Origin of the sequence: Pseudonocardia aurantiaca, from assembly GCF_039526725.1 — a bacterium.
GTDB lineage: Bacteria > Actinomycetota > Actinomycetes > Mycobacteriales > Pseudonocardiaceae > Pseudonocardia > Pseudonocardia aurantiaca.
On sequence record NZ_BAAAJG010000013.1, the window covers coordinates 1 to 57,671 of the forward strand.

A 57,671-nucleotide genomic window follows, 5' to 3' on the forward strand; every position below is an offset into this window, starting at 1 on the left:
CCCGGCCCTGCCCGGCGCTCCCGGCCCCGCCGCCGGGTTCGGCTGCTGGGGTGGCGGGGGCACCGGCCCGGCCGCGTGCGGGTGCGGGCCTTGGGGCGCAGCTGGCCACGGCGGCACCGGGCCGGCGGCTCCCCCAGGTCCGTGCCCCGGAGCCTGCGAGTACCCGGGCTGCCACGGCGGCGCGGGGGCTCCGCCCGGCCCCGGGCCGTAGCCGCCCGGTGCGGGCGGGCCCTGCGCGGGACCCTGGCCAGGAGGTCGTGGCGGCCCCCCGCGCCCGGGCGGCCCGTACGTGGGTCCGGCACCGCCCGGACCGGGCAGCGGCCACGAACCTGGCCCGGGAGGTCCCGGCACGGGAGGACGCGGCCGCACCGGCCCGTGGCCGTACCCCGGGCCGGGAGGGGAGGCGACCGGACGCTGCGGCGGGTTCGGCGGCGGTCCGGGACGCGGACCTGCCATGGGAGGGACCACCGGGAGGCGCACGGTGGACTCCTGGTCGCCCGAGTCCGCGGCTACGGGGTCCACGGCAGGCGCGGCCGGGGGTGTGGTCGGCCCGTCCGGCAGTGCGGGCTCCGCTGCCGGGATCGCGGGACCAGCGGGCGGTTCGGCCACTGCCACCGGTCCGACGACCGGGATCTCCGTGGTCTCGGGTGTGTCCGGCGTCTCTGGTGTCGCCGGGGCCTCGGGGGTCTTCGGTGCCTCCGGAGTCTTCGAGGACTCCGGCGTCATCGGGGTCTCGACCGCTGCAGCCGCCGGCGCGTCTTCCTCGCTGCTCTCGTCGTCGCCGGCCCCGTCGGGCGCGTCCCGGCCGGAGACCGCCGCTTGCGGGCCCGCTGCCTTCCACCGCTCGGCCGACCAGGCGCCCACCAGCCAGTCGTCGCCCGCCTCCACAGCGGGGGCCGCGTCCTCCGGCCGGTCGTCCGGATCGCCGGGGACCGGTTCCCGTCCCCCGCCGGTGTTGTCCCCGCTCACCCGCCACCCCGTTCCCGGACCTCGGGGGCCCATCCCGATGATCTCCGGCTGTGGAGGCTACCGGCCTCGCCGGGAGCGCTCCCCCGTCGGAGCCGCTCGTTCACTCCTGGAGCACCTGGAACTCGGCGCTGCCACCGGCCACCCGCGCGACGTCGATGGTGTAGCCACCCACCCGGCCGGTCGTGCCTGGCGCGACCGTCATCGTGGTCCCGTCGGGCGCTGCGAAGGTGACGCCGGCGTCCGCGACCGTCTCGATCCCGAGCATCGGGCCGCTGCCGCAGGAGAAGGACGTTCGCCCGTTGATCGTGGAGGTGCTGCCGCCCGAGCCGGAGGCGCTGATCGAGCCGGTGGACGTGGCGGTCACCTGGCACCTGGCCGCCCCTGCCTGCGGCGGTTCTGCAGTAGGGCGCGCAGGGCCGGACGGGGCCGGCACCGCGGTCACCGGCGGCGGTGACTGCGGTGTGGGCTCGGCCGGGACGCTGCCGGAGCAGCCGGCGGTCAGCATTGCAGCGAACGCCGCGAACGCGGCGGCGGCGAGCAGGCGGGGCAGGGCGCGGATCTCCACGCCGGGCATGGTGCCGTCGATCATGCGGATCGGCCAGCCCATCCCCGTTAGGGACGCGGGAGGGGCAGCCCGCCGAACTCGTCGGCGACGAGCGCCGCGAGCTCCAGGAAGGCGTCCGCGGTCGCCCGCGACGTCGAGGAGAGCTCGATCCGCGCGCCCGTGGCGAGGTGCGGATCGTGCGGGACCTCCACGACGGCGCGGACCCGGCCCTCGAAGTGCGCGCGCAGCCGCCCCGCGTCGATCTCCCGGCTGGTCCGGTCGCTCGACAGCACCACAACCGACCGCGCCACCATCTCCTCGAAGCCGTGCGCCACCAGCCAGTCGAGCGTCTTGCTGGCCCGGCTCGCCCCGTCGACGGTCAGCGACCCGACCACCACGAGGCTGTTCGCGAGCGCGAGTGTGCCGTCCATCGCCGAGTGCACCATCCCCGTGCCCGAGTCGGTGACGACGATGTTGTAGAAGCGCGCGAGCACGGCGCAGACCTGCTCGTACTCGGCCCGGTTGAACGCCTCGCCGCGGGCCGGGTCCTGCTCCGACGCGAGCACCTGGAGCCGCCCGGCGAGGGTGGTGTACCGCGCGACGTCGCTCAGCGAGCGCAGCGAGCCGATGTTGTCGAGCAGGTCGCGGACGGTGGAGTCGGACTTGCCGGTGAGGCGGCCGGCGAGCGTGCCGGCGTCGGGGTTGGCGTCGAGCGCGATGACCCGGTCGCCGCGGTGCTCGGCGAGCGTCAACCCCAGCATGGCCGTCACCGTGGTCTTCCCGACCCCGCCCTTCATCGAGACGACGGCGATCTGGCGGGGGCCGGGCAGCTGGCGGCGGATGCGCCGGGCCCAGTCCTGCCTGCGCAGCTCAGCCGACCCGATGCCGGGGTTGACGGTGCCGCCGGTGACGACGTAGAGGGCGCGCCGCCAGCCGTAGCCGGGCCTGTCGGACCGGCGCCGGACGATCGTGTAGTCGGTCAGCTCCGACGCGCTCGCCGCACGCGGGTCGCCGGGCGGCCCCGGCGGCGGGAGCTCCTCCGGTCCGGGCGGCACGACGCCCGCGTTGAGCGGCACGGCCGGGTGATCATCGGGGGCGGCGTCGCCGACCACCGGCCGCTCCTCGACGGGACCGGTCGGGGCCGGCCCGTCACCGCTCCCCGCCGCGGTCCGGCCGGATGATGCATAGGCTCGCTTCGGCATGTCCCCCCACCCCGGATGGCCCATCGCGCCGGACGTCCGGCCCGAGCGGATCGAGCCGTTCGCGCGTGACCACGCGCGCACGGAATCTTACGCAGCGCCGCCGGTCCCGCTAGGAGGGTGCTGAAAAGCTCCGGCCGTAGCGAGCGGCGTCCAGGTGGCCGCATCGCAAGGCGAAGGAGAGGCCCGATTCCGCTGTTGTATCGGGCCCGACGACAACGCCGCGAGGTGGTCGCCTGGGCGCCGCGCAGTAGGCCCGAGCTTTTCAGCGCGCTCCTAGCTTGAGTTTTAACCCCTCTGGCTGTCGACGGTGGGGACGCGCCGACCCCGGTTGATCATGCCCTTGGTTGATCATGCTTCTGTCGAAGGAAGAAGATCAACACAAGGGCTGCGGTGGGTAGTGTGCACGATGAGTCCCGCACGGTCGCGTGGGGGGACCTCGCCCGGTTCCGACACGAGTTCTACGCCGCGCTCACCGCGCGCGCCGATGCGCTGTTCGAGCTCACCGATGCGGTGCTGTGCGCCGAGGGCCGGGTCACGTCGCTGGTCGATCTGACACTGCAGGCGCAGCACCGCCGCGGGCATGGTGCGATGTACGACGCGGTCAACCATGGCTGGCTCGAACCCGGGCGTTTCCGCGGGGCGCTGGCCTCGCTGCCGTTGCCCAGGGCCGCGGGCGGGCGGATCGTGCTGGCGGTCGACGTCTCACCCTGGCTACGTCCCGAAGCCTCGACCAGCGCACATCGGTTGTTCTGCCACGTCTACGGTCGGGCGAAGAACAACGCACAGCTGATCCCGGGCTGGCCCTACTCCTTCGTCGTAGCCCTGCAGAGCGGCGCCACCTCGTGGACCGCGGTCCTGGACGCGGTCCGTCTAGGCCCCGCCGATGACGCCACCGCGGCCACCGCCACCCAGCTGCGCGAGGTGGTCACCCGGCTCATCAACGCCGGGCACTGGCAGATCGACGATCCGAACATCCTCATCGTCACCGACTCCGGATACGACATCACCCGGCTCACGTTCCTCCTGCAGGATCTCCCCGTCGACCTGCTCGGACGCGTCCGTTCCGACCGCGTCTACTACCCACCCGCGCTACCCCGACCAGCCGGCACCATGGGCCGCCCATCACGACACGGCCCGGAGTTCGCCCTGGCCAGACCCGAGACCTGGCCACCACCGGCACACCAGACCAGCACCGACACCACCCGCTACGGCAGCGCGCACGCCAGCTCCTGGAACCAGTACCACCCACGCCTGGCCCGACGCGGACCCTGGCAGGGCCACCCCGGTGAGCTACCCCTGATGGCCGGCACCCTGATCCGGCTGCAGGTGCACCACCTACCCGCAGACCGCGACCCGAAACCGCTCTGGCTGTGGACCTCGGCCACCACCACCACCGCCGACCACATCAACCGGCTCTGGCAGGCCTACCTACGCCGTTTCGACCTCGAACACACCTTCCGGCTGTTCAAACAAACCCTGGGCTGGACCGCGCCGAAAATCCGCACCCCCGAAGCCGCTGACCGCTGGACCTGGCTGATCATCGCCGCGCACACCCAACTCCGCCTCGCACGACCACTGGTCAACGACCTGCGCCGGCCCTGGGAGAAACCCCTCCAGCCCGCCCGCCTGACCCCCGCACGAGTCCGACGAGGGTTTCGCAACCTCCACCCGAAGACCGTCCGTCCAGCCAGCGCACCGAAACCCTCACACCCCGGCCCCGGACGCCCACCCGGCTCAAAGAACCACCACCCAGCACCCCGCTACGACGTCGGGAAAACCGTCAAACAGGACCGCACCCGGAAACACACCGGTTAAAACTCAAGCCTAGCCCGCGCCGGAACCCGCGGCCGCGGCTCCTGATCCCACCGGGGCGAGCTGCTGCTGCGCGAACGCCTCCACGAGCTGCTCCTCTGCGTCGCGCAGGTATTTCTCGAGGTCCGCCGCGGCACCTGGGCCGTCGCCGCGCCGGATGCGGTCGAGGATCTCGCCGTTGCGCTCGCGGTAGGGCTCGTGGAACTCCCTGGGGTTGACCATCACGTGGAACACCAGGCGCAGCTCGGCGAGCACCCCGCTCATCAGCTCGTTCGTGCGGGGGCTCCCGGCGAGCGCGACCAGCTCCTGGTGGAACTTGAGGTTGGCCGTGCCGAGTGCCCGCCAGTCCTCCCGCCGCAGGGCGTCGGCGCCGTCGGTGACAGTGGCCGCGACCCGCGAGAGGTCGGCAGGCGGGGAGGTGATCGAGCGGACGACGCCGCACTCCACGATCCGGCGCATCTGGTAGAGGTCGATGACGTCGTCGACGGTCGAGGTGCGGACGAACATGCCCCGGTTCAGCTCGTGGACGAGCAGGCGCTCGTGCGACAGCAACCGGAAGGCTTCCCGCAGGGTGTTGCGCGAGACGCCGAGGGCGGTGCCGATCGAGTCCTCCGCGAGCCGGGTGCCCGGTGGGAAGTAGCCCTCGATGATGCGGGTGCGCAGGATCGCCGCCACGCGGTCGGCGGTGCTCGTGCGCGTGAGCAGCGCCCTGTCGGCCGCCAGCTCGTCTGTGGTCACTCGAGCCCTCCATCGGGTCGGAACGGAGGTGGGCCTGCCACCACCGGCGAACCGCGGCGCTCTGCCAACGTTCGCTTTGAAGGATCGTACAACGATCCTCCCCCGTGGACCCGGCAATCACTCGCTCACAAGTATTGATGGATTGTAGAACGATCCTCTAGGCTGCGCATGAGACAACACGGCGCAGACGGGCGGAGTCGCGTGATGACGGACGTGGTCTTCCGAGTGCTCGGGTCGCTGGAGGTCGAGCAGAGCGGGCAGGTCGTCCCCATCGCGCCCGGCAAGCAGCGGACCGTGCTCGCCGCCCTCCTGCTGCAGGCGAACCGCCCCGTCTCGATCGCCGAGCTCACCGAGACGCTCTGGGACGGCCTCCCGCCCGCCGACGGCCGCGGCACCGTACAGAAGTACGTGATGCGCCTGCGGCGCGCGCTCGCCGCCACCGGCACCGTGATCCACACCGAGTCCGACGGCTACCGGATCGAGGTGCTGCCCGGCCAGCTCGACCTCCAGCGCTCCGACGCGCTGGTGGAGCAGGGCACGCAGGCCGCCAGCGGCGGCGAACCGGAGGCCGCGGCCACGCACCTGGCCGACGCGCTGCACCTGTGGCGGGCCGTACCGCCGCTGATGAACGTGGCGTCGCCCGCGCTGCACCGCAACGAGGTCCCCCGGCTCGTCGAGCAGTACCTGCAGGCACTGGAGCTGCGGATCGACGTCGACCTGCAGCTCGGCCGGCAGGCCGCGCTGTGCGGCGAGCTCATCGGGCTGGTCCGCACCTACCCGTTGCGCGAGAGGTTCTGGGCGCAGCGGATGCGCGCCCTCTACGCGACCGGGCGGCAGGGTGAGGCCCTCGAGGCCTACCGCGAGGTCACCCGGCTGCTGGCCGACGAGCTCGGCGTCGACCCCGGCCCCGAACTGCGCGCCGCGCACGCGGAGATCCTCCGGGGCGCCGGCCCCGCCACCACGGCGCCGTCGGAGGTGCACGCGATGCCCCGGCAGCTGCCGATGGCGCCTGCGGGCCTGGTGGGGCGCGGGGCCGAGGTCGAGCGGATCACCCGGACGCTCACCTCGGACCGGGCTCCTCTCGTCGTGGTGTCGGGCGCGCCCGGGGTGGGCAAGACCTCTGTGGCCCTGCACGCCGCCCACCTGCTCGCCGAGCACTACCCCGACGGCCAGCTCTACGCCGACCTGCGCACCCACGGCGACGGGCTCGCCACCGATGTGGACGAGACGCTCACCCGGTTCCTCCGGGCGCTGGGTGTGCCATCGACGGCGCTGCCGCGGCGGCAGGACGAGGCGGCCGCGACGTTCCGAACGCTCACCGCGGACCGCAGGTTCCTGATCGTCGTCGACGACGCGGCCGACCCGAGGCAGGTGCGCACGCTCCTGCCGGGCGGCACCACGTGCGGGGTGCTCGTGACGAGCCGCCACGAGCTGGCCGGGCTCCTCGTCGCACCCGGCGCCGTCCCGGTGCCGCTCGCGGTGCTGGGCCCGGCCGAGGCCGCGGACGTGCTCGGCAGGATCGTCGGCGCCGAGCGGATCGCGGCCCAGCGGGACGCGGCCTCCGAGCTGCTCGCAGTCTGCGGCGGGCTGCCGCTCGCCCTGCGCGTGGCGGCGGCCCGGCTCGCCATGCGCCCGCACCTGCCGATCTCCGCCTACCTCGACGAGCTGCGTCCCGACCCGCTCACGGCACTGCGCACGGACCCGGACGGCGCCGGCGTCGCGGGTGCGCTCGCCGCGTCCTATCGCCTGCTCGGACTGGACGAGCGCAGGCTGCTGCGGTTGCTCGGCATCGCCCCGGTGGGTGAGATCACCGTCGCCGTCGCTGCGATCCTGACCGGCGGAACGCGGCAGGCCACGACCGCCGGCCTGGAGCAGCTGGCCGAGGCGGGCCTGCTGGAACGCCGGAAACGCGGGTATCACCTGCACCCGCTCGTCGGCGCATTCGCCAGGGAGCGGCTGGTGCGCGACGAGCCGGCCGACGACCGCGGGCGGACGCGCAGGGTCGCCGACCTCCCGGCCCGCCCGCCACCCCGCCGTCTGGACCCGGTGCTGTGAATTCCGCGGCCCGCGGCACCGCAACACCGCGGAATGGTGAGCGCGCAATTACTAATAGCCGAATTATTACTGTAGGTAATGAGTTGGATACGTCTCGCAACGGAGTGTCACGAATGCGTTCTGGCATCGTGCTGGCATCGGCGCGGCAGTATGATCGGACAGACTCTGATTCAATGACGCACATCTGTACCCAGGCGAACAGGGGTGGGGCTACGCGGGGGGCAACTGCGCAGCAGCACCACGGTGGTGGGGCTCCCGGGCCCGGCCGGCGGCCTGTCGCGTGGGCACTGTACGTGCCCGGCGGGTCCGTTCGTGACGAGGACACGGCGGCTGCGAAATGTCCTGGGGGGACGACATGACAGACGCGCCACGCGCCACACAAGGCTGCGCACTACCAGGTTGTAGCGTGCTCGTCGAGCAGCCGGACGACGGTGGCCCACCGCGTCTCTACTGCTCGCCGGCGCACCGGGCAACAGCTCGGAAGCTGCGCCACAGCGCTCGACTCGAAACGACCTCTGACGGTCCCGCTTCCGAGAGCCCGACCGCCGAGAACCCGAGCACCGCCCCGCGGCCGCCCGCACCGCTGGCCGCGCCGCAGCCGCCGGCCGTCACCCCGCAGGTGCCCGCCGCGGCGGCCGTCGACGACTGGAGCCCGGCCGCGTCCTGGATGGTGTCGCCGGTCTCGCTCCCCGCGAACGAGCCGACCCAGCCCGTCGCCGCCGCGAACCCGGACGGGCCGAAGGCGGCAGCGACAGCGAAGGCGGCAGCCCGTAAGCCCAAGGCGCTGAAGCCCGGCCGCACCAAGGGCGAGCGCAGGACCGCGGCCTCGATACTGCGCAGGCGCGCGGTGGCGAGCATCGCCGTCGCCAGCCTGGTGGCGGGCGGCACCGGCTACGTCCTCACCGAGGTCACCGCTCCGGTCAACCCCCGGCAGGCCCCGCCGCCGCAGGTGGATCCCACCGGTGGCGTGATGGAGGCCGACCTGTGGGCCGGCCGCGCCGAGGTCGTCCTCGCCTCCATCAACCAGCAGCTCGACGCCTTGGCCCAGACCGAGGCCAACTGGCTGCGGCTGCCCGAGGAGATCCGCAACCAGGCACCGCCCCCGGTGCGCGCCCTCCTGGACCGCAAGGCGCTGCTCGAGCAGCAGCGCGCCACCCTCATGTCGCAGCTCGCGGCCCTGCGCGCGCTGCCGGGCCTCACCACCGACCTCGCCACCGCGCAGGCCGAGCTCGACGCCGTGGAGCGGGCGTTGAACGCCGCTCCCACCACCGTCGCCGGGCCGGACCAGAGCGAGGCCGTTCGGCTGCTCGCCGAGCAACGCGACATGCGCCTCCAGCAGCGCAACCACAACGTGCAGGAGCTGTCGAACCTCCAGACCGGCGTGCAAGAGGCGCTGAGCAGGCCGCTGCCCGACGAGGACGACCGGACCGCGCCCCTGGTTCAGCAGGTCATGGCCCTGATCGAGAAGGGCGGGAAGGACGGCTCCGACGGCCACGGCGGTGGCGACAACCGGGATCCGGCACCGCTGGCGAGCGGCCGCCAGGAGAGCCCGGCCATCACCCAGCGCCGGTCCAGCTCCGACGGGGAGCGGCAGGACACCAGTGTCACGGCGCCGCCCGACCCGGAGCGACCGGTGCTCGCCGCCGTCTTCCGCCAGGACGACAGCAACAACAACCGCAGCCGCAACTCCGGCGGCGGCAACTCCGACAGCAAGTCCGGCGACAACTCCGGCCGCGAGTCCGGTGGGCCCGTCCAGCAGGTGGCGGCGGCCGCCACGAACACTGTCGGCAAGGTCCTCGGCGGCGGCTCGGACCGCTCGAAGTCCGACGACAACAACGACGACAAGAAGAAGGACGACGGCGGGCGGCAGCGCGCGTCCGACCAGTCCAACGACAACAGCGACAATAACCGCGACAACAACCGCAAGAACCGGAACGACAACCGAGACGACGAGGACAACGACCGGCCGCTGACCCGCACGGTAAGCAAGGTCACCGACACCCTCACCGGAGCCCTCGGCGGTTCGGACCGCAACGGTTCCGACGACAACGGTTCGGACCGCAACGGTTCGGACCGCAACGGCCGGTCGGACAACAACGACGACGATCGCGGCAAGAACGACAGCTCCGCCGACGATGGCGACGACGAGCGGCGTCCGGTCGGCAAGTCCGAGCGCGATCGGAACCGGACCGGCGACGAGCAGGATCAGGCGGACGGGTCCTCGGACCAGCGCGGCGACAACCAGCGCGGCAACCGTCCGAGCGGCAAGGCCGAGCGGCAGCGGCAGGGCGCCGAGAGCCAGATCCGCGAGGCCGCTCGCCGCATCTCCGACGCCGTGCGCGACCACGGGAACTCCGACAGCCAGGGTTCGAGCAGCGGGCGCGACAACGCAAGCAGCAACGACAACCGCGGGAGCCGCAGCGGTAGCAACGACAGCGACAACAACAGCAGCGGCAACAACCGCAGGGGCAACAACCGCGGCGGCGACAACAACGCGGACCGCGGCAAGAACGAGCGGAGCGGCAGCGACAGCAGCCGCGGCCGCGACAACAACAACGGCAACACAAGCAGCGGCATCAACAGCAACAACAAGGGCAAGAAGGGCGGGGACAGCGGGGGCTCCAACAGCTCCGGGGGCAGCTCAAGCCGCTCCGGGGGCGGCTCCGGCGGCTCCGGCAGCAGCTCCAGCAACAACGCCTGACCGGACACCGATACCGACCGACGCCGGGGCCCGGACCGCGACAAGCGGTCCGGGCCCCGGCGTTCGACGATCGGCGCCGACCCTCAGTTCAAGCTCGGCACCTGCCGGGGCGTGAGCGGGGCCGCGGGCGGGCGGGAGCCGAACCCATCGGCGAGAAGCGCGGCCAGCGCCAGGAAGGCGTCGTGCGTGGCCGGCCGCAGCCGCGACAGCTCGATGCGGCCGCCAGTGGCGAGATGCGGATCGTGCGGCACCTCCACCACCGCCCGGCAGCGCGCCTCGAAGTGCCCCCGCACCCGCCCGGCGTCGATGTCGCTGCTGGTGCGGTCGCAGCTGAGCACCACGACGCAGTTGGCGGCCTGCGTCGCGTGGCCGTGGGCGATCAGCCAGTCGAGCGTCTTGCTGGCCCGGCTCGCGCCGTCGACGGTGGGGGCGCCCACGATCACCAGGCTGTCGGCCAGCGCGAGCGTGCCCTCCATCGCGGAGTGCACCAGCCCCGTGCCGGAGTCGGTGATCACGATGTTGTAGAAGCGGGTGAGCACGGCGCACACCCGCTCGTACTCCTCGCGGTTGAACGCCTCGCTCATCGCGGGGTCCTGCTCGGAGGCAAGCACCTGCAGCCGCCCGGCGAGGCTCGTGTACCGGGCCACGTCGGTGAGCGAGTCGGCGCGCCCGAGGTTGTTGAGCAGGTCGCGCACGTTCACCGAGGTGTCGCCGCTGAGGCGGTCGGCGAGCGTGCCCGCGTCGGGGTTGGCGTCGAGGGCGATCACGCGGTCGCCGCGGTGCTCGGCCAGCATGAGCCCGAGGCAGGCCGACACGGTGGTCTTGCCGACCCCGCCCTTGATCGAGCTGACCGCGATCTGGTGCGCGCCGGGCAACGTGCGCCGGATGCGGCGCACACGGTCGCGCCGGGCCCGCTCGGCCGCGCCGAGACCGGGGTTGATCAGGCCGCCGGTCGACTTGTAGAGCGCGCCGCGCCAGCCCCGTTCGGGGCGCTCGGCGCGGAACTTGACGATGGCGTCCTCGCTGAGCTCCGAGGACCGCGCCACCGGTGCTGTGAAGACGTCCGGGTCACCGGAAAGGTCGGGTTCGGTCATCGCCGCCCGCTCCGTCGCCACGCACCTTCCCCGTTGCCGCACACCGGCAACCACTCCCCCCTGGTCACGGGCTCCGCCCGATGATCATCGGCAGCCGGAGGCTACCGCGTCCGCCCGTCGGCTCAGGTGACGAACCGGTCGGCCATCAGCGCGGCCAGCCGGTACAGCGCGTCGACGGTCTCCGGCCGGAGCCTGCCCAGCTCCACCCGGCCGCCCGTGGCGAGGTGCGGGTCGTGCGGGATCTCGATCACGGCGCGGCTGCGGCTCTCGAAGTGCTGCCGGATGCGACCCCGGTCGACGTCATGGCTGGTGCGGTCGCACGAGAGAACCACGACGGCCTCCGAGGCGAGGGCCGAGTGCCCGTGGGCGAGCAGCCAGTCGAGCGTCTTGCTCGCGCGGCCCGCGCCGTCGACGGTGGGCGCCCCGACGACGATGAGGCTGTCGGCGAGCTTGAGCGTGCCCTCCATCGCCGAGTGCACAAGCCCGGTGCCCGAGTCGGTGATGATGATGTTGAAGAACCGGTCGAGGAGCGCGCAGATGTGCTGGTACTCCTCGCGGCTGAACGCGTCGCTGGACGCCGGGTCCTGCTCGGAGGCGAGCACCTGCAGCCGCCCGGCGAGGCTCGTGTACCGGGAGACCTCGGTCCAGGAGTGGATCCGGTCCAGGTCGCGCAGCAGCTCGCGGACCGTGACCGACGACTCCCCCGTCAGCCGGTCGGCGAGCGTGCCTGCGTCCGGGTTGGCGTCGAGGACGATCACGCGGTCGCCGCGGTGCTCGGCCATGACGAGCCCGAGCAGCGTGGCCACTGTGGTCTTGCCGACCCCGCCCTTGATCGAGCTGACGGCGATGCGGTGCGAGCGGATCAGCGGCTTGCGGATGCGGTGCAGGATCTCGCGCCGCTCGATCTCCGCGGGGCTGGGGCCAGGGTTGACGAGGCCGCCGGTGGCGCGCAGCACCGCCCGCCGCCACCCGGCCGCCGGCTCCGGCGCCCGCTCCCGCAGAATCGCATCGGCATTCAGCTCACCCCCCGCGGTCCGGTCGTCCTCTCGGGACGGACGGGACGGCGGTGGCGAGGATCCCGTCGGACTCACTGCTCCCCCAAGCTGCTGCGGTTCCAGACGATGGCCGTAGCGCTCCCACCAGATCGCTGGATCCGGCTCGACTCGACGGCTTCCCACCTGCAGAGCGTAACGCGATGTCCCGCGTCTTTGACCTTGTGGTGATCCGGTCTTTGCCCTCGTGGTGATCGACCCGTGATCGTTAGGGTCTAGTGCGCACTAGTCGATCAGGTCCATCCCCGTTCCCGACCGGCCGCCCGCTCCGGCCCCCGCAGGCGACACGTTCTGCGGGCCGCCGCGCCACAGCTGGCTGCGGCCGCGGGTCACGGTGCGCAGCGCCTTGGTGAGCGCGTCCTCGAACTCGGCGAGCTTCGTGTCGACGTAGTCGTCGCACTCGCGGCGGAGCCGGTCGGCCTCGCTGTCGGCCTCGTCGACGATCCGGGCCGCCTCCTTGTGGGCGGCCCGCACGACCTCCGTCTGAGACACCAGACGCACCTGCTCGGCCTGCCCGTCGGCGATGAACCGGTCGTGCGCGGCCCGCCCGGCGTGCGCCAGGCGGTCGGCGTCGGCCTGGGCCCGGTCGGTCAGCTCCGTGTACTGGCGACGGCCCTCGGCGACGGCCCGCTCGGCCTCGTGCCGCGCTTGCGCGACCGCCCGCTCGGCCTCGGCGCGCGCCTCGGCGAGCATCTGCTCCGCCTCGGCCCGCGCGCCTGCGACGAGCTCCTCCGCCTCCGACCGCGCCCCGGTGCGGGTCTGCTCGGCCTCCTGGGTGGCCTCGTCGATCAGTTCGTCACGGCGGTCGAGCACGTCCTGCGCGTCGTCGAGCTCGCCCGGCAGCGCTTCGCGCACGTCGTCGAGCAGTTCGAGCACGTCACCGCGGGGAACCACGCAGTTCGAGGTCATCGGGACACCCCGAGCCTCCTCGACGACCGTGACCAGCGCGTCGAGCGATTCGAAGACCCGGTACACGGGTGCATCCTCTCACCGCGGCCGGGCCGGACCGCGTATTCCGTGCCGTTCGCGCGTGTCAAGTTCCGAGCTCAGGGCCGTTCCGCGATCCGCTCGAGCAGCTGCCGGTGCACAGTCTTCGGGAGCAGGTGGGCGACGTCCCCGCCGTAGGTCGCCACCTCCTTGACCAGCGAGCTGGAGACGAAGCTGTACTCGGGGCTGGTTGGGATGAACAGCGTGTCGACCCCGGAGAGGCGCTGGTTCATCTGCGCCATCTGCAGCTCGTAGTCGAAGTCGGTGACCGCGCGCAGGCCCTTGACGATCGCGCGGATGCCGTTCTCCCTGCAGTAGTCGACCAGCAGCCCGTGGAAGGACCCGACCCTGACGTTCGGGTAGTCGGCGGTGACCTCCTTGAGCATCGCCATGCGCTCGTCGACCGTGAACATGCTCTTCTTGTTCTTGTTCACGAGCACCGCGACTACTACCTCGTCGAAAAGCGCCGCCGCCCGGCCGACCACGTCCAGGTGGCCATTGGTCGGCGGGTCGAACGAGCCGGGACAGGCCGCACGCTTCATCGCGGGAGCGCTCACAGGCGGGGACCGTACCGGAGCGCGGTGTGCAGCGTGGTGTCTCCGTAACGGCGCTCACGCACCGCGCGCAGCGGCGGGGGCCACGGGAACGCGCCGCCCCGGCCCGCCCGCTCGACCACCACGGTCGCGTCCTCGGCAAGCCAGCCGTGCGCCTCCGCCGCCGCCAGCCACCCGGCGACCTCGGCGTCCGGCACGTCGTACGGCGGGTCGACGAGCACGACGTCGTGCGGCCGCTCGGCAGGAGCGGCGAGCACGGTCGCGGCCGCCGCCGCCACAACCGTCGCGCCAGGCAGGCCGAGCTGCTCGACGTTGCGGCGCAGCACTCCGGCGGCCCGGCGGTCGGACTCGACGAACAGCGCGTGCGCGGCGCCGCGGGAGAGCGCCTCCAGGCCGAGCGCCCCCGACCCGGCGCAGAGGTCGAGCACCGCGGCCCCGTCGAGGCCGGGGTCGTTGTCCAGCGCGGAGAAGAGCGCCTCCCGCACCCGGTCGGACGTCGGGCGGGTTCCCTTCGGCGGGACCGCAAGCCGCCGCCCACCCGCGACCCCGGCGATGATCCGCGTCACGAACCGAGTGTGGCACGACCGCTCTGGGGTTCAGGAAAGCTCATCCAGTTCCATGAGCAGGTCGCCGCCCTCCACCTGCTGGACCTTGCCGATCGCGAGGCGCGTGACCCTGCCCGCCTTGTGCGCGGTGATCGAGGCCTCCATTTTCATGGCCTCGATCGTCGCCACGGTCTGGCCGTCGGACACGGTGTCGCCCTCGCCCACCGCGAGCGTGACGACCCCCGCGAACGGCGCGGCGACGTGCGCCGAGTTGCTGCGGTCGGCCTTCTCCGCGGCCTTGACATGGCTCTCCACTGAGTGGTCGCGCACCGACACCGGCCGCAGCTGCCCGTTCAGCGTGGCGAGCACGTTGCGGTAGCCGCGCTCGTCCGGCTCGGAGATCGCCTCGAGCTCGATGAGCAATGTGACACCGGGCTCCAGGTCCGCGGTGTGCTCGAGGTCGGGCTCCAGCCCGTAGAAGAAGTCCTTGGTGGAGAGCACCGACGTGTCGCCGTAGGCGGCGCGGTGGTTCTCGAAGTCCTTCGTCGGGCCGGCGAACAGCAGCCGGTTGAGGGTGACGCGGCGGTCCTCGCGCAGGCCGCGGCGGTCCTCGATGGTCAACTCGGTGGCCGGTCGGGCCTCGCTGCGGCCTTCCAGGGCCCGGGTACGGAACGGCTCCGGCCAGCCGCCCGGCGGGTCGCCCAACTCGCCGCGCAGGAACCCGATCACCGAATCCGGCACGTCGAACTCGCCGGGTTCGGCCTCGAAGTCCTTCGCCTCGACCCCCGATCCGACGAGGTGCAGCGCGAGGTCGCCCACCACCTTCGACGACGGGGTGACCTTCACCAGCCGCCCGAGCATCCGGTCGGCGGCGGCGTAGCAGTCCTCGATGAGTTCGAACCGGTCACCCAACCCCAGCGCGATGGCCTGCTGGCGCAGGTTGGACAGCTGCCCGCCGGGGATCTCGTGGTGGTACACCCGCCCGGTCGGTGACGGCAGCGCGGCCTCGAACGGCGCGTACGCCTTGCGCACCGCCTCCCAGTACGGCTCCAGGTCCCCGACCGCCGCAAGCGAGAGGCCGGTGGCGCGGTCGGTGTGGTCGGTGGCCGCCACCAGCGCCGACAGCGACGGCTGCGATGTCGTGCCGGCCATCGACGCCACCGCGGCGTCCACCGCGTCGACCCCGGCGTCGACCGCCGCGACCAGCGTGGCCAGCTGCCCGCCCGCGGTGTCATGGGTGTGCAGGTGCACCGGCAGGTCGAACCGCTCCCGCAACGCCGTGACCAGCCGCCGCGCCGCGGGCGGGCGCAGCAGCCCGGCCATGTCCTTGATCGCCAGGATGTGCGCGCCGGCGTCGACGATCTGCTCGGCCAGGCGCAGGTAGTAGTCCAGCGTGTAGAGCTTCTCGCCCGGGTCGGACAGGTCGGCGGTGTAGCAGAGGCAGACCTCCGCGACCGCGGTGCCGCTGTTCCGGACCGCCTCGATCGCGGGCCGCATCTGCTCGATGTCGTTGAGCGCGTCGAAGATCCGGAAGATGTCCATCCCGGACCGCGCCGCCTCCTCGACGAAAGCGTCGGTCACCTCCACCGGGTACGGCGTGTAGCCGACGGTGTTGCGCCCGCGCAGCAGCATCTGCGTGCAGATGTTCGGCACGGCCTCGCTGATCGCAGAGAGCCGTTCCCAAGGGTCCTCGGCGAGGAACCGCAGCGCGACGTCGTAGGTGGCGCCGCCCCAGCACTCGAGGCTGAACAGCTCCGGCACCGTCCGCGCCACGTGCGGGGCCACGGCCAGCAGATCGCGGCTGCGCACCCGCGTGGCCAGCAGCGACTGGTGGGCGTCGCGGAACGTGGTGTCGGTCACGGCAACGGGCGTCTGCTCCCGCAGCCGGGCGGCGAACCGCTCCGGCCCGAGCTCGCGCAGCAGCTGTCGCGAGCCCGCAGGCGGGCGGGAGCCGAGATCGCAGACCGGCAGCTTCTCCTCCGGCTCGACGACCTTCGGCCGCGGGCCGTTCGGCCGGTTCACCGTGGTCTCGGCGAGGTAGGTGAGCAGTCGCGTGCCCCGGTCGGCGGGCTGGCGCGCGGTGAGCAGCCCGGGACGCTCCTCGATGAAGCTCGTGGTGACGCGCCCCTCCTGGAAGTCGGGGTCGTCCAGCACCGCGGCGAGGAACGGGATGTTCGTCGACACCCCGCGGATCCGGAACTCGGCCACCGCCCGCTGGGCGCGGCGCACGGCTGTGCGGAACGTGCGCCCGCGGCAGGTCAGCTTGACCAGCATCGAGTCGAAGTGGGCGCTGACCTCGGCGCCGGTGTGGGTCGTGCCACCGTCCAGCCGGACGCCCGCGCCGCCGGGCGAGCGGTACGCGCCGATCGTGCCGGTGTCGGGGCGGAAGCCGTTGGCCGGGTCCTCCGTGGTGATCCGGCATTGCAGCGCCGCCCCACGCAGGACGATGTCGTCCTGGTTCATCTGCAGGTCGGCGAGGGTCTCTCCGGACGCGATGCGCAGCTGGGCGATCACGAGGTCCCGGTCGGTGACCTCCTCGGTGACCGTGTGCTCCACCTGGATGCGCGGGTTCATCTCGATGAAGACATGGTTGCCGCGCTCGTCGAGCAGGAACTCGACCGTGCCCGCGTTGACGTACCCGATGTGGCGGGCGAACGCCACGGCATCGGCGCAGATCCGCTCGCGCAGGTCCGGGTCGAGGTTGGGGGCGGGCGCGATCTCGATGACCTTCTGGTGGCGGCGCTGCACCGAGCAGTCCCGCTCGTAGAGGTGCACGACCTCGCCTGCGGCGTCGGCGAGGATCTGCACCTCGATGTGGCGGGGGTTCACCACGGCCTGCTCCAGGAAGACCGTGGCGTCCCCGAACGCCGACTCGGCCTCCCGCATCGCGGCCTCGATGGACTCGCGCAGGTCGCCGGGCTCGGTGACGCGCCGCATGCCGCGACCGCCGCCGCCCGCGACCGCCTTGACGAAGATCGGGAAGCCGATGTCGTCGGCCGCGGCCACGAGCGTCTCGACGTCGTCGGAGGGCTCCGACGAGTTCAGCACGGCGACGCCGGCCTCGCGGGCGGCCGCGACTGCCCGGGCCTTGTTGCCCGTCAGGTGCAGGACACTCGGCGGCGGCCCGACGAACGTGATGCCGGCCTCTTCGCAGGCCTCGGCGAGGTCCGGGTTCTCGGACAGGAAGCCGTAGCCGGGGTAGATCGCGTCCGCCCCGGCGCGCCGGGCCGCCTTGATCACCTCGTCCACGGAGAGGTACGCGCGTACCGGGTGACCAGGATCACCGATCTGGTAGGACTCGTCGGCCTTGGCGCGGTGCAGCGAGTTCCGGTCCTCGTAGGGGAAGACGGCGACCGTGGACACGCCCAGCTCATAGGCGGCACGGAACGCCCTGATGGCGATCTCCCCGCGGTTCGCGACCAGCACCTTCCGGAACACAGCGCCTCCCTCAGAGGACCAGCGACCCACCCGCACGGCACGACGCAGATCGATCGAACGCGAACGTTACCGGCGGGCACTCGATCGGACCCGTGCGAAGTGGGCCGTGCTTCTGTACCAAGGAGGGGTGCCACACGATCCGCAAGACGCTTCGGAGGCGGGCCGCGCCGGCGAACCCGCGGTCCGGCCGTCCCGGATCGCTTCCTGACGACGAGGGGTGGGCCTGCGATGCCACCGTTCAAGCCGGTGCACGCCGCCGCGTTCGCGGAAGGACGACGCCTGCGCGAGGCGTCCCGCACGCGCCGGCGGATGCGGCGTGGTCGCAAGCGGACGGCCCACCGACCACCGCCTCCCCTGATGGTGCTCGGCATCCTGTTCCTCGCGGCCGCGGCGAGCGCCGCGATGGTGGCGCTCTTCACGCTCGCGGTAGCCGGCGCGTTCATCGTGGTGAACGCGGCACCGGTGCTGATCGTGGCTGCTCTGATCGCGACGCACGGACGCCGCCACACCGCCCTACGCAGAGGGGGAGCGCCAGGCACCGCGCCGATCCCCGCACGCCCGGCAGCGCGGCCCGACCCCAAGGCCGTCTGGCGACGCGCCCGCGACCGGTTCCACGCGCTACGCGGCGAGTACGCGGCCTTCGAGTGCGACGCGATGCAGGTGCTGCGCCTACCAGCGCTCGCCGACGTCTCCGTCCCGAGCACCGCGCGGTTCGTCGACGCGTTCGCCGAGGCCCAAGCCCTGGAGACCGACGCGTATCCGCCCCGTGAGCACGCCACCTCGTTCGTCTCGGCCGTGGACCGCGCCGAACGCTCGTGGAAGGCGGCCCGCGAGGCCGCGGATCGCATCCGCCTCTCGGGCCTCTCCCCCGCGGAGCGCTCCACGGTGGAACGGGTGATCAAGCTGCTCACCACGGCCCGCGACTCCGACAGCGACCCGGAACGCCTTGCCGCCTACTCCCGGGCCCGCCTCGAGCTCGGCAAGCTCGACCGCGCCGGTGTGATCCACATGCCGCGCCCGGCCGAGGTCGCCCTCGACGCCGCCGCCCGAGGAGCCCTTCCCGCCTGATCAACCGCCGGCGGCCGGCGGTCACGCACCGGTTCCGTCGCCCGCGCACCGGTTCCCGCCGATGCGTCGGCACCACAACCGATGCGTGGGCGCGCCGCTGATGACGCCGCGTCAGACCTTGTCGAGGTAGGCCGCGCGCTCCTCGTCGCCCACCGTCTCCCCGACGAGGGCGGCGAGGCCGGGGTGGCTGTGCAGGCCGGGGTCCTCGGCCACGATGTGCCCCGCGTACGCCTGCGCCTTCGCGATGACCTCCTCGTGCTTCAGCAGCGACAGCAGCCGCAGCCCAGAGCGGCGGCCCGACTGGGTGGCGCCCAGTACGTCGCCCTCGCGGCGCAGCTCCAGGTCGAGGCGGGCGAGCTCGAAGCCGTCGGTGGTGCCTGCCACGGCATCGAGGCGCTCGCGGGCATTGGTGGCGGCGGGCATGTCGGTGACCAGGAGGCAGACGCCGGGCGCCGACCCCCGGCCGACGCGCCCGCGGAGCTGGTGGAGCTGGGAGAGGCCGAAGCGGTCGGCGTCGAGGATGACCATGGCGGTGGCGTTGGGGACGTCGACACCGACCTCGATCACGGTGGTGGCCACCAGTACGTCCAGCTCGGCCCGCTCGAACGCCCGCATCACGGCGTCCTTCTCGTCGGGCGGGAGCTTGCCGTGCAGCACCCCGATACGCAGCCCTTCGAGCGCCCCTTCGGCGAGCTTCGGCGCGACGTCGAGCACCGCCATCGGGGGACGCCGGGGCGATCCGTCATCGGAGTCGGCCCCGATGTCCGGGGTCTCGGTGTCGATCAGGTCGGCGTCCGGGTCGGCGCCGTCGGTGCCCTCGACCCGCGGGCACACCACGTAGGCCTGGTGGCCTTGGGCGACCTCCTCCCGCACCCGTCGCCACACCCGTTCGAACCAGCTCGGCTTCTCCGCGAGCGGGACGACGGTGGTGGCGATCGGCGAGCGGCCCCCGGGCAGCTCCCGCATGGCGGAGATCTCCAGGTCGCCGTAGACCGTCATCGCGACGGTGCGCGGGATCGGCGTGGCCGTCATGACGAGCATGTGCGGCGCCTGCTCGCCCCGTGACCGGAGCGCGTCGCGCTGCTCGACGCCGAACCGGTGCTGCTCGTCGACCACGACGAGGCCGAGGTCGGCGAAGGCCACGTGGTCCTGGATCAGCGCGTGCGTGCCGACGACGATGCCCGCGGCGCCGGACTGGGCGTCGAGCAGCGCCTGCCGCCGGGCCTTGGCGCCGAGCGAGCCGGTGAGGAGCGTGACGCTCGTGGCCTGTTCCGCGGCGCCCAGCTCACCCGCCTGCCCGAGTGGGCCCAGGAGCTTGCGCAGGGAGCGGGCGTGCTGCGCGGCGAGCACCTCGGTTGGGGCGAGCAGCGCGGCCTGCCGTCCACCGTCGACGACCTGCAGCATCGCCCGCAGCGCGACGATCGTCTTGCCCGCGCCGACGTCGCCCTGCACGAGCCGGTTCATCGGGTGCTCGCGGGCGAGGTCGGCGGAGATCTCCGCGCCGACCGTGTGCTGGCCCGCGGTGAGGGTGAACGGCAACGCGGCGTCGAACGCGTCGAGCAGGCCACCCGCCTTGGGCGGGCACGCCGAGGCCGGGCGCGAGACGGTGGCCTGGCGGCGCAGCGCCAGCGCGAGCTGCACGCCGATCGCCTCGTCCCACACGAGCCGGTTGCGGGCGGCGTACTTGTCGGCCTCCGACTCCGGCACGTGGATGCGCCGCAGCGCCCGCCCCAGCTCGGCGAGGCCCTCGCGCCGGCGGAGGAATTCGGGCAGCGGGTCGGTGGGGTCGTCCAGCACGTCCAGCACCTGCCGCACGCAGCGGGCGATCATCTGGGAGTTGATCTTCGCGGTGGCCGGGTACACGGACAGGAACGGGCGGATCTCGTCGGCCTCGTCCAGCGCCTCGTATTCCGGGTGGGTCAGCTGGAGCTTCCGATTGAACACCCCGACCCTGCCGGAGAACACCGCGCGCACCCCCGGCTTGATCGCGTGCTGCACCTTGTGCCCGTTGAAGAAGGTGCAGTCGAGTGTGGCGCCCTTCTCGTCCCGGATCACGACGTTGAGCAGCTTGCCCCGCCGCGAGCGCATGTCGCGCAACACCGCCTTCTCCACCTGAGCCACGAGGGTGGCGTGCTCGCCGACCTCCAGCCCGGCGATGTCGGTGAGCTTGCCGCGGTCGACGTACTTGCGCGGGTAGTACCGGACGAGGTCGCCGACGGTGTGCACGTCGACCTGCGTGGCCAGCATGTCGGCCGCCCGCTTGCCGACGATGGGCTGCAGTGGGCTGAGCATGTCGATCCGGGGCATGTCGATCCGGGGCATGTCGATCTCGGTGTCCTTGCCCGTCATTCCACCCCCAGCACGATCGGGAAGTCCGTCTGCCCGCCGCGGTGCACGGTGACGTCGACCTCGGGGTGGGTGCGGCGCAGGTCGGCCGCGAGCCCCTCCCCGAGGCTCTCGTCGACGCCCTGGCCGAGCAGCACCGTCACGAGCTCGCCACCCGCGGTGAGCATGCGGTGAGCCAACCACAGGCCCCCGACAGCGAGGTCGGGGGCGATCAGCACGACCTCGCCGTCGGAGATGCCCAGGACGTCGCCCGGTTCGCAGCGGCCCACCCACGTCAGGGCCTCGGACTCGGCGACCATCAGCCCCGCGGTGCGGGTGCCTGCCGCGGCGTCGGCCATCGCGACGACGTCCTCGGCGGGGCGGCGGGCCGGGTCGTGCACCGCGAGCGCGGCGAGCCCCTGCAGCACCGAGGCGCTAGGGACGATCAGCACCTCCTGCCCGTCCCTGCGGGCGGCGGCCGCCGCCCGTTCGGCGATGCGGGTCAGCTCGGAGTCGTCGGGCAGCAACACGACGTGCCGCGCGCGGGTGCCGACGAGGGCGGCCCCGAGGTCCGACTCGTCGACGGGCCGCCCCGGCCCACGCTCCAGCACCGCGGCGCCCGCCGAGCGGGCCAGCTCCGCAAGCTCGGTGCCGGTGACCACCATGAGCACCGCGCGGTCACGGACGAACCGGCCGTCCCCGCTCGCAGCGTCGGGCGGCAGGTCGTCGTCGAACCGGATCACGGTGATCCGGTGCGGCCGGCCCGCGCCGATCCCCGCCTCGATCGCCGCGCCGACGTCGGAGCAATGCAGGTGGACGTTCCACAGCCCCGCGCCGTCGTCGACGACGGCCACCGAGTCGCCGATCACGTCCAGCTCGGCACGCAGGACGTCCACCCGCGCGGCGTCGGTGCCGTCGAGCAGGAACATCACCTCGTAGTCGTAGACGGCCGAACCGCTCTCACGCTGAGCCACGAGGACCTCCCTCCCCCGGGGACCGGGGCGGTTCGCGGCGCCGGTGGCGGGCATCTCGGCGGCGCCCACGCGCCCGGTGACGAGCCGCGCCAGCGCGTCCAGCACCACGTAGAGCCCGAGCCCGCCGGCGTCGACCACTCCGGCGCGGGCCAGTTCGGGCAGCTGCCCGGTGGTGGCCTGCAGCGCCGTGCGCGCAGCGTCGGCCGCGGCGACCGCGACGTCGTCGAGCCGTTCGGAGTCGACCGTGGCCGCTGCGCCCGCGGCGGCGGCAAGCACGGTCAGGACGGTGCCCTCCCGGGGACGGGAGACAGCGGCGGTGGCGAGCCGGTGCGCGCGGCGGAGCGCGTCGGCGAGCACGGCACCGGCTGGGGCGGGCCCGGCGACGGCCGCGACGGCTTCGGACACCCCGCGCAGGACCTGCGAGAGGATCACGCCCGAGTTGCCGCGCGCGCCCGCGAGCGCCCCGCGCGCGAGCGCTCCCGCTACGGTGGTGACGCCGCGCGCACCGTTCTCCCGCGCCGCCCGCCGGACGGCCTCGGCCGCCGCCCGCATCGTGAGCAACAGGTTCGTTCCGGTATCGCCGTCGGGCACCGGGAAGACGTTGATCCGGTCGATCTCGTCGCAGTGCTGCTCGAGCGCCGTGGTGGCATCCCGCGTCCAGCGCGTGAGCAGGGCCGCGTCCAGGGTCGGGGGCACTCGTCACAGGGTAGCGACCGGGCCCAATGCGGCCCCTCCGGACGCGTGGGTATCCTGAGTACTCGCGACCGGGCGAAACCCGGCCTTTCTGTTCGTCTACCCGAGGAGTGTCCGACGTGGCTGCCGTCTGCGACGTCTGCGGCAAGGGTCCGGGCTTCGGCATGTCCGTCTCGCACTCGCACCGCCGCACCCACCGCCGCTGGAACCCCAACATCCAGACCGTGCGGGCACGCATTGGCGGTGGCAACCGCCAGCGCATGAACGTGTGCACGTCCTGCCTGAAGGCGGGCAAGGTCGCCCGCGCCTGAGCGTGACCGACCCAGCACCACCAGCACCACCACCACCGGCACCTCCGGTCCGCGTCAGCGGGCAGAGGTGCCGGTTCGTGTCTGCGCCGTCATCGTTCCCGGCACCGCTCCGCGGCCAGCACGAACCAGTGCGGGCGCACGCACGTCAGCTTGATCGTGGAGACGAGGGACGAACCGTCGCCGCGATACGAGCCGCACGGCGCATCCTCAGGGCAACTTCCAATCGACCGGCTCTCCGCCGAGCTCCTCGATCAACGCGTTGGCGCGGCTGAACGGCCGCGACCCGAAGAACCCGCGGTCGGCGGACATCGGGCTCGGGTGCGCCGACTCGATGCACGGCACGTCCTCGAGGAGCGGTGCAAGGTTGCGTGCGTCGCGGCCCCAGAGGATCGCGACGAGCGGCTCGCCGTCGCGATCCACCAGCGCCCTGATCGCCTGCTCGGTGACCTGCTCCCAACCCTTGTCCCGGTGCGAGCCGGGGTTGCCGGGCTCTACGGTGAGCACCCTGTTGAGCAGCAGCACGCCCTGCTCGGTCCACGGCGTCAGGTCACCCGTGGACGGCGTCGGGTGGCCGAGGTCGTCGGTGTACTCGCGGAAGATGTTGGCGAGCGAGCGCGGCACCGGCCGGGTCTGCGGCGACACCGAGAACGACAGCCCGATGGCGTGCCCCGGCGTGGGGTAGGGGTCCTGGCCCACGATGAGCACGCGCACCCCGTCGAAGGGCTGCTGGAACGCGCGCAGCACGTTCGCGCCAGCCGGCAGATACCGCCTGCCCGCGGCCAGCTCGGCGCGCAGGAACTCGCCCATGTCTGCGATCACCGGCGCTACGGGCGCCAGCGCCAGCGCCCATCCGGCCTCGACGACCTCCTCGAGCGGCTTGGCCACGGCTCAGCCCTCCAGGCGGCGCAGCTCGGCGCGGAACCGCTTGCCGCGCTGGACGTAGGACTGCACCGCGTAGTCGAAGTAGCCCTCCGGCACCTGGTGGCCCTCCCGGACCCTGGCCGGCACACCCATCGCCATCCGGTGGGCGGGGATCTCCGCCTTCGGCGACACGACGGCACCGGCGGCGACCACCGCCCCCGCGCCCACGGTGGCGCCGTTGAGCACCACTGAGCCCGACGACACCAGCGCCCGGTCACCGATGACGGCACCCTCGATGTGCACGTTGTGCCCCACGGTCACCTCCTCGCCGATGATCGTCGGCTCCTCGGCGGTGCAGTGGATGATCGAGCCGTCCTGGATGCTCGTGCGGGCGCCCACCACGATGCGGCCATCGTCGCCGCGCAGCACGGCGGTCGGCCACACGGAGGCCTCCGCACCGATCGTCACCCTGCCGATCACCACCGCGTCCGGGTGGACGTAGGCGTCGGGATGGATGTCGGGTTCTACCTCGCCGAGTGCGTAGATGGGCACGCCCGGAGCCTATCCGCCGTCCCCCGGCATGCTCCCGGCCATAGAGCACGCCGACCGTGGCCGCCATGACGAGCTTGATCGTGATCACAGCGCCTCCCCGTCGTCCGCGTCGGCGCGAGCACCGCTCACGGGCGAAGGGCTACCCCAGATCGGTCGGACTCGACCAGGACCCGCGCGGGCGACGTGAGGTCTCTCACCGCGAAGTCTGGAACGATCCAGAAGATCGATGCGCTGCACCTGGGGACGGGCGCAGGGAGCGCCCGGCACCGCAACGACGCGGCTGCGACACAGCCGACAGGAGGATCGATGACCGACAGCACCAAGCGGATCACGGCCCAGCTCCGGCGAGCCGTCCGCCGCCTCGACGACTGGACCCTGATCGCGTTCAACCCGCGCTACCCGCACCCGGGCGCGCGCGCCTGACGCGACCTGCCTGACCGGCGGGCGTCGCTGTGCTATCCGGCACAGCGGCGCCCGCCGTTGTGTCTCAGCCGGCCGCGGCGGGGGTGCCGGGGCCGGGGAGGACCTCGACGTCTTGCGCGCGGGCCGTGAGGTGCACATGAGGGCAGTTGGATCTTGATTGGGCTGCTCTGATGTTCATCTCACGGCGGCGGCCGGTGCGTGGATGTGTGCAGAGCCTGTGGGTGCGGGGGTCGGAGCGGCGCCCACGGGTATGTCTCACCGTTCGCTTGGCGGCACCAGTGGCCGCATCTGCGCCCAGATCACGAACAGGACGGCGACGACGACCATCCCGATCCCCGACCAGAGGTTGATGTGGATGCCGCCCGCCTTGGCGATCTCGGCCTCGCTGTCGAAGAACAAGCCCTGCACGATCAACACGATGCCGTAGACGGCGAACAGCAGGGCGATGATCGTGCGCAGGTCGAACAGCTGCGACGCGGCGCTGGGCGCCTCGGCGTGGTCGAACGGCGGCCTCTCCTCGGATTCGCTCACGATGCTCCTTCCGCGATCACCAGAACATCAGGTACAGCACGAGCGTGAGCACGAGAACGATGGCGCCCAGCACGACCGGCGACTGCCACCACGCGCCTTCTTCCTCGTCCGGCCCTTCGAGCCCAGCAGACACACCGACCGCCCGCCTCTCCGCAACGACATCTCCGCGGCCGCCGGCTGCCGGCCCACCGGGGAACTCACCGCCGACGCCTGCGCCTTCCGCGACGGCCTTGCCACGCCGCCCGCGCGGCGTGAGTGCCCACACCAGCCCAACGAGATCCGAGTCCGGCTTGGGTGTGGTGACGGTCGAGACGACGACGGCGACCGCGATGCCGACGACGAACGCGGCGCTCGCGCCGAGGAACGACCCGGCCTGCGAGGACACGGGGATCACGCCCCCGCGCACCAACGAGTCGACGATCACCGCTGCCACGGTGCCGGAGATCAGCCCCGTCCAGCCGGCCGTGCCGGTCATCCGCTTCCAGAACAGGCCCAGGATGAAGATGGCGAACAGCGGCGCGTTGAAGAAGCTGAAGAGCGCCTGGATGTAGTCCATCAGGTTCGCGTACTGGCCTGCGATCGCCGCCGTGCCGATAGCGAGCAGACAGCCCACCACCGTGACCATGCGACCGATGCGCAGGTAGTACTCGTCGGGCCGGCCGGGCCGGACCCAGTCCTGCCAGAGGTCGTAGGTGAACACGGTGTTGAGCGAGCTGATGTTGGCCGCCATGCCCGCCATGAACGAGGCCAGGAGCCCGGCCAGCGCCACGCCGAGGATCCCGTTGGGCAGCACCTCGTTCATCAGCAGCGACAGCGCGTTGTTGTAGGTGACGTCGGTGGCGCCGCCCTCCTTCAGCGTGGTGAGCTGCGGGACCAGCACCCCGGCGATCATCCCGGGGATCACGATGACCAGCGGGATCAGGGCCTTGGGGAACGCGGCGATGATGGGCGTGCGGCGCGCCGCCGACATGTTGCGGGCCGAGAGCGCGCGCTGCACCTCGGCGAAGTTGGTGGTCCAGTAGCCGAACGAGAGCACGAACCCGAGTCCGAAGACGATGCCGAGCACCGACAGGAACGGGTTCGCGATCTCGGTGAGGGTCGTTCCCGGCCAGGCCGACAGCTGTTCCGGTCCGGGAGGGAGCCCGCTCACCTGGGCGCTCAGCCCGTCCCACCCGCCGACCCTCGCCAGCCCGGCCACCGTGAGCGGGATCAGCAGGGCCAGGATCACGAAGAACTGCAGAACCTCGTTGTAGATCGCCGCGTTCAGCCCGCCCAGGAAGGTGTAGCTCAGCACCACCAGGGCGGCCACCGGGATCGCAAGTGCCAGCGACCAGCCCAGCAGCGCCTCGAGGACCAGGCCGAGCGCGTACAGGTTCACGCCCGCGATCAGCACGGCCGCCAGCGCGAACGTGATGCCGTTCACGCGCTGGGTGGTCTTGTTGAACCGCATGCGGAGGAACTCCGGCACACTGCGGGCCTTGCTGCCGTAGTAGAAGGGCATCATCACGATGCCGAGGAACACCATCGCGGGGATGGCGCCGATCCAGTAGTAGTGCACGGTCGGAATGCCGTACTGGGCCCCGTTGGCCATCATCCCGATCAGCTCGATCGCGCCCAGGTTCGCCGAGATGAACGCGAGCCCGGTGACCCAGGCAGGCAGCGCCCGTCCGGACAGCAGGAAGTCCAGGCTGGAAGCGATCGAGCGGCGAGCCATCACCCCGATGCCCAGCACCAGCACGAAATAGAAGATCACGAAGAAGTAGTCGAGCGCGGTCGTATTCAGTCGCAGGTCCGTCTGCGCCAGCACCGTCTCCGACAACATTGTCTCGGTCAGCACGGCAGCCCTCCCGTCTACACCCACGGTCCAGCAGAACTGGATGATCCGCCTCCACCGGCCGACGCGCCACTCGGAGCACGGCGTCGTCACCGATCCTGACCAGGGCGGGCCTGCCGATGCGGCTGGCCGCAGGCCTCAGCGGCCGGACGTCGGTACCTGTTCGCTTCTCCGCGGCTCGGTCGCAGCCGGGCCGTCGGGCGCCATCAGCGCCAGCGCTTCGCGTAGCACCGGCTGTTCGGCGAGTCGCGGTAGTCGCCGAACCGCGTCATCGGCTCGTACCCGGCGCTCGTATAGAGCGCGATCGCGTCCGGCTGCGGGACGCCGGTCTCCAGGATCATCCGCCGCCGCCCGGCCACGCCGGCCGTGCGCTCCAGCTCGGCCAGCACGGCGCGGGCGTAGCCACGTCCCCGGTGCCGCTCGGCCACGTACATGCGCTTGATCTCGGCGTCACCCGGGCACAGGGCCGGGTCGCCCGCGCGCTCGTCGTAGTCGTCACCGCGCGCCCGCCAGCCGCCGCACGCCACCCCGACATCGTCGACGTACCCGACGACGAAGAGTCCCTGCGGGGGGTCGAAATGGCGGGCGTCCATCGAGGTGGAGTCCCCGCCCCCGTACAGCTGCATGTAGTACTGCTGGATCTCGCCGTCGAGCTTCGTGGCGTCGGGATGGTCGAATGCCGTCGGGCGGAGGTCGAGCACGCCTCGACCCTACGACCCGGCCCTACGACGCAACCGCAGCAGCAGCCTTCAGCGAGCTGTGCGTCGGCGCCTCCGGTACTTGCGCCGGGCGCAGGGCGTCGAACTCCTTGCGCAGCACCGGCACGACCTCCGCGCCGAGCATCTCCACCTGCTCCAGCGCCCACTCCAGCGGAAGCCCCATGCCGTCCACGTTGATGAGCTGGCGCTGGTAGTCCCCGAAGTCCTCGCGGAACCTCATGGTGCGGTCGATCACCTGCTGTGGGCTGCCGACCACGAGCGGCGTGTCGGCCATGGTCTGCTCGATCGAGGGCCCGTGCCCATAGATCGGCGAGTTGTCGAAGTACGGACGGAACTCGCGCACGGCTTCCTGCGAGTTGCGGCGCATGAACACCTGGCCGCCGAGCCCGACGATCGCCTGGGCGCTGGTGCCGTGCCCGTAGTGCTCGTAGCGCCTGCGGTACAGGTCGAGGAGCCGCTTGGTGTGGTCGGCGGGCCAGAAGATGTTGTTGGCGAAGAACCCGTCGCCGTAGTAAGCGGCCTGCTCGGCGATCTCGGGGCTCCGGATCGAGCCGTGCCAGACGAACGGCGGGATGCCGTCCAGCGGGCGCGGCGTCGAGGTGAACGACTGCAACGGGGTACGGAACCGGCCCTCCCAGTCGACCACGTCCTCCCGCCAGAGCCGGTGCAGCAGCGCGTAGTTCTCGACCGCCAGCGCGATCCCGTTGCGGATGTCCTGCCCGAACCACGGGTAGACGGGCCCGGTGTTCCCGCGCCCGAGCATGAGGTCCACGCGGCCCTCGGCCAGGTGCTGGAGCACCGCGTAGTCCTCGGCGATCTTCACCGGGTCGTTCGTGGTGATCAGCGTGGTCGATGTCGACAGCAGGAGCCGGCTGGTCCGGGCCGCGATGTAGCCCAGGATCGTGGTGGGCGACGACGGCACGAACGGCGGGTTGTGGTGCTCACCCATCGCGAAGACGTCGAGCCCCGCCTCCTCCGCTGCCACCGCGAGCCGGACCATCGCCGTGATCCGCTCGTGCTCCGACGGGGTCCGTCCCGTCCGTGGGTCGGTCGCCACGTCCCCGACGCTGAAGATTCCGAACTGCATGTCTGCCACCCCGCTGCTGTCAAAGACCGTCAAATGCTGTCACGTCAACAAACGGGCGGCAGCCTCGTCTATTCCGGGAGGCGCGGGGCCTTGCCGAGGTGGTGGAGCCCTGCGTGGACCACCGAACGCCTCAGGCTGCCCGGTATCTCGGATTGAGGCTGGCCTGGAGGTCGTAAGCCGCCAAGGCGAGAAGAATTTTGGTAGGGGCGGTCAACGGCAGGAGGCGTTCGCATGCAGCGTCATGTCTCGCAACCGCTCCGAGGCGGCCGGGGCAGTAGTTGCCGTCCCGCGGATATGGAGATCATCCGGTGAGGGAAGCCGACGACGGCAATCTGATCCACTACTACTCCCAGGGACGCACTGCCCGGGCCTGGGTGTGCGACGCCGTCGACCGGCTCGCCGGCGCCGATCCAGGACTGAATCAACTGCGGATGGCGTTGCAGGCGGTGCTGGGTGTCGTCGCCGCTCTGGGGCTCACCTACCTGTTCGTCCGGCTGACCGGCGCGATGCAGTTGCCGGTTGGCAGCGAGCCCGCAGCGGTGCTGACGGCGGCGAACTACGCGATGCTCCTCGTCTCGATGCTGGTCGCCGGCATCGTCGCGATGATGTCCGCGTTCACGGTCCAGGATCCCACCGCGCGCGGTCAGGTGCTGTCGTCGCTGCTCTTGCCGGTGCTGATGCTGATCGGGCTTGTTCTCGGCCTGCTGGTCGGGCCCTATCACGTGCTGTCGCTGGCCTACCTCGTCCTGGCGATGGCCGTGGCGGTGTACATCCGCCGCTTCCCTCCGCGCGGGTTCGGCGCCGGGATGGGCGTCTTCTTCGGCGCCTTCCTCGGGTTCTTCCTGTCCGCCGAGCTCGCCCTGCACGACATCGGCTGGATCGCCGCCGACCTCGGGATCGGGGCGCTCGCGTCGCTGCTGGTGCGGTTCGCCTTCTTCCGGCCGGATCCGGAACGGACCCTGGCGCGGATGTTCCGGTCGGCGGGTGCCCGGTCGCGGCGGCTGCTCACGCTGAGCGTCGGCGTGCTCGCCGAAGCGGACGAGAGGCGCATCCGGGCGGGGGAGGAGCACATACGCCGACAGCTGGTCCGGCTCAACGAGACCACGCTCATGATCGATGCCCAGCTGGCCGAGACCCGCCCGCGCACCGCGGCGGTCGAGGCGCATCGGCTCTTCGACGCCGAGCTGGCCCTGTCCGACTGTGCGCGCTTCGCTGTGGCGCTGGCCACGGAGGGTTCGCCGTCCGCCGTCCGCCGCCGGGCGGCGGACGCGGTGTCGGCGCTGCTCGACGGCGACCCGGCCGGGGTGTCCCGCGCGGTGGCGGCGCTGCGGGAGGTGGAGTGCGACGGACACCGCGCGACCGTGCAGGCCTCCCGATTGGCCGCCTGCGTGGAGCACTACGCCGCCGCCCGCGACCGCGTCGGCCGGCCGCTTGGGAAGAAGGAGATCGCCGAGGCCGCCGGCGGCGACTTCACCCCCGCCGTCCTGCTGGTCAACAACTGGCTGCCCGGCTCGGTGCCGGTCAGCGCCGAGGCCTCGACCACGCGGGGGCGCGGCCGGCTCGACCGCGCCACGATGGCGTCGCATGTCCGCACCACCGTCCAGATCACCATTGCCGGCACGCTCGCGGTCGTCGCCGGGAACGCGGTGTCGGGACCGCGCCTGTACTGGGCGGTACTGGCGACCTTCTTCGCCTTCGTGATGGCTACCAACTCCGGTGAGCAGCTGCGCCGCGCGCTGTTCCGGATCGGCGGCACCGCGATCGGCATCGTGGTGGGCGATCTGTTCGTCCACCTCACCGGCGGTGATGTCTGGTCGTCGCTGGCCATCATCCTGGTCGCGCTGTTCCTCGGCATCTACCTGATCCGGCTCAACTACATGTTCATGGTCATCGCGATCACGGTGGTCATTTCCCAGCTGTACGAGCAGCTCGCGGAGTTCAGCTGGCAGCTGCTGGTGCTGCGGCTGGCCGAGACGGCGATCGGCGCCGGAGCCGTCATCCTCACTGTGCTGTTCATCGTGCCGCTGCACCCGCAGCGGGTGCTCACCACCGGGGTGTTGCGCTGGTTCACCGCGCTGCGCAGTCTGCTCGAGTCCGCGTTCGGCCGGCTGGACGGGCAGCGGGAGCCGCTGCGGCCGCTGGTGCGCGACGTCGACGCCGCCTACGCCGCGCTGGTCGCGTCCGCCACGCCGCTGCGACCGGTCACCTTCGGCCGCAACTCCACCCAGCTCACCGAGATCCTGGTGGTGAGCTCAGCCGCCCGGCAGCACGCCCGCTCCCTCGCCGCTGTGATCGAGAAGGCCGATGCCGACGGAGAGGTCCTGCCGTTGGCCGACAACCGGCAGCTGCGCGCGGCCGCCGAACAGTTGCAGACCGCGACCGAGGCGATCGAGCGCCGCATCGCAACCGGTGAGCACGGCCGCTACGTCCGCTCCTCTGCCCTCGTCGCGCTCGCCCTTGACGACCTCCGCCTGCGGCAGTCACCGCTGGCGCAGGCGCTGGACGACCTCACCCTGCTCGACGGCGCCCTGGCTCGGCTGGCCACCGCGCTGCAGATGGACGTCGACGACCACGACACCGGCCAACCCGCGGACGAGGTCCACGTGGGAAACGAGCTCTGAGCCGGTGCCGTGCCTACGCGCACGCGACCGGTCCGCACCACCACGTCGCTTCCGGGCGTCAACCTCGGCGTCCGGCCTTCGCCTTCCGGCGCCATGTGGTGAGCACGCGCTCGGTGTAGCCGTTCGGCTCGGTGCGGCCGGTGAGCACCAGCTCGAGCGCGGCCTGGAACGACGGGCTGGAGTCGAGGTCCTTCGCCATCGGCTCGTAGCCCATCTCACCCGAGTTCTGCTCGTCGACGAGCGCGGCCATCCGCGCGAACGTCTCCCGCACCGTCTGCTCGTCGACCAGCCCGTGGTGCAGCCAGTTGGCGATCAGCTGGCTGGAGATCCGCAAGGTGGCGCGATCCTCCATCAGCCCGACGCCCTCGAGGTCGGGCACCGTGGAGCAGCCGATGCCGAGCCCCACCCAGCGCACGACGTAGCCGAGGATCGACTGCGCGTTCGTCTCGAGCTCGTGGCGCTTCTCGTCGCCGGTGAGGTCGGTGTCGAGCCGCGGCACCTCCAGGAGCAGGCGCCGGCCGGTCTCGCGGCCGGCCAGCTCGCGCTGGCGGGCGAGCACGTCGGTGCGCAGGTAGTGCAGCGCGTGGAGGGTGGCGGCGGTCGGCGAGGGCACCCAGGCGGTGTTGGCACCCGCCTCGGGGTGCGCGCCCTTGGTGGCGAGCATCTCGGCCATCGCGGCGGGCTTCGCCCACATGCCCTTGCCCACCTGGGCCTGCCCTACGAACCCGGCGCGCAGCGCCACGTCCACGTTGCGGTCCTCGTACGCGCGCAGCCACACCGTTGACTTCATGTCGTTCTTGCGCACGACAGGCCCGGCCTCGAAGTCGGTGTGGATCTCGTCGCCCGTGCGGTCGAGGAAGCCGGTGTTCACGAAGATCGTGCGGCTCTGCGCCTGCGCGATGCAGGCGTCGAGGGTGAGCGACGTGCGCTTCTCCTCGTCCATGATGCCGATCTTGAGTGTGGCCGGCGCGAGCCCGAGCGCCTCCTCCACGGCGGCGAAGATCTCGACGGTCAGCGCCACCTCGTCGGGCCCGTGCTGCTTGGGCTTGACGATGTAGACGCTGCCCGCGCGCGAGTTGGAGTACCTGCCAAGGCCGCGCAGGTCGTGCAGCGCGGCGGTGGCGGAGACGAGCGCGTCGAGCAGCCCCTCGGCGATCGGCTCGCCCGCCGCGGTCTGCACCGCGTCGGTGCGCATGTGGTGGCCGACGTTGCGCACGAGCAGCAGCGAGCGGCCGGAAAGCGTGAGCGCCGAGCCGTCGGGGGCGGTGTAGCTGCGGTCGCCGTTGACGCGCCGCTCGACGGTCTCGCCACCCTTCTCGAAGGTCGCGACGAGCTCGCCCGTCATCAGACCGAGCCACGTGCGGTAGGCCAGCGCCTTGTCCGGCCCGTCGACGGTCGCGACGGAGTCCTCGAAGTCGACGATCGTGGTGACGGCCGACTCCAGCGCGAGGTCCGCGACGCCGGCGTGGTGCTGGCGGCCCACCTGGTGCTCCGGGTCGATCGTCAACTCGACGTGGAGCCCGTTGCGGCGCAGCAGCACTGCCTGCACGACGCCGGGGTGGCCGTCGTCGTCACCGCCGCCGTCGGCGCCGCTGCGGTGCCCGGCGAACTGGCCGGGGTCGGCGAGACCGGTGCTCCCGTCCGCCGTGTCGACGACGAGCGCCCCGTCCGCCACGCGGTAGGCAGTGGCGGCGGTGTGGCTGCCCTCGGCGAGCGGGAAGAACTCGTCGAGCAGCCGGTCGGCCTCGGCGATGACCTGCGCGCCGCGCTCGACGTCGTAGCCCGGGGCGAGCTCGCGGTCCTGTGGGAGCGCGTCGGTGCCGTACAGCGCGTCGAAGAGCGAGCCCCACCGGGAGTTGGCGGCGTTGAGGGCGTAGCGCGGGACGGTGGCGGGCACCACGAGCTGCGGGCCGGGGATCTCGGCGATCTCGGCGTCGACGCCATGGACCTCCACCTTCGGGGAGGCGGGCGGCGCGAGGTAGCCGATTTCGGTGAGGAAGCTCTCGTAGGCCTCCGGGTCACCCGCTCCGTTGTCCCGGTGCCAGGCGTCGATCTGCGCCTGGAGCTCGTCGCGCCGCGCGAGCAGCGCGCTGATGCGGCCGTCGAAGCGCTCGTGCAGCGCGGCCAGCGCTGCCCAGAACGCCTCGGGCTCCAGGTCCAGCCCGGGGAGCAGCTCCTCGGCCACGAACCTCCGCAGGGCCGCATCGACCTGAAGTTCCGTACTCACGTCTCACCCTCCGCTCGCGACGTACACGATCGAGGGTGCCCCACGACCGCCCGTCCGTCCAACCGAAGTTTCTACAAGACGGATAGGCGGTTCCGCATCGCGGAAAGTATGGTTATGGCGTGACCACAGCAGCCGGGGCCGGAACGGGAGCGATCGCCGCCGGTCCGATCCCCGTCAGCGCCAGCAGCACCGCGAGTGCCGCGGCCACCATGAGTGCGAGCTGCAGTCTTCGACGCGGTCCCATCGCTCCCACCTCCGAGAATGCCTCTGTCGATCATCAACCGATCGGGCTCCGGGATCGTGACGCTCTGCGACCGGAGCGTGACAGGCGCCACAGTGCGCGCCGCCCCGGCTCCGCCGTTCGGTGGACACCGCACAGAACCGGGCGATCCATGGATCGCGGAAGTAGTCTCCAGGTCGCCCATGGACGCGCGACGGAGGGGGCAGAACAATGCTGAACGTCGCAGTACGACAGGCGTTCGAGCGAGCGCTCGACCCGGCCGATGTGATCAGCGACCCGGTGCGCTGCCGGGCCTACGAATGCGACGGGCTCACCGGCTACCGGGTCATCCCCGACCTGGTGCTGCTGCCCCGCGACGCCACCCAGGTGGCCGCCGCGGTGCGGGTGTGCGCCGAGCACGGGGTGCCGTTCGTCGCCCGCGGGGCCGGCACGGGCCTGTCGGGCGGGGCGGTCCCCGTGGCCGATGGCGTGGTGATCAGCCTCGCCCGGCTCAAGCGCGTGCTCTCGGTCGACCCGGTGGACCGGCGGGCGGTCGTCGAGCCGGGCGTCACGAACCTGGAGATCACCGCGGCCGCCGCGCCCCACGGGCTCTACTACGCCCCGGACCCGTCGAGCCAGCAGGTCTGCACGATCGGCGGCAACGTCGCGGAGAACTCCGGCGGCGCGCACTGCCTCAAGTACGGGTTCACCACCAACCACGTGCTGTCCTGCCAGGTCGTGCTACCCGACGGCTCCGTGGTCACCCTCGGGTCCGACACGGGCGAGCAGGCCGGGCCCGACCTGCGGGGGGTGTTCCTCGGCTCCGAGGGCACACTCGGCATCACCACTTCCATCACCGTGCGGCTGCTGCGCACCCCGGAGAGCGTGCGCACGCTGCTCGCCGATTTCCCGTCGATCGCGGCGGCAGGTGACGTCGTCTCCGGCATCGTCGCCGCCGGGATCGTGCCGGCCGCCGTCGAGATGATGGACACGCTCGCGATCGAGGCCGCCGAGAAGGCCGTGCACGCGGGCTACACCCTCGGGGTGCCCGCGGCGCTCGTCGTGGAGCTGGACGGGCCGGCCGAGGAGTGCGACGTCCAGTTCGAGCAGGTCAAGGAGATCTGCGACCGGCACGGCTGCACGCGCCTGCACATCGCGGGCTCACCGGAGGAGCGCGCGGCGATCTGGCGCGGGCGCAAGGCCGCGTTCGCGGCCGTCGGGCGGATCTCCCCCGACTACTTCGTGCAGGACGGCGTCGTGCCGCGCACCCGGCTCGCGGAGGTGCTCGACCGCATCGCGGGCATGGGCGCCGACGCCGGGCTGCGCGTGGCCAACGTGTTCCACGCCGGCGACGGCAACCTGCACCCGCTGGTGCTCTACAGCGCCGCCGTGGGCGAGACCGAGCGCGCCGAGCAGCTCTCGGGCAAGATCGCCGAGCTGTGCGTCGAGCTGGGCGGGTCGCTGTCGGGTGAGCACGGTATCGGCACCGACAAGGCCTGCTCGATGCCGAAGATGTTCTCCGAGGACGACCTGGAGGTCATGCGGCGCGTCCGCTCGGCGTTCGACCCGAACGGGATCTGCAACCCGGGAAAGGTGCTCCCCACCCCGCGCCTGTGCGGGGAGCGCCCCGGCAAGTACCGCCCGCACCCGCTGGAGGAGTCCGGCGTGATCGAGCGCCTGTGACCACCATGCGAGTCGAAGGAGAGCGATGAGTGACGGGAACGCGACGGCCGCATCGCTGCGCCCCACCGACCTGCGGTCGCTGCGGGACGCGGTGCTCGACACCGCGGGCACGATCGCGATCGGCGGCGCGGGGACGGCTGCCGGGTGGGCGGCCCCGCTCGGACCGGTCGACGCGACGCTCGACACCACCGCGATGACCGGCGTGCTCACCCACAACCCCGGCGACATGACGGTCTCGGTGCGGGCAGGCACCCCGCTCCGGTCCCTGGCAGAGGAACTGGCGCCGCACGGCCAGCACGTCGCGTTCGACGCCGCGCGTGTCGGCGACGGTGCGACCGTCGGCGGGCTGCTCGCCACCGCCGACGCCGGGCCGGCCGCGCTCGTCCACGGCTCGCTCCGCGATCTCGTCATCGGCGTCACCATGGTGCTGGCCGACGGCACGGTCGCCCGCAGCGGCGGCCACGTCATCAAGAACGTCGCCGGGTACGACCTGGCGAAGCTCATGCACGGCTCCTACGGCACCCTCGGTGTGCTCGCCGAGGTCGTGCTGCGGCTGCACCCGGTGCCGAAGGCCACCACCACCCTCGTCGTAGAGTGCTCGCTCCCCGAGGCGGCCGAGCACGCCGCGCGGGTGCTGGGCGGCCCGTACGAGCCCGCGGCACTGGAATGGACGTCCGACGGGCGGCTGCTCGTGCGGGTGGAGGGCACGGAAGGCGCCCTCCCGGCGCGTGTGCAGCGCGTGCGGGAACTGCTCGGCGCCGGATCCGAGCTGGACGACCCGTGGGAGCGGCACGCCGCGCTCGTGCGCGGCACCGACGAGCACGCGGTGCTGCGGCTCGGTGTGCGGCCCTCGCGGCTGCCCGGCCTGCTGGAGCGGCTCCCCACGGCGACGGTGACCGCGGGGCTCGGCACGGGCGTCGCCACCGTCGCACTCGCCCCCGCGGCCGTCGCCGAGGCGCACGCGCTCGTCCATGAGGCAGGCGGCACCTCGGCGCTCCGCGCCCGGCCCGAGGGCTCGGACGCCCCGGCGTGGGGCCCGCCGCCCACCGCGGTCGGCGTGCTCAGGGCCGTCAAGGCCGAGCTCGATCCGCAGGGCCGGTTCGGCCCAGGCCGCTTCGACCCCTGGATGTGAGAGAGATGACCACACCCGCCGGCTCCGCCGAGACCAACATCCCGCAGACCGTCCCCAGCAGCTTCGACGACCGCAGGCCGCCTGAGCGCGAGCTGCTCGACGACTGCGTCCACTGCGGCTTCTGCCTGCCGACCTGCCCCACCTACCAGCTGTGGGGCGAGGAGATGGACTCCCCGCGCGGCCGGATCTACCTGATGGACCTCGCGCACAAGGGCGAGATCAGCCTCGACGGGCCGTTCACCGAGCACATCGACGCCTGTCTCGGCTGCATGGCGTGTGTCACCGCGTGCCCGTCCGGGGTGCAGTACGACCGCCTGCTGGAGTCGGTGCGCCCGCAGATCGAGCGGAACGTCGAGCGCAAGCCCGCCGACCGGATGTTCCGCGAGGCGATCTTCGCGCTGTTCCCCTACAAGCGGCGGCTGCGGCTCGCGGCGCTTCCGGGCGCGCTCTACCAGAAGCTGCGAACGGTGCCCGCGATCGCGCGGCTCGCCGAGAAGCTGCCCGGGCGGCTGGCCGCGATGGAGTCGTTGCTGCCGCCGGTGTCGGTGCGCGAGGCGTTCGCCCGGCTGCCCGTGCACACCCCGGCCGTCGGCGAGCGCAGGGCCCGGGTCGCACTGCTCACCGGCTGCGTCCAGGACGTCTTCTTCCACCGCGTCAACGAGGCCACCGTGCGCGTGCTCGCGGCCGAGGGCTGCGACGTGCTCGTGCCGCGCGAGCAGCAGTGCTGCGGCGCTCTGGAGCTGCACGCCGGGCGTGAGGACAGCGCGCTGGCCAGGGCGAAGCGCGAAATCGCCGGCTACGAGAGCCTCGACGTGGACTTCGTCGTCACGAACGTGGCGGGCTGCGGCTCGTCCATGAAGGAGTACGGCCACCTGCTCGCCGACGACCCGGAGTGGGCGCAGCGGGCCGCCGCGTTCAGCGCCCGCGTCCGGGACGTGCACGAGGTGCTCGCCGACCTGCTGTCCGACGGCGGGCCGCGCGCCCCGCGCCACCCGTTCCGCGGGCGCGTGGCCTATCACGACGCCTGCCACCTCGGGCACGCCCAGCAGGTGCGCGAGCAGCCGCGTGCGGTGCTGCGTTCCGTCCCCGACCTGCAGCTCGTGGACCTGCCCGAGGCCGCGATCTGCTGCGGGTCGGCGGGCATCTACAACATGGTGATGCCCGCGGCCGCGGGCGACCTGGGGGCCCGGAAGGCCGCGAACGTGCGCTCGGTGGAGCCGGACGTGGTGGTCACGGCCAACCCCGGCTGCCTGCTGCAGATCGGCAAGCACCTCGGCCGCGACATCCCGCTGCTGCACCCGGTGCAGCTCCTCGACGCGTCGATCCGGGGGGTGCCCGTCCCCCGCTCCTGACGCCGATCACAAGTGTCGGGGCTTGCCCCTAGCTTCTCCCCATGGCGATCGACTGGACCTCGCAGCTGTCTGAACAGCTGGAGTGGCACTGGCAGGGCCACCTACGGCCGAGGCTCGACGGGCTCACCGACGAGGAGTACTTCTGGGAGCCCGCACCGGGGGCGTGGAGCGTGCGGCCGCGGGGCACGTCCACCGCGCCGGTGCAGGCCGGGAGCGGCGAGTTGACCATCGACTTCGCGTTCCCCGAGCCCGACCCGCCGGTCACCACCATCGCGTGGCGGCTGGCGCACGTCATCGTCGGGGTCTTCGGGGCGCGTGTCGGGTCGCACTTCGGCGGCCCCTCGATGGACTACCAGAGCTTCGCCTACGCCGGCACCGCCTCCGAGGCCCTCGCCCAGCTCGACGAGGTGCACGACGCATGGGCGACCGGTGTGCGCGGGCTCGACGCCGAAGCATTCGAGCGGCCCGTCGGTCCTGCCGAGGGCGGGTTTGCCGAACACCCGATGGCGGAGCTGGTGCTGCACATCAACCGCGAGGCCATCCACCACGGCGCCGAGATCCTGCTGCTCCGCGACCTGTACCGGGCGAAAACCCCGTAACGGGCAGACGGGTGATCAGCACTGCTCCGAACGGAGCAGCTCATCCTGCAGGGCCTCGCGCCGCATCGCAGACTCCGTGGCATGTGGCCCTACGTCGTGCCGCCGCTCCAGGCACTCGCTCCTGCACCCACCGCCTACGTCCAGAACCCGTATGCCGTCGGCGGATCGCTCGGGCTCTCGGCGCTCGTCTCGGTGTTGCCGCTCGCGGTGGTGCTCGTCCTGCTCGGCGCGCTGCGCGTGCGCGCGCACTGGGCAGCTCTGGCCGGGCTCGTCACTGCGCTGCTCGTGGCGGTGCTGGGGTTCGGAATGCCGGTCGGGATGTCGCTTTCGGCCGCGCTGCACGGGGCGTTCTACGGGCTCTTCCCGATCCTGTGGATCGTCGTCAACGCCCTCTGGATCTTCAACATGACGGTGGCGAGCGGCCACTTCGACGTGCTGCGGCGCAGCTTCGGCTCGCTCTCGTCCGACCGGCGCACCCAGGCGATCCTCGTAGCGTTCTGCTTCGGCGCGCTGCTCGAGGCGCTCGCCGGGTTCGGCGCCCCGGTCGCGATCTCGGCGGTGATGCTGGTGGCGCTGGGGTTCCGGCCGATCAAGGCGGCGGTGATCTCCCTCGTCGCGAACACGGCTCCCGTGGCGTTCGGCGCGATGGCCGTTCCGATCATCACGCTGGCCAGCGTCACCGGGCTCCCGTTGAACCAGGTGGCGTCGATGGTCGGCCGGCAGACCCCGTTCCTGGCGCTGTTCGTGCCGCTCGTGCTCGTGTTCATCGTCGACGGCGTGCGGGGCGTGCGCGAGGCGTGGGTGCCCGCCGTCGGGTGCGGGGTGGTCTTCGCCCTCGCGCAGTTCGCGACCTCGAACTACATCTCGGTGCCCCTGACCGACATCGTGGCGTCCCTGCTCAGCGCGGCCGCGGTTTTCGCGCTCGCGCGGATGCGTCCGCACGCCGCGTGGGCGGCCCGCACGCCCACGGTGGCGGCCGCGGGCGGTCCGGGCACGGCGGCGAAGCCCGACACCCCCGCCGAGGTGCGCAGGGCCTACGCCCCCTACGTGATCATCATCGTCGTCTTCGCGCTGGCCCAGCTGCCCGGGATCAAGCAGGCGGTCGACTCGCTCAAGCTCGCCTTCGCCTGGCCGTTCCTCGACATCGCCGGTCCGGACGGCAAGCCGCTCACGTCGAGCACAGTGAAGTACTCCCTGACCTGGCTCTCCACTGCGGGCACGCTCCTCCTGATCGCGGGTGCGATCTCGGCGATCGTGCTCGGCCTCGGGGCCCGCCGGGCACTGGCCACGTGGGGCCGGACGGTCGCGGAGCTGCGCTGGGCCATCCTCACCGTGGCCACCGTGCTCGCGCTGGCCTACGTCATGAACGCCTCGGCGCAGACCACGGCGATCGGTCTCGTCTTCGCCGGCGCGGGCGCCGCACTCGCGTTCCTCTCCCCTGTGCTCGGCTGGCTGGGTGTGGCCGTCACCGGCTCGGACACGTCCGCGAACGCGCTCTTCGGCAGCCTCCAGGTCACTGCCGCGAACGGCGCCGGGCTGCCGCCGGAGCTGCTGGCGGCCGCCAACTCGTCCGGCGGCGTGCTCGGCAAGATGCTCTCGCCGCAGAACCTGACGATCGCGGCGGTGGCCGTCCGGCTCGAGGGCCAGGAGGGCGTGCTCCTGCGCAAGGTGATCGGCTGGAGCCTCGGCATGCTGCTGGTACTGGCAGTGATCATCGCCCTGCAGGCCACACCGGTGCTCGGCTGGATGCTCCCGTAGAGCACCCCGCTGTGTCGCCGTCCCGGGCAAGCAGGGCGCTGCCGGCGGGCGCGGTCAGCCGATCGCCGGCAGCGCCGCCTGCGGCGATATTTGCCTCCCGCTCCGCTCCCGGGCGGCCGCGCGCCTCAGGGCCGCCGGCCATGCGCCGGAAAGGTTAGCTGGTCGGACGTCGAGTAGTGGTCATCCCCGCTGGCCGCAGATCGTCTTGGCGTGCCCGTACGGCGTCGACCCCGCTGAGCGCCCGGTTTGACGTCCCGGCCACGCCAAGTGCCGGCCAGGGTCGCAGTAAGGGCCCCGGATGGTCGAGCCGACGCGACCTTCACCCGCTGAACCTTCGCTGCCACGATCCGACGATGACCGTCTACGTCCGGATCGGCCGCAGCTACCGGACGACCCGCAGGCCGGACCCGAGGATCGCCACGCAGGTGGCCGCCGTGCTTGCCGGCATGACGAGCGTCGTGAACGTCGGCGCCGGCACGGGTTTCCTACGAACCCGCCGAGACGGTCGTGGCGGTCGAGCCCAGTTCGACCATGATCGCGCAACGCCCTGACAGGGCCGCTGCCTGTGTGCGGGGTACAGCTGAGGCGCTGCCCCTGCGCGACGGCAGTGTCGACGCTGCGCTCGCGGTGCTGACCGTCCACCACTGGACCGATGTCGAGGCCGGCATCGCCGAGCTCCGCCGGGTCGCCCGGAAGCGGATCGTGATCCTCACCTGGGACCAGTCGGTGTTCCGCGAGTTCTGGCTGGTTCGCGAGTACCTCCCGGCCGCCGCCGCGGTCAGTGCGGGCCACGCGGTGCCCGTCGCCCGCCTTGTCGAGCTGCTGTGCGGGGCGCGGGTCGAGCCGGTGCTGAGTCCGCACGACTGCACTGACGGCTTCGGGGCCGCCTTCTGGCGCCGCCCCGATGCGTACCTCGATCCCGGGGTGCGCGCCGGCATCTCGATGCTGGCCCAGGCCGACCCGCGCGAGCTCGTCGACGGCCTGTCGATGCTCGACAAGGACCTGAACTCCGGTGCCTGGCATGAGCGTCACAACGAGCTATCAACCCTTGACCGGCTCGATGCGGGCTACCGGTTGATCGTGAGCGGCTGAGCGAGGCGCTTCCACTCGTTTCTCGACACCAACGCCGAAGGGCGACGCCGCACAGTCACACGCATAGGCCCGCGCTTGCTGATTCGCCCCGTGATCGCCGAAGAATCTACCGGCGCTTGCCCGGATCGCCTGGCAGCAGCGTTCTGGAGACAATTACTGATGGGCCGCGGGTAGCGGGGAGGTCCGGGCTGAGGGCCGGTCGACCGGTTCGAACCAGCGTCGCGGACAACCGGCTGCTATCAACCCGTCCGCTGGTGCGGGCATCACGCGTTCCGCGGAACGTGCTGGTTCAGGCTGCTGTGGCGGCGGGGACGTGGCGGGGGAGGAGGGTGTCGAGGATGGGTGCGGGGTCGAGGGTTTCGCCGTACCAGGTGGGGGTGAGCGAGCGGTCGGTGATGAGTTGGCCGCTGCGGGTGGCGTGCTCGACGAGGCCGTCGAGGTTGCCGGCGAGCGGGCGGCCGGCCTCGGGGACTTCGGTGCCGTCGGGGCGCAGCGCTTGCCAGCGGTGGCCGGTCCAGCGGATCTGATAGCCGCGGTCGTGGATGAGCTGGTGGTGGAACGAACACACGAGAACGAGGTTGTCGAGGTCGGTGGGGCCGCCGGCCCACCAGGGGCGGGCGTGGTGGGCGTGGAGGTGGCGGGTGTGGGTGCAGCCGGGGAATCGGCAGCGGCCGTGGTCGCGGATGGTGAGTGCGGCGATCTGGGCGGGGGAGGCGAGGCGGCGGGTGCGGCCGAGGTAGAGCCGGTTGGATCGGGGCTCTGGCAGCAGCAGCTGGACCTGGGCGTCGCAGCCGAGCCGCTCGGCGGCGGCGGGAGGTAGTTCGGGGCCACCGGGGATGCGAGCGGTGCCGGTCGCGGCGTCGATGTGCACGATGACCTTGGCGTGGCCGCGGCGGACGACCGGACGCCGCGGGGTGTGGCGCCGGCGTCGGTTACGGCGGGTTGTGGGCTGGGCGCCGCGGCGGCCCCGGCCGGGCCGGGCACGCTGGCCGCACCCGCCGGCCTTGCCGGCGCTGGCCTCGTCGTCGACGGACGCACCGGTGTCGCTGTCGATCACCCCGGCGGCTGCGTCGGCCTCGCTGCCGATATCTCTGCCGTCGCCGTGGTCGGGGTGGTCCGGGTGCAGGTCGTCAAGATCGGCGTCGCTATCGAGGTCGGCGTCGCTATCGAGGTCGGTGGCGGTGTTGATCAAGGTGAGCAGGGCGTCGGCGCGGCGGGCGGCCACCCGGTCGGCGGCGGCGCCGGGTGCGTGTTCGACCGCCCGGTGCTGCCAGTCCGGGGGGCGTTCGCGCGGCTCGGGTCGGGTCGCGGTGGCGGTGGCGGTGGCGGTGGCGGTGGCGGTGGCGGTGGCGGGGACGAGCGTTTCGATGGCGGCGACCAAGGTGGCGCCCTCGGCCGGTGCGAGCCGGCCGCGCAGCACCAGCGAGCCGTCGTCGGCCCAGGCCCAGGACAGCGACCGGGCGGCCTGGGCCTTCGCCGGGTCGGCGGTGCGGCGCCGCACCGCACGCACCACCGTCTCCAGGTGGCTGGCGGTGCCGCCCAACGCCACCTGCAGCAGCGTCTGCTCCACCTCCTGCGCTGGCGCCCACCGCGGACCCGGCTGATCGGGCACCTTCGGATCGTCGTCGAACTGCTCGGGTTGTGGCTGGTCGACGGGGAGGTCGGCGGTGACCCGGGTGATCGCGCGGACCTTGGAGTAGGAGATCCGTCCGGCAGCGAAGGCCTCGGTGACCCGCGGCAGCTTCGCCAGGGCGTGCGCGACCCGGACCTGTTCGATGGCGGTGCGCAGGCTCATCCCGGCCTTCCAGGACAGCCAGTGCGCGCACGACCGCAAGCCCGGGCCGGCCCACCCGTCGCGGCGGTCGAACTCGGCCAACAACTGCAGGAACCGGCACTGCGCCGCGGCGATGTGCCCGGCCAGGCCCAACAACTCGGACTCCAATTCCCCGAGGCTCAGCCGCGACGGAACCATCGTCTGACGCACTAGACACCCCCAAAGCCGAGCGCATGTTCGACTCTGACGATGTCATGACGCACCGACATTTCCCTGCTGACCAGCCCCGGCCGACCCGGCCGACCCTGCCGACCTGAACGCGTTCCGCAGAACGCAGCCTATTGGGAAGTGGATGGCCGGGTTTACGCCGCCGAGGGATGCCCTTGCGGCACTCGGGGTCTTGCTTGAGAGCGGCCAGGGCCGGGGAGGGTAGCGGCGGCGACACGCTGGGCATGTGATCGCTACCGCACAGTAGGGTCTGGTCCCGGCGCCCGACGAGGAGGACCGATGGCGGTGCTGCGCTCCAGGTTGGACACCGCTTCCGCGGAGTACGCGGCCGACCGCGAGGCGATGCTCGGCGCGCTCGAGCCCCTCGCCGCGCTCGCGGCCACCGTCCATGCCGCGGGCGGTGAGCGGCCGGTCGCGCGGCATCGGCAGCGCGGCAAGCTGCTCGCCCGCGAGCGCGTCGACCTGCTGCTCGACGAGGACGCCCCGTTCCTCGAGCTCTCGGCCTTTGCCGGGGCCCACGACCCTGAGACCGAGCAGCCCGGCGCCCGGGTGATCACCGGAATCGGGCCCGTGTCGGGCGTCGAGTGCATGGTCGTGGCAAACGAGGCCACGGTGAAGGGCGGGTCGGTCTCCCCCGCCGGGGTCGCGAAGCAGCTGCGGGCGCTGGAGATCGCCGAGCGCAACCGGCTGCCGGTGGTCTCGCTCGTGGAGTCCGGCGGCGCGGACCTCCCCCGCCAGGCCGACATCTTCGTGCCCGGCGGCCGCACGTTCCGCGATCTCTCCCGGCTCTCGGCGCAGGGCATCCCGACTATTGCGCTGGTGTTCGGCAGCTCCACGGCGGGCGGTGCGTACGTGCCGGGGATGAGCGAGCACACGGTGTTCGTCGCCGGTGCGGCGTCGGTGTACCTGGGCGGGCCGCCGCTGGTGAAGATGGCCACCGGCGAGGACACCGACGACGAGACGCTCGGCGGCGCCGACATGCACGCCCGCGTCTCTGGCCTCGCCGACCACCTCGCCGTCGACGAGCGCGACGCGATCCGGATCGGCCGCCAGATCGTCGCCGACCTCGGCTGGCGCAAGGCCGGGCCGCCGCCCGCGCTCCCGGCGGACGAGCCCCGCTATCCCGCCGAGGAGCTGCTGGGCTGCGCCGCCGCCGATCCGAAACGCGCCGTGGAGGTGCGCGAGGTGCTCGCCCGCGTCCTCGACGGCTCCCGGTTCGACGAGTTCAAACCCCTTTACGGCACCACGCTCGTCACGGGGTGGGGTTCGATCGGCGGCCGCCCGGTGGGCGTCCTCGCGAACAACGGCATCCTGTTCTCCGAAGAGTCGAACAAGGGCGCGCATTTCATCCAGCTCGCCAACGCCCGCGACACGCCCCTGCTGTTCGTCCAGAACATCACCGGGTTCATGGTCGGCACGGCCGCCGAGCGCGGCGGGATCATCAAGGACGGCGCGAAGCTCATCAACGCCGTGTCGAACTCCTCCGTGCCGCACCTGACGCTGATGGTCGGGGCCTCCTACGGGGCCGGGAACTACGGGATGTCCGGCCGCGCGTACGACCCTCGGTTCGTGTTCACGTGGCCCAGCCACCGGATCGCGGTGATGGGCGGCCCGCAGCTGGCGGGCGTGATGTCGATCGTGCAGCGCGGCGCAGCGCAGCGGGCCGGCCGCCCCTACGACGACGCCACGGACGCGCAGGTCAGAGCCATGACCGAGGCGATGATCGACGCACAGTCGGGCGCGCTCTACGCCACCGGCCGCGGCTGGGACGACGGCGTGATCGACCCCCGCCACACCCGCACCGTGCTGGCACTCGCGCTGTCGGCGGTGCACTCGGCCCCGGTGCGCGGCACCACCTCCTACGCCCCCTTCCGGATGTGAGCCCGGTGACCGCGATACGCACCCTGCTCGTCGCCAACCGCGGCGAGATCGCCCGCCGCGTGTTCCGCACGGCGTCGGCGATGGGCATCCGCACGGTGGCCGTGCACTCCGACCCCGACGCGCACGCGCCGCACGTCCTCGACGCCGACCGGGCCGTCTCGCTGGGCGGGTCCACCCCGGCCGAGTCGTACCTGGACGCCGCGAAGATCCTCGACGCCGCCCGCCGCGCGGGAGCCGACGCCGTGCACCCGGGCTACGGCTTCCTCGCCGAGAACGCCGGCTTCGCCGCGGCGTGCGCCGCCGCCGGGCTCGTGTTCGTCGGGCCGTCGCCGGAGTCGATCGCGGCGATGGGCCGCAAGGACCGCGCCAAGGAGATCGCGCGCAAGGCGGGCGTTCCCGTGCTGCCCGACGCGCCCGTCACCGGCGACGACCCGGACGGTTGGGCCGTCGCGGGCGCGGACGTCGGTTTCCCGCTGCTGGTGAAGGCCACCGCGGGCGGCGGCGGCAAGGGGATGCGGCTGGTCACCGGCCCGGACGGGCTGGCCGAGGCGATCACCGGCGCGCGGCGTGAGGCCGCGGGCGCGTTCGGCGACGCCGCGGTGTTCCTGGAGCGCCACCTCGGCTTCGCGCGGCACGTCGAGGTGCAGGTCTTCGGTGACGTCCACGGCGGGGCCGTCCACCTCGGCGAGCGCGAGTGCTCCGTGCAGCGGCGCCACCAGAAGGTGCTGGAGGAGTCACCGTCCCCCGCCGTCACACCGGAGCTGCGCGAGCGGATGGGCGCCACGGCCGTGGCGCTCGTGCGGGAGCTGGGATACGTCGGGGCTGGAACGGTCGAGTTCCTGCTCGACGAGGACGGCGACTTCTTCTTCCTGGAGATGAACACCCGGCTGCAGGTCGAGCACCCCGTCACCGAGGAGGTGTACGGCCTCGACCTGGTGCGGATGCAGCTGCGGGTGGCCGCCGGGGAGCCGCTCGGCCTCGACCGCGCCCCGGAGCCGCGCGGGCACGCCATCGAGGTGCGGCTCTACGCCGAGGACCCGGCGAACGGGTACCTCCCCGCCCCCGGCCCGCTGCACCACTACGCCCATCCCACGCATCCCGGGGTGCGGTTCGAGGACGGCGTGGCGGCCCCCGGCGAGGTCAGCCCGTTCTACGACCCGATGCTCGCGAAGGTCGTGGCGCACGCCCCCACCCGGGCCGAGGCCGCCGCAATGCTGGCCGGCGCGCTCGACGCCACCGAGGTGCACGGCCCGGTCACCAACCGCGCGATGCTTGCCGCGCTGCTGCGCGACCCCGATTTCCTCGCCGGCGAGACCCGCACGGACTTCCTGGACCGCCACCCGGTCCTGCTCGCGCCACCGCCGCCGACGCCCGAGGTCGTCCACCTGGGCGCCGCAGTGGCCGTCACCGCGGCCCGCCGCCGCGCCGCCGACCCCGTCACGTCGCTCGCTCCGCCGGGGTTCCGGCTGCTGCCGGGCAGCGCACCGGCCACCGCCCGCTGGACACCGATCGGCGGGGAACCGGCGGACGTCGGGTACCGGCTGGGCGCCGCGTTCGGGGACACGGCGCTCACGGTCACGGTCGGGGGCACCACCACGGAGCTGGGCCTGCGCGACCTCGGCCCGGACGGCGTGCGGGTGGTGCACGATGGGGTCGCGGTGCCGTGCATCGTGCGCGTCCACCCCGACGGCTCGGTGTGGGTGAACGACCCGGCCGCGCAGAGCGGGTGGCGGCCCGAGCCGCGGCTGCCCGACCCGGAGCTGTCCGCCGCGGCGGCCGGCCCCGTCGCGGAGGTGCCGGGCACGGTCGCCGCGGTGCTCGTCGCCGCCGGTGACCAGGTCACCGCCGGTCAGAAGCTCGTGGTCCTGGAGGCGATGAAGATGGAGCATCCCGCCACTGCGGCCGCCGACGGGGTGGTGGCCGCGGTGCACGTCGAGCCGGGCCAGTACGTCGAGGCGCACACGGTGCTGGTCACGCTCACCACCGGGCCGACCGCGTGAACCCTGGGGTGCTGCGGGTCGCGAACTGCTCCGGATTCTTCGGCGACCGGCTCTCGGCCGCCCGCGAGATGGTCGAGGGCGGCCCGATCGACGTGCTCACCGGCGACTGGCTCGCCGAGCTGACCATGGGCGTGCTGCTCAAGCAGCGCAGCCGCGACCCGGGCGCCGGGTTCGCGGGCACCTTCGTCACCCAGCTTCGTGAGGTGCTCGGCGAGTGCCTCGACCGCGGCATCAAGATCGTCTCCAACGCCGGAGGGCTCAACCCGGAGGCCTGCGCCGCGGAGGTCGAGGCCATCGCGGCCGACCTCGGCCGACCGGTGCGGGTCGCGGTGGTCACCGGCGACGACGTCACCGAGGCGTTCGCCGCCGCCCGCGCCGCCGGGTGGGAGGCGCCGCACCTCGACACGGGCGCACCGATGAAGGGCGAGCCGGACGTCGCGAACGCCTACCTCGGCTGCTGGGGCATCGCGGACGCGCTCACCCAGGGCGCCGACGTCGTCGTCGCGGGACGGGTCAGCGACGCGTCCGTGGTGGCGGGGCCCGCGGCGTGGCACTTCGGCTGGCGGCGCGACGACTGGGACGCCCTCGCGGGCGCCGTGGTGGCCGGGCACGTCATCGAGTGCGGCGCGCAAGCCACGGGCGGCAACTACTCGTTCATCGACGAGATCCCCGACATGACCCGGCCCGGCTTTCCGATCGCGGAGATCGCCGCCGACGGCTCGGCCGTGATCACCAAGCACCCCGGCACTGGCGGCGCGGTCACGGTCGGCACGGTCACCGCGCAGCTCCTCTACGAGATCGACGGACCGCGCTACGCCAACCCGGACGTCGTGGCGCGGTTCGACTCGATCGAGCTGGCGCAGGAGGGCCACGACCGGGTGCGGGTGTCGGGCGTCCACGGCGAGCCGGCACCGGGCACGGTGAAGGTCGGGGCGCTCGCGTCGGCCGGCTGGCGCAACAGGACCACGTTCGTGCTCACGGGGCTCGACATCGAGGCCAAGGCGAAGATGGCGGAGCGGCAGCTGTGGGCGGCCGTCCCTGGCGGCCGCGAGGCGTTCGACGACGTCGAGGTGCGGCTGTTGCGGGCCGACCGGCCCGATCCCGCCACGATGCTGGAGGCGGCCGCCTTCCTCACCGTGGTCGTGTCTGGCCACGACCGCAAAGCCGTGGCCGGGCTGTCCCGCGCGGCCGTCGAGATGGCGCTGGCGGGCTACCCCGGCTTCTTTCTCACCGAGCCGCCCGGCGCCGGTTCGGAGTTCGCGACGTTCTGGCCGACCCTCATGCCGGCGGCCCAGTTCCCGCAGCAGGTGCGGCTGGGCGAGCGCACGTGGAGCGTCGTCCCTGCCGACCCCGTGGGCCCGACGCCCTGCCCCGAACCGGCCGACCCGCCACCGGCCATGACGGAGACGCGCCCGACGCGGCGCGTCCCGCTCGGCGAGGTGGTCGGTGCCCGCTCGGGCGACAAGGCGGGCAACGCCACCCTCGGGATCTGGACCCGCGACGACGCGAGCTACGCCTGGCTGCGCGGCTGGCTCACCGAGGAGCGGCTGCGGGGGCTGCTGCCGCCCGATGCGGTCGAGCTGCGGCGCTGGTGGCTGCCGAACCTGCGAGCCGTCGGCGTGACGGTGGTGGGGTTCCTCGGCCTCGGGGTCGCCGCCAACCTCGGCCTCGACGCGCAGGCGAAGGGCCTCGGGGAGTTCGTCCGCGCCCGCTACGCGGACGTGCCCGAGGAGCTCCTGCCGCGCTGACCCACCACGACTATCCCGCTCACGCGACAGATGCAGGTGTGCCTGGGACGGATGTTCGAGTCCGACCCAGGCTTCTCCGCCCATTACGACGGCATCCGGGCCGGGCTGGCCTCCTGGTTCCGGCAGATCATCGACGAGTCCGCTCGCGCCCACGGGATCGACCCCGACACGGCCACCTGGCAGTAATTCGTAACGACATCAGTTTAGGACCACAGAGAGACGGGACGGACGCGCGCCTCGCCGTCCACGGTCACGTCCACGTGCTCGTCGAAGAACGCCACGAGCCCGGTGAGCTGCACGGCGTCCGGGAGCGGGCGCTCGTACATCCACGCGATGTCGGGCGCCTCCGGTGGGAACGACAGGTAGCTCGCTTGGCCCTTGTACGGGCACGCGGTGCGGGTGGGGCTCGGTTCCAGGAGATCGAGCCGGACGTCCTCCGGGGGCAGGTAGGAGCGCACCGGCAGGGCGGTCTCGAACACCAGGTTCGGCCGCTTCGACTCCGCGAGCAGCTGCCCGTCCCGTTGGATGCGCACGTATCGGGAGCTGCGCCGGACGTCCACCCGGTGGAATGGGTCGCGCGGGTGCGCCACGACCTCCTCGTCCTCCTCCAGCCAGGTGTCGATCGCATCGAAGTCGAGCACGACATACTGGGAGAGGTCGGGGTCGGCGGGCCGGAACGCGGCGCCCTCCAGCTCGCCGTCGCCGGAGCGGAGCGTCAGCGCCTCGCCCTCGGCGGTATGAAGCGCGAACGCCGTGCTCGGGTCGTACACCGACGGCCACCCGGGCGCGAGGCGGACCGGCCTGCCGCTCACCTCCGTGGTGTGCGCGGGCACGAGCTCGCCGAGCACGTCCCCGCCCGGGACCGCGTAGCTGGGGACGACCCGTCGCGGCTCCCACACGAGCAGCGCGCCGGTCGAGTCGACCACCACCTCCCCACCGACCAGGCCACGGATCCGCTTGGCGATCGGCTCGTACCGGAGCACGCCGACGACCTTCATGAGCTGCGTCGACATCTGCACGGCCATGGCGCCACGGTGAACCTATGGGACGGACCGGTCAACCCGCTCAGCGAACGAAGTGGTCCCATCCCGCCGGGCCGCCCGCGTAGGGCCTGCCGTCCACCAGCACGGCCGGCTCGCCGTCGGTCACCACACCGATCTCGGTCCATCCCTCCGGCGGCGAGCCGGGGAAGGTCGCGGCAAGCGCGTGGTCCTCGCCGCCGGTGAGCAGCCAGTGCAGCGGGTCGACGCCCAGCGCCCGGCCGATGTCACGCAGCCGGGCCGGGATCTCCAGCGCACCGCTGCGGACGTCGATCCGCGCGCCGGACGCGCGGGAGACGTGGCCGAGGTCGGCAAGCAGCCCGTCGGAGACGTCGATCATGGCCGTGGCCCCGGCCTTCGCCGCCTGCGGCCCGGCCGCGTACGGGGGCTCCGGCACCCGGTGCGCCGCGACCACCGCCACCGGCGACCGGAACCCGCGAGCCAGCACCGCCCAGCCCGCCGCCGCCCAGCCGACGCGACCGGCCAGCGCCACCACGTCACCCGGGCGCGCGCCGGCCCGCGTGACCGCCTCCCGGCCATCCAGTGACCCGAGCGCCGTCACCGAGAGCACGAGCGTCGGCGACGAGGCCACGTCCCCGCCCACCACACCCGCCCCGACGGAGCCGGCCTCGGCCCACAGCCCGTCGGCGAGCCCGGCGAGCGTCTCCACGGGCGTGTCGGCCGGGCACGCGAGCCCGACGAGCAGCGCGGTGGGCACCGCCCCCATCGCCGCGATGTCGGCGAGGTTGGCCGCGGCCGCCTTCCGCCCGATCTGGTCGGGCGCGGACCAGTCCAGCCGGAAGTGCACACCGGCCACCAGCACGTCCGTGCACGCCACCACCCGGCCATCGGAGGCGGCGACGACCGCGGCGTCGTCACCGGGCCCGAGCAGGGTCGTCGCGGGCTGGACGCGGCCCGCGGTGACCCGGTCGATCAGACCGAACTCACCGATGGCGGCGAGTGTGTTCTCCGCCTCTGCTTCCTCGCTCGGGGGCGGGAGCGATATGGGCACGAGGGCCACCTCCGGTACGTTCGGGCCTCCGACTTTCCTACCCCGGAGAGTTCACCGAAGTGGAAAGGGGCACGCCGTGGTGCAGGCCTACATCCTGGTCCAGACCGAGGTCGGCAAGGCCGCCGCGGTGGCCGCCGCGATCTCCGTGATCCCCGGGGTGGTCTCCGCCGAGGACGTGACCGGGCCGTACGACGTGATCGTCCGCGCTCAGGCCGACGATGTCGACCTGCTCGGCCAGCTCGTGGTGGCGCAGGTCCAAGGGGTCAACGGCATCACCCGCACGCTGACCTGCCCGGTGGTGCACCTCGCCGGCTGACCGACCTGGGCCCGTCCTGCGGCCGTTGCAGCCGTTCCGAATACTGGACCCGTGAGTTCCCCCGTCCGCTCCCGCCTCTCGACGCCGGTGCTGATCGCGATCGCACTGCCGCTGCTGCTCGCCGTCGCCGTGGCGGCGATCGCGATCACGGCACGCGTCCGAGGGGTGGGCGAGCCCGCTCCCCCTGACACCGGGCCGCTCGCGGTCGCGCCCGTCGACTCCCCCGACGCCACCGGACCCGACTGCACCACCCTGCTGGCCGCGCTCCCCGCCGAGCTGCCCGGGTCGGGCGCGCTGCTCGCTCCGCGCCCGGTGGCGCAGTCCGACCAGCTCCCCGGCGTGCGAGCGTGGGCCGCCGCGCCGCGGCCGGTCGTGCTTCGCTGCGGTCTCCCGCGGCCGACCGAGCTGACGCCCACCTCGGCGTTGCTGGAGATCAACGGCGTGCGGTGGCTGCAGATCGACGACGGGCTGCCCGCGCCGGTGCAGGTCAGCTACATCGCGGTGGACCGCCCCGTGTACGTCGCCGTCACCACACCCGTCGACGCCGGGAGCGGCCCGGTGCAGGCCGTGTCCGACGTGGTGCGCACCACGCTCCCCGTCACCCCGGTACGGACAGGCTGACGGCGACGCCCACCGGACGGGCCTAGAGTTCTCGGTCATGGTGACGATGTCCCGGGCGACCGAGGACTACCTCAAGGCGATCTACAACCTCGCCCACCGCGGCGCGCCGGTCACCACTGGCCTGCTGGCCCAGGAGTTGGGGGTGTCCGCGCCGTCGGTCTCGGCGATGGTGAAGAGGCTGGAGGACGGGAGCCTGCTCATCCGCCCCGACAGCCGGGCCCTGCAGCTCACCGACTCCGGCGAGCGCGCCGCGCTCCGGGTGGTGCGCAGGCACCGGCTGCTGGAGACGTTCCTCGCCCGCGTGCTCGACGTGCCGTGGGACGAGGTGCACGCCGAGGCGGAAATGCTGGAGCACGCTCTCTCCGACCGGCTCGAGGAACGGATCGACGCCAAGCTCGGCCACCCCACACACGACCCGCACGGCGACCCGATCCCCCCGCGCCACGGGCCGCACGAGGAGGGCTGGGGTGAGGTCCTGGACTCCGCTCCCCCGGGATGCCGGTTCCGGGTGGAGCGGGTGTCCGACCGCGACAGCGCGGCCCTGCGCTACCTCGGCGACCTCGGTGTGTTCCCCGGAGTCGTCCTGACCGTGGAGGAGCAGGCCCCGTTCGGCGGGCCGCGGTGGGTGCGGATCAGCGGCGAACGCCAGCCCCTCGGGCCAGCGCTCACGCGCCTCGTGCACGGGCACGTCGAGCACGGGTAGCGCGCCCACTCAGCGCAGGCCGGTGCCGCGGGCCAGCGCCGTCTCGACGAGGGTCGTGAGCAGCGTCCGGAAGTCCACCCCGGTCACCGCCCACGCCCGCGCGTACATCGAGATCGGGGTGAACCCGGGCATCGTGTTGACCTCGTTGACGGTGACCGCCCCGTCCGGGCCGACGAAGAAGTCGACCCGCGCGAGGCCCTGGCCGTCGAGGGCGCGGAAGGCGGCCACGGCCATGTCCCGCAGCCGCTCGGACTCCGCGTCGTCGAGCTTGGCGGGGATGTCGAACTCGCAGACGTCGTCGAGGTACTTGGCCTCGAAGTCGTAGAACTCGGGCGTGGCGCCGCCCGTGCCGGTGCCGACGATCCGGATCTCGGCAGGCACGCTCGCGCGCACCGTCCCGTCCGGAAGCTCCAGCACCGCGCACTCCACCTCACGCCCGACGACCGCGGCCTCCACCAGCACCTTCGGGTCGTGCTCGCGGGCCGTGGCGATCGCGTCGTCGAGGGCGGCCCAGTCGGTCACCCGGGTGATCCCCATCGACGACCCCGCCCGAGCCGGCTTGACGAACACCGGGAGGCCGAGCCGGTCGCGCTGCTCGGGCGTCAGGGTGCCGGCAGTCTTCCCAGGGCCTGGCCGCAGCACAACGAGATCGCCCACCGGCAGCCCCTCGGCAGCCAGGAGCTTCTTCGCGAACTCCTTGTCCATGCCCACGGCGCTCGCAAGGACGCCGGCCCCGACGTAGGGGATGCCGGCCATCTCCAGCAGGCCCTGGACGGTGCCGTCCTCCCCGAACGCGCCGTGCAGCACCGGGAACACCACGTCGACGCCGGAGAAGATTTCGCCGGCGCGGTCCGGATCCAGGACGACCAGGCCACCGCGCGTCGGGTCGCCGGGCAGCGCGAGCGCGGTGCGCGTCGCGTCGACCGACGGCAGCTCGCGGCCGGAGATCACCAGCTCGCGGGGATCGTCGGTGCCGAGCACCCACGCCCCGTCGCGGGTGATGCCGACGGGCACGACCTCGAAGCGCTCCGGGTCGAGATGAGCCATCACCGCGCCCGCGGAGACACACGAGATGGCGTGCTCGCTGCTCCGCCCACCGAACACCACGGCCACGCGCACCTTGTCCCGGGTCATGGCGCCAGAGAGTAGGCGGACCGGCGCAAGGTCGCGGACCGGGCCTCACCAGACCAGCCCGATCGGCGGAGTGATGCCATGGTGCCGAACCCGGTCATGTACACGGCGTCGAACCCCGCCTGCTCGACCAGCCGCGCCGTCAGCGCGTCGTACGCCCCCGGCGCCACCAGCGGCCCCGTCCCGGTCGCGAGCAGCTCGCGCAGCCGGGCCCGCGGTGCGGTCGGCCGTGACAGCATCTGCCCCACGTCACCCTTCCGGAGGCTCTGGTCAACCTGCGGTGATTGCGCGGGCGTGCCTACCAGGCCCGCAGCAGCTGCTCCGCCCCGTCGGCCAGCTCCCGCACGATCCGGTCGGCCGGCTGCACCTCGTTGACCAGGTGCACACCCGCGCCGGCGTACAGCGCCATGGCTTGGACGGCGCCGCGCACGTTCTCGTGGGCCGGGATTCCGGAGCGCGCCGGGAGCGGGGTTTCGCCGCCCTGGCCGACCACCGCGCCCACGGTCTCCCCGTCCAGCTTGGCGAGTGCGTCGAGGGCGGAGCGCAGCACGCGCGCCCGCGGCAGGGTCGCGCAGAGCGGGCAGACGTCGAACTGGTCGGTGACCTCCGTGCTGTCCGGCCCGGCGCCGAGCACCGCGAGCACGTACTCCGGGTGTGCCCCCGACTCCGCGCTGGCCACGAACCGGGTGCCGATCCGGGCGCCGGCCGCCCCGGCGGCGAGCACGGCCGCCAGCGCGCGCGGCTCGGCGATCCCGCCCGCCGCGAGCACGGGCACGTCGACCGCGCGCAGCACCGACGCCAGCAGCGGCAGCAGCGGCGTCTGCCCGCGGACGTGCCCGCCCGCCTCCGTGCCCTGCACCGTGACGACGTCGGCGCCCGCCTCCACAGCCTGCACGGCCTCGGGCAGCGAGCCGACCTGCCAGTTGACGAGTGCGCCGCCCTCGTGGGCGAGGTCGACCAGCGCAGGGTCGGGCTCGCTCCAGAAGAACTCCACGAGCGGCATCCGCTGCGCCGCCACCGCCACGGCGGACCGGTTGACCTCCGCGGTGACGAAGTTGACCGAGAGCACGCCCTCGGCCGCCTCGAGAAGCGCGTCCAGCTGGGCCGTGAGGTCCTGGGAGTCGACGCCGAGCGGCGCGCTGACGGTGCCCACGCCACCGGCGCGGGCCACGGCGAGCGCGAGCCGCGGCGAGGAGATCAAACCCATGGGGGCCTGCTGGATCGGGACCTCGCAGCCGACGAGCTTCGTGAACGCGGTGCTGAGCATGCTGCCTCCTCGAACCGGTGCCCTTCCGATGGTGGCCCCGTGGCGCCGCGGAGGCGAGAACATGGGGCGACCCAGGAGGCCCCTCGCCTGTCACACTCGACCCGTGGACGCACCCGACCTCGACCCGGTCCGCCGCATCGTTACGCGCGACAACGGCCTCGCGAGCGTCAGCGTGGTGCGCGGCGACGGCACCCCGCACTCCTCGCTGGTCAACGCGGGGGTGCTGGAGCACCCGCTGACGGGGCGGCCGGTGGTCGGATACGTCACCTACGGGCCGGTGAAGCTGCGCAACCTGCGGGAGCGGCCGGCCACGTCGATCCTCTGGCGGGCCGGGTGGGAGTGGGTCGGCGTTGAGGGCAGGAGCGAGCTGATCGGCCCGGACGACCCTGCCGACGGGATCGACGACGAGGGCCTGCGGCTGCTCCTGCGCGCGGTGTTCACCGGCGCGGGCGGCACCCACGACGACTGGGACACCTACGACCGCGTGATGCGCGAGGAGCGCCGGGTGGCCGTCCTCGTCGAACCCGAACGCGTCCGCGGCAACGCGTAGCACCGGTCCCTACCGCGCCTCCTCGCGCGCCAGTCCGCGGATCCTTTCCGCCTGCGCGAGCTGCAGCGCGTTGCCGCGCTCGAGGAACTCGGTGATCACCTCCAGCTCGGCCGCGGTGAAGCGCTGCAGCTCCGCCACGCCTGCGTCTCCCACGGGCCCGTAGATCCGCTCCGCCAGCCGCCGGGCCGCCGGCGTCAGCTCGACCACGGCGCGTCTGCGGTCCTGCGGGTCGGGCTCGCGGGTGAGGTAGCCGCTTGCGACGAGCCGCTGGATCGCCGTGGTGGCGGCGGCCGGGCTGAGCCCCACGGCCTCGGCCACCCGTCCCGCGCTCAGCGCCCCGTCCACGACCGCGCCGAGGATGCGCAGGTCGGTGCGGTTGACCCCCAGCACGTCGGCCGCCGCCGCGTCCACGGCGTCCGCGGCGGCGCCGAACCGTTCGGCCGCGCGAGCTGCCCGGTCCACGGCGGATTGCTTCGACACTCGAAGGAGTTTACGCTCGGCATATCGTTTCGACTATCGAAGGAATCTCATGGAGACGCGTCCGCTACCGTCCTGGCTCCCGGTTGCCAACCGGATCGTGAAAGCCCTCCAGCGCATCGGGCTCCCGCTCGGCACGATCCACGTCCTGACCGTGCCGGGCCGGGTGTCCGGCCGGCCCCGCGCCACCCCCGTCTCCCCGCTCGTCGTGGCCGGACACCGGTACGTCGTCGCCGGGCTCTCCCAGTCGGACTGGGCCCGCAACGCACGGGCCGCCGGTCACGGCGAGCTGGCCCGCGGCCGGCGCCGGCAAGCGGTCGCTCTGCGCGAGGTGACCGACCCAGCGCTGCGCCGCTCGATCGTGCGGGCCTTCCCCACTGAGGTGCCGCACGGCGTGGACTTCTTCGTCCGCACGGGGGTCGTCGAGGGGCCGGCCCCTGAGCAGTTCGCCGCGGCAGCCGATCGGGTGGCGGTGTTCGAGGTGAGCCCCGTTCCGGCTTGACCCTGACGCGGCGTCGGGACAGCCGCGGTCGCTGTGGGTCTGCATCGCCGGCGGCGTTCCCTAGAGGAGCGCCCTGAACAACTCGGCCCTACTGCGCGACGCCCAGGCAGGCACCTCGCGGCGTTGGACGATCGGCCCGATACAACAGCGGTATCGGCCCGACCGTCCGCCTTGCGATGCACCCACCTGGACGCCGCTCGCTACGGGCGGAGTTGTCCAGGACCCTCCCAGCTCGTCAGCTCCGCGGTTCATGGCCTCAGCCTCGGGTCATCAGCGAGCGAGCGAAGAACGTCAGGTTGGCGGGGCGCTCGGCGAGCCTGCGCATGAAGTAGCCGAACCACTCGGTGCCGTAGGGCAGGTACACGCGCACGCGCAGGCCCTCGGCGGCGAGCTCGGACTGCGCGCGCGGGCGCACACCGTGGAGCATCTGCAGTTCGTAGTCGTCAGGGCTGCGGCCGGTGCCCTCGGCGAGGAACCGCGCGATCTCCACGAGCCGGGGGTCGTGCGTCGCCACCATCGGCAACCCGTCCCCCGCCATGAGGATGCGCAGGCACCGGACGAACGACCGGTCGACCTCGCTGGTGCGCCGGTACGCCACCGACGCCGGCTCGTCGTAGGCGCCCTTGCACAGTCGCACCCGCGAGCCCGGACCGGCGAGCTCGCGGCAG

General features: G+C 72.7%; 49 protein-coding genes and 1 pseudogene (1 of these 50 running past the window's edge). 22 read left to right on the forward strand and 28 right to left on the reverse strand.

The genetic code is table 11. The features are described 5' to 3' along the window. The 3 genes and pseudogenes from ABD143_RS21240 to ABD143_RS21250 all read right to left on the reverse strand — a co-directional run. Positions 1 to 969, reverse strand: a pseudogene (locus ABD143_RS21240) (hypothetical protein); the annotation flags it as partial. A 100-nt stretch (positions 970 to 1,069) separates the two neighbouring features. Beyond that, the gene (locus ABD143_RS21245) at positions 1,070 to 1,576 is read right to left on the reverse strand and encodes a hypothetical protein (RefSeq protein WP_343981102.1); all 507 of its coding nucleotides are present in this window, start codon (positions 1,574 to 1,576) and stop codon (positions 1,070 to 1,072) included. A 5-nt stretch (positions 1,577 to 1,581) separates the two neighbouring features. Further along, positions 1,582 to 2,715 carry a MinD/ParA family ATP-binding protein gene (locus ABD143_RS21250; RefSeq protein WP_343981105.1) on the reverse strand — a complete coding sequence of 378 codons (1,134 nt, stop codon included), beginning with the start codon at positions 2,713 to 2,715 and terminating at the stop codon, positions 1,582 to 1,584. Between the two features lie 399 nt (positions 2,716 to 3,114). Between ABD143_RS21250 and ABD143_RS21255 the strand changes: the two genes are divergently transcribed. Continuing rightward, positions 3,115 to 4,530, forward strand: coding sequence for an NF041680 family putative transposase (locus ABD143_RS21255; protein ID WP_343981109.1), 1,416 nt, complete (start codon positions 3,115 to 3,117; stop codon positions 4,528 to 4,530). A 9-nt stretch (positions 4,531 to 4,539) separates the two neighbouring features. Here ABD143_RS21255 and ABD143_RS21260 read toward each other — a convergent pair whose 3' ends face one another. Beyond that, positions 4,540 to 5,265 carry a GntR family transcriptional regulator gene (locus tag ABD143_RS21260; protein ID WP_343981111.1) on the reverse strand — a complete coding sequence of 242 codons (726 nt, stop codon included), beginning with the start codon at positions 5,263 to 5,265 and terminating at the stop codon, positions 4,540 to 4,542. 204 nt (positions 5,266 to 5,469) lie between these two features. On the opposite strand from ABD143_RS21260, the gene ABD143_RS21265 reads away from it, so the two are divergent. Next, positions 5,470 to 7,320, forward strand: coding sequence for an AfsR/SARP family transcriptional regulator (locus tag ABD143_RS21265; RefSeq protein WP_343981113.1), 1,851 nt, complete (start codon positions 5,470 to 5,472; stop codon positions 7,318 to 7,320). A 355-nt stretch (positions 7,321 to 7,675) separates the two neighbouring features. Next, a complete protein-coding gene (locus tag ABD143_RS21270; RefSeq protein WP_343981115.1) occupies positions 7,676 to 10,021 on the forward strand; it encodes a hypothetical protein in 2,346 nt (781 codons plus the stop codon). A gap of 83 nt (positions 10,022 to 10,104) precedes the next feature. Here the strand turns inward: ABD143_RS21270 and ABD143_RS21275 are convergent, their stop codons facing one another. The 6 genes from ABD143_RS21275 to ABD143_RS21300 all read right to left on the reverse strand — a co-directional run bounded on the left by ABD143_RS21275 (position 10,105) and on the right by ABD143_RS21300 (position 17,691). Beyond that, a complete protein-coding gene (locus tag ABD143_RS21275) occupies positions 10,105 to 11,115 on the reverse strand; it encodes a MinD/ParA family ATP-binding protein (protein ID WP_343981119.1) in 1,011 nt (336 codons plus the stop codon). Positions 11,116 to 11,237: 122 nt separating this feature from the next. Beyond that, complete coding sequence (locus ABD143_RS21280; protein ID WP_343981121.1) at positions 11,238 to 12,206, reverse strand: MinD/ParA family ATP-binding protein; 969 nt, start codon at positions 12,204 to 12,206, stop codon at positions 11,238 to 11,240. Positions 12,207 to 12,392: 186 nt separating this feature from the next. Next, a complete protein-coding gene (locus tag ABD143_RS21285) occupies positions 12,393 to 13,142 on the reverse strand; it encodes a DivIVA domain-containing protein (RefSeq protein WP_343981124.1) in 750 nt (249 codons plus the stop codon). A gap of 71 nt (positions 13,143 to 13,213) precedes the next feature. Continuing rightward, complete coding sequence (gene coaD, locus ABD143_RS21290) at positions 13,214 to 13,696, reverse strand: pantetheine-phosphate adenylyltransferase (protein ID WP_343981286.1); 483 nt, start codon at positions 13,694 to 13,696, stop codon at positions 13,214 to 13,216. A gap of 11 nt (positions 13,697 to 13,707) precedes the next feature. Continuing rightward, positions 13,708 to 14,274: a 16S rRNA (guanine(966)-N(2))-methyltransferase RsmD gene (gene rsmD / locus ABD143_RS21295; RefSeq protein WP_343981127.1), complete on the reverse strand. Its 567-nt coding sequence runs from the start codon at positions 14,272 to 14,274 to the stop codon at positions 13,708 to 13,710. Positions 14,275 to 14,304: 30 nt separating this feature from the next. Continuing rightward, positions 14,305 to 17,691, reverse strand: a complete 3,387-nt coding sequence (locus ABD143_RS21300) for a pyruvate carboxylase (RefSeq protein WP_343981130.1) — start codon at positions 17,689 to 17,691, stop codon at positions 14,305 to 14,307. A 228-nt stretch (positions 17,692 to 17,919) separates the two neighbouring features. Between ABD143_RS21300 and ABD143_RS21305 the strand changes: the two genes are divergently transcribed. Further along, entirely contained in the window at positions 17,920 to 18,759 is an 840-nt protein-coding gene (locus ABD143_RS21305; RefSeq protein ID WP_343981133.1) for a hypothetical protein, read from the forward strand. 111 nt (positions 18,760 to 18,870) lie between these two features. Here ABD143_RS21305 and recG read toward each other — a convergent pair whose 3' ends face one another. Both recG and ABD143_RS21315 read right to left on the reverse strand, forming a co-directional pair. Then, the gene (gene recG / locus ABD143_RS21310; RefSeq protein ID WP_343981289.1) at positions 18,871 to 21,051 is read right to left on the reverse strand and encodes an ATP-dependent DNA helicase RecG; all 2,181 of its coding nucleotides are present in this window, start codon (positions 21,049 to 21,051) and stop codon (positions 18,871 to 18,873) included. 53 nt (positions 21,052 to 21,104) lie between these two features. Then, positions 21,105 to 22,754, reverse strand: coding sequence for a DAK2 domain-containing protein (locus ABD143_RS21315; protein WP_343981136.1), 1,650 nt, complete (start codon positions 22,752 to 22,754; stop codon positions 21,105 to 21,107). 116 nt (positions 22,755 to 22,870) lie between these two features. Between ABD143_RS21315 and rpmB the strand changes: the two genes are divergently transcribed. Beyond that, the gene (rpmB, locus tag ABD143_RS21320) at positions 22,871 to 23,062 is read left to right on the forward strand and encodes a 50S ribosomal protein L28 (protein ID WP_343981139.1); all 192 of its coding nucleotides are present in this window, start codon (positions 22,871 to 22,873) and stop codon (positions 23,060 to 23,062) included. A 207-nt stretch (positions 23,063 to 23,269) separates the two neighbouring features. Here the strand turns inward: rpmB and ABD143_RS21325 are convergent, their stop codons facing one another. The 6 genes from ABD143_RS21325 to ABD143_RS21350 form a co-directional block, all read right to left on the reverse strand. Continuing rightward, positions 23,270 to 23,947 (reverse strand): uracil-DNA glycosylase, encoded by a 678-nt coding sequence (locus ABD143_RS21325; protein ID WP_343981142.1) that lies wholly within the window; start codon positions 23,945 to 23,947, stop codon positions 23,270 to 23,272. Between the two features lie 3 nt (positions 23,948 to 23,950). Beyond that, complete coding sequence (locus tag ABD143_RS21330; protein WP_343981145.1) at positions 23,951 to 24,475, reverse strand: gamma carbonic anhydrase family protein; 525 nt, start codon at positions 24,473 to 24,475, stop codon at positions 23,951 to 23,953. Between the two features lie 678 nt (positions 24,476 to 25,153). Further along, a complete protein-coding gene (locus ABD143_RS21335; protein WP_343981148.1) occupies positions 25,154 to 25,429 on the reverse strand; it encodes a hypothetical protein in 276 nt (91 codons plus the stop codon). A gap of 16 nt (positions 25,430 to 25,445) precedes the next feature. After that, entirely contained in the window at positions 25,446 to 27,251 is a 1,806-nt protein-coding gene (locus ABD143_RS21340) for a sodium:solute symporter family protein (protein WP_343981292.1), read from the reverse strand. Positions 27,252 to 27,469: 218 nt separating this feature from the next. Then, the gene (locus tag ABD143_RS21345) at positions 27,470 to 27,964 is read right to left on the reverse strand and encodes a GNAT family N-acetyltransferase (protein WP_343981151.1); all 495 of its coding nucleotides are present in this window, start codon (positions 27,962 to 27,964) and stop codon (positions 27,470 to 27,472) included. Between the two features lie 22 nt (positions 27,965 to 27,986). Then, positions 27,987 to 29,069 carry an LLM class flavin-dependent oxidoreductase gene (locus tag ABD143_RS21350; RefSeq protein ID WP_343981154.1) on the reverse strand — a complete coding sequence of 361 codons (1,083 nt, stop codon included), beginning with the start codon at positions 29,067 to 29,069 and terminating at the stop codon, positions 27,987 to 27,989. Between the two features lie 308 nt (positions 29,070 to 29,377). Here ABD143_RS21350 and ABD143_RS21355 point away from each other — a divergent pair, with 308 nt between their 5' ends. Further along, on the forward strand, positions 29,378 to 31,690 hold the full coding sequence (locus tag ABD143_RS21355) for an FUSC family protein (RefSeq protein ID WP_343981156.1): 2,313 nt from the start codon (positions 29,378 to 29,380) through the stop codon (positions 31,688 to 31,690). A 58-nt stretch (positions 31,691 to 31,748) separates the two neighbouring features. Here ABD143_RS21355 and ABD143_RS21360 read toward each other — a convergent pair whose 3' ends face one another. Together ABD143_RS21360 and ABD143_RS21365 are read right to left on the reverse strand one after the other, a co-directional pair. After that, complete coding sequence (locus ABD143_RS21360; RefSeq protein ID WP_343981159.1) at positions 31,749 to 33,917, reverse strand: malate synthase G; 2,169 nt, start codon at positions 33,915 to 33,917, stop codon at positions 31,749 to 31,751. A gap of 112 nt (positions 33,918 to 34,029) precedes the next feature. After that, complete coding sequence (locus ABD143_RS21365) at positions 34,030 to 34,161, reverse strand: hypothetical protein (RefSeq protein WP_343981162.1); 132 nt, start codon at positions 34,159 to 34,161, stop codon at positions 34,030 to 34,032. 207 nt (positions 34,162 to 34,368) lie between these two features. Here ABD143_RS21365 and ABD143_RS21370 point away from each other — a divergent pair, with 207 nt between their 5' ends. The 7 genes from ABD143_RS21370 to ABD143_RS21400 all read left to right on the forward strand — a co-directional run bounded on the left by ABD143_RS21370 (position 34,369) and on the right by ABD143_RS21400 (position 41,753). Further along, positions 34,369 to 35,820, forward strand: coding sequence for an FAD-binding oxidoreductase (locus ABD143_RS21370; protein ID WP_343981165.1), 1,452 nt, complete (start codon positions 34,369 to 34,371; stop codon positions 35,818 to 35,820). 25 nt (positions 35,821 to 35,845) lie between these two features. Further along, complete coding sequence (locus ABD143_RS21375; RefSeq protein WP_343981168.1) at positions 35,846 to 36,952, forward strand: FAD-binding oxidoreductase; 1,107 nt, start codon at positions 35,846 to 35,848, stop codon at positions 36,950 to 36,952. Between the two features lie 5 nt (positions 36,953 to 36,957). Further along, positions 36,958 to 38,304 (forward strand): (Fe-S)-binding protein, encoded by a 1,347-nt coding sequence (locus tag ABD143_RS21380; protein WP_343981170.1) that lies wholly within the window; start codon positions 36,958 to 36,960, stop codon positions 38,302 to 38,304. Positions 38,305 to 38,345: 41 nt separating this feature from the next. Next, on the forward strand, positions 38,346 to 38,903 hold the full coding sequence (locus ABD143_RS21385; RefSeq protein ID WP_343981173.1) for a DinB family protein: 558 nt from the start codon (positions 38,346 to 38,348) through the stop codon (positions 38,901 to 38,903). Positions 38,904 to 38,984: 81 nt separating this feature from the next. Continuing rightward, complete coding sequence (locus tag ABD143_RS21390; RefSeq protein ID WP_343981175.1) at positions 38,985 to 40,661, forward strand: L-lactate permease; 1,677 nt, start codon at positions 38,985 to 38,987, stop codon at positions 40,659 to 40,661. A gap of 353 nt (positions 40,662 to 41,014) precedes the next feature. Continuing rightward, positions 41,015 to 41,212 (forward strand): hypothetical protein, encoded by a 198-nt coding sequence (locus tag ABD143_RS21395; RefSeq protein ID WP_343981178.1) that lies wholly within the window; start codon positions 41,015 to 41,017, stop codon positions 41,210 to 41,212. Continuing rightward, complete coding sequence (locus ABD143_RS21400) at positions 41,193 to 41,753, forward strand: class I SAM-dependent methyltransferase (RefSeq protein WP_343981181.1); 561 nt, start codon at positions 41,193 to 41,195, stop codon at positions 41,751 to 41,753. The genes ABD143_RS21395 and ABD143_RS21400 overlap by 20 nt, the downstream gene beginning before the upstream one ends. 289 nt (positions 41,754 to 42,042) lie before the next feature. Here ABD143_RS21400 and ABD143_RS21405 read toward each other — a convergent pair whose 3' ends face one another. Beyond that, complete coding sequence (locus tag ABD143_RS21405; protein ID WP_343981184.1) at positions 42,043 to 43,695, reverse strand: HNH endonuclease signature motif containing protein; 1,653 nt, start codon at positions 43,693 to 43,695, stop codon at positions 42,043 to 42,045. Positions 43,696 to 44,034: 339 nt separating this feature from the next. Here ABD143_RS21405 and ABD143_RS21410 point away from each other — a divergent pair, with 339 nt between their 5' ends. The 4 genes from ABD143_RS21410 (at position 44,035) to ABD143_RS21425 (ending at position 49,570) form a co-directional block, all read left to right on the forward strand. Further along, complete coding sequence (locus ABD143_RS21410) at positions 44,035 to 45,636, forward strand: acyl-CoA carboxylase subunit beta (RefSeq protein WP_343981187.1); 1,602 nt, start codon at positions 44,035 to 44,037, stop codon at positions 45,634 to 45,636. Positions 45,637 to 45,641: 5 nt separating this feature from the next. After that, complete coding sequence (locus ABD143_RS21415) at positions 45,642 to 47,636, forward strand: ATP-binding protein (RefSeq protein ID WP_343981189.1); 1,995 nt, start codon at positions 45,642 to 45,644, stop codon at positions 47,634 to 47,636. Between the two features lie 68 nt (positions 47,637 to 47,704). Continuing rightward, positions 47,705 to 49,384, forward strand: coding sequence for an acyclic terpene utilization AtuA family protein (locus ABD143_RS21420; RefSeq protein WP_379660059.1), 1,680 nt, complete (start codon positions 47,705 to 47,707; stop codon positions 49,382 to 49,384). 30 nt (positions 49,385 to 49,414) lie between these two features. Further along, a complete protein-coding gene (locus ABD143_RS21425; protein ID WP_343981195.1) occupies positions 49,415 to 49,570 on the forward strand; it encodes a TipAS antibiotic-recognition domain-containing protein in 156 nt (51 codons plus the stop codon). A gap of 17 nt (positions 49,571 to 49,587) precedes the next feature. Here ABD143_RS21425 and ABD143_RS21430 read toward each other — a convergent pair whose 3' ends face one another. Both ABD143_RS21430 and ABD143_RS21435 read right to left on the reverse strand, forming a co-directional pair. Next, positions 49,588 to 50,409: a DUF427 domain-containing protein gene (locus tag ABD143_RS21430; protein WP_343981198.1), complete on the reverse strand. Its 822-nt coding sequence runs from the start codon at positions 50,407 to 50,409 to the stop codon at positions 49,588 to 49,590. Between the two features lie 40 nt (positions 50,410 to 50,449). Next, positions 50,450 to 51,436: a thiamine-phosphate kinase gene (locus ABD143_RS21435; RefSeq protein ID WP_343981201.1), complete on the reverse strand. Its 987-nt coding sequence runs from the start codon at positions 51,434 to 51,436 to the stop codon at positions 50,450 to 50,452. A gap of 76 nt (positions 51,437 to 51,512) precedes the next feature. On the opposite strand from ABD143_RS21435, the gene ABD143_RS21440 reads away from it, so the two are divergent. Genes ABD143_RS21440 through ABD143_RS21450 form a run of 3 tightly spaced genes read left to right on the forward strand, consistent with a single transcriptional unit; the run spans position 51,513 to position 53,076 of the window. Then, on the forward strand, positions 51,513 to 51,752 hold the full coding sequence (locus ABD143_RS21440) for an Lrp/AsnC ligand binding domain-containing protein (RefSeq protein WP_343981203.1): 240 nt from the start codon (positions 51,513 to 51,515) through the stop codon (positions 51,750 to 51,752). A gap of 51 nt (positions 51,753 to 51,803) precedes the next feature. Then, positions 51,804 to 52,373, forward strand: a complete 570-nt coding sequence (locus ABD143_RS21445; RefSeq protein ID WP_343981206.1) for a DUF3515 domain-containing protein — start codon at positions 51,804 to 51,806, stop codon at positions 52,371 to 52,373. Positions 52,374 to 52,410: 37 nt separating this feature from the next. Further along, on the forward strand, positions 52,411 to 53,076 hold the full coding sequence (locus tag ABD143_RS21450; protein ID WP_343981209.1) for a metal-dependent transcriptional regulator: 666 nt from the start codon (positions 52,411 to 52,413) through the stop codon (positions 53,074 to 53,076). 9 nt (positions 53,077 to 53,085) lie between these two features. Here ABD143_RS21450 and ABD143_RS21455 read toward each other — a convergent pair whose 3' ends face one another. The 3 genes from ABD143_RS21455 to ABD143_RS21465 are packed head-to-tail and all read right to left on the reverse strand — an operon-like array spanning position 53,086 to position 55,474. Beyond that, positions 53,086 to 54,210 carry a D-alanine--D-alanine ligase family protein gene (locus tag ABD143_RS21455; RefSeq protein WP_343981211.1) on the reverse strand — a complete coding sequence of 375 codons (1,125 nt, stop codon included), beginning with the start codon at positions 54,208 to 54,210 and terminating at the stop codon, positions 53,086 to 53,088. Beyond that, a complete protein-coding gene (locus ABD143_RS21460) occupies positions 54,207 to 54,446 on the reverse strand; it encodes a hypothetical protein (protein ID WP_343981214.1) in 240 nt (79 codons plus the stop codon). Before ABD143_RS21460 ends, ABD143_RS21455 begins: the two co-directional genes overlap by 4 nt. 59 nt (positions 54,447 to 54,505) lie before the next feature. Then, on the reverse strand, positions 54,506 to 55,474 hold the full coding sequence (locus tag ABD143_RS21465) for an NAD(P)H-dependent flavin oxidoreductase (RefSeq protein ID WP_343981217.1): 969 nt from the start codon (positions 55,472 to 55,474) through the stop codon (positions 54,506 to 54,508). 103 nt (positions 55,475 to 55,577) lie between these two features. Here ABD143_RS21465 and ABD143_RS21470 point away from each other — a divergent pair, with 103 nt between their 5' ends. Beyond that, the gene (locus ABD143_RS21470; RefSeq protein ID WP_343981219.1) at positions 55,578 to 56,024 is read left to right on the forward strand and encodes a pyridoxamine 5'-phosphate oxidase family protein; all 447 of its coding nucleotides are present in this window, start codon (positions 55,578 to 55,580) and stop codon (positions 56,022 to 56,024) included. Positions 56,025 to 56,033: 9 nt separating this feature from the next. On the opposite strand, the gene ABD143_RS21475 is transcribed toward ABD143_RS21470, so the two are convergent. Further along, positions 56,034 to 56,504: a MarR family winged helix-turn-helix transcriptional regulator gene (locus ABD143_RS21475; protein ID WP_343981221.1), complete on the reverse strand. Its 471-nt coding sequence runs from the start codon at positions 56,502 to 56,504 to the stop codon at positions 56,034 to 56,036. Positions 56,505 to 56,553: 49 nt separating this feature from the next. Here ABD143_RS21475 and ABD143_RS21480 point away from each other — a divergent pair, with 49 nt between their 5' ends. Next, positions 56,554 to 57,003, forward strand: coding sequence for a nitroreductase/quinone reductase family protein (locus ABD143_RS21480; protein WP_343981224.1), 450 nt, complete (start codon positions 56,554 to 56,556; stop codon positions 57,001 to 57,003). A 256-nt stretch (positions 57,004 to 57,259) separates the two neighbouring features. On the opposite strand, the gene ABD143_RS21485 is transcribed toward ABD143_RS21480, so the two are convergent. Next, positions 57,260 to 57,671 carry the 3' portion of a proline dehydrogenase family protein gene (locus ABD143_RS21485; protein ID WP_343981227.1) on the reverse strand. Its footprint extends 512 nt past the window's final position, so only the last 412 of its 924 coding nucleotides appear in the window; its start codon lies off the right edge, out of view; the stop codon is at positions 57,260 to 57,262.

Coding starts and splice junctions, on each gene's coding strand:
- ABD143_RS21340 (WP_343981292.1), bottom strand. CDS start 27,251: ATGTTGTCGGAGACGGTGCTGGCGCAGACGGACCTGCGACTGAATACG.
- ABD143_RS21420 (WP_379660059.1), top strand. CDS start 47,705: ATGGTCGAGGGCGGCCCGATCGACGTGCTCACCGGCGACTGGCTCGCC.
- ABD143_RS21455 (WP_343981211.1), bottom strand. CDS start 54,210: ATGACCCGGGACAAGGTGCGCGTGGCCGTGGTGTTCGGTGGGCGGAGC.
- ABD143_RS21410 (WP_343981187.1), top strand. CDS start 44,035: ATGGCGGTGCTGCGCTCCAGGTTGGACACCGCTTCCGCGGAGTACGCG.
- ABD143_RS21460 (WP_343981214.1), bottom strand. CDS start 54,446: ATGCTGTCACGGCCGACCGCACCGCGGGCCCGGCTGCGCGAGCTGCTC.
- ABD143_RS21395 (WP_343981178.1), top strand. CDS start 41,015: ATGACCGTCTACGTCCGGATCGGCCGCAGCTACCGGACGACCCGCAGG.
- ABD143_RS21380 (WP_343981170.1), top strand. CDS start 36,958: ATGACCACACCCGCCGGCTCCGCCGAGACCAACATCCCGCAGACCGTC.
- ABD143_RS21425 (WP_343981195.1), top strand. CDS start 49,415: ATGCAGGTGTGCCTGGGACGGATGTTCGAGTCCGACCCAGGCTTCTCC.
- ABD143_RS21245 (WP_343981102.1), bottom strand. CDS start 1,576: ATGGGCTGGCCGATCCGCATGATCGACGGCACCATGCCCGGCGTGGAG.
- ABD143_RS21465 (WP_343981217.1), bottom strand. CDS start 55,474: ATGCTCAGCACCGCGTTCACGAAGCTCGTCGGCTGCGAGGTCCCGATC.
- ABD143_RS21375 (WP_343981168.1), top strand. CDS start 35,846: ATGAGTGACGGGAACGCGACGGCCGCATCGCTGCGCCCCACCGACCTG.
- ABD143_RS21250 (WP_343981105.1), bottom strand. CDS start 2,715: ATGCCGAAGCGAGCCTATGCATCATCCGGCCGGACCGCGGCGGGGAGC.
- ABD143_RS21305 (WP_343981133.1), top strand. CDS start 17,920: ATGCCACCGTTCAAGCCGGTGCACGCCGCCGCGTTCGCGGAAGGACGA.
- ABD143_RS21400 (WP_343981181.1), top strand. CDS start 41,193: ATGATCGCGCAACGCCCTGACAGGGCCGCTGCCTGTGTGCGGGGTACA.
- ABD143_RS21365 (WP_343981162.1), bottom strand. CDS start 34,161: ATGGGACCGCGTCGAAGACTGCAGCTCGCACTCATGGTGGCCGCGGCA.
- ABD143_RS21275 (WP_343981119.1), bottom strand. CDS start 11,115: ATGACCGAACCCGACCTTTCCGGTGACCCGGACGTCTTCACAGCACCG.
- ABD143_RS21385 (WP_343981173.1), top strand. CDS start 38,346: ATGGCGATCGACTGGACCTCGCAGCTGTCTGAACAGCTGGAGTGGCAC.
- ABD143_RS21370 (WP_343981165.1), top strand. CDS start 34,369: ATGCTGAACGTCGCAGTACGACAGGCGTTCGAGCGAGCGCTCGACCCG.
- ABD143_RS21390 (WP_343981175.1), top strand. CDS start 38,985: ATGTGGCCCTACGTCGTGCCGCCGCTCCAGGCACTCGCTCCTGCACCC.
- ABD143_RS21450 (WP_343981209.1), top strand. CDS start 52,411: ATGGTGACGATGTCCCGGGCGACCGAGGACTACCTCAAGGCGATCTAC.
- ABD143_RS21480 (WP_343981224.1), top strand. CDS start 56,554: ATGGAGACGCGTCCGCTACCGTCCTGGCTCCCGGTTGCCAACCGGATC.
- ABD143_RS21430 (WP_343981198.1), bottom strand. CDS start 50,409: ATGGCCGTGCAGATGTCGACGCAGCTCATGAAGGTCGTCGGCGTGCTC.
- recG (WP_343981289.1), bottom strand. CDS start 21,051: ATGCTCAGCCCACTGCAGCCCATCGTCGGCAAGCGGGCGGCCGACATG.
- ABD143_RS21350 (WP_343981154.1), bottom strand. CDS start 29,069: ATGCAGTTCGGAATCTTCAGCGTCGGGGACGTGGCGACCGACCCACGG.
- ABD143_RS21270 (WP_343981115.1), top strand. CDS start 7,676: ATGACAGACGCGCCACGCGCCACACAAGGCTGCGCACTACCAGGTTGT.
- ABD143_RS21265 (WP_343981113.1), top strand. CDS start 5,470: ATGACGGACGTGGTCTTCCGAGTGCTCGGGTCGCTGGAGGTCGAGCAG.
- coaD (WP_343981286.1), bottom strand. CDS start 13,696: ATGAAGCGTGCGGCCTGTCCCGGCTCGTTCGACCCGCCGACCAATGGC.